Here is a 44741-nt window from a genome sequence, read left to right on the forward strand (position 1 = left end):
CGCTGGCCGTACCCCGAGATCAGCGCGGCCCCGCTGCCGCCCGGCAAGCCGGGGCCGCTCGCCCCCACCAACATGACCGGCAGCCACTACGCGGACCTGCGCAAGCTGGTGCTGCCCGCGCCCGGGGGAGCGAAGGCCGACAAGGCGCTGCGCGGTACGGACGGCTGGCTGGCGACGAGGGACTTCCTGGCGCTCTACGGGACGCACGGGGACCGGGCCAAGGTCGGGCAACTGCTCACCGACTACGGGCTGCGGCACATCGCGGCCCGCGGCTGGACCACCGAGGACGGCACCCGCACCGGCATCTACCTGCTCCAGTTCGACACGGCGACGGCGGCCGAGGAGGTGCTCGGGGACATCACCGAGTTCGACTCTCCGGTGTACGCCGCCCGGGGCGCCGCCGAGACCCTGTACGACGAGGGGTTCCCGTCCGACGCCGACGTCAGCGGGGTCACGCGCCTCGCCTACGACGAGGTGAAGCCGTACGGCGCGGCGCAGGTCAGGCAGGCGTACCTGGGCGCGGGCGACGTCGTCGGCGTGGTGGTGCAGTCCCGTCCGGGCCGCGCCGCGGCCGTTCCCTTCCAGCAGACGGTGGCGCTCCAGAGCCAGCTCCTGGGCTGAGGCGTCCCGCCCCGGCGGCCCCTTTCGGTGAACTCCTGCGCTGTGTGCGACCGTTGGACTACTCTCCGTATCCGGACGACATCCGGGGGACGCGATGCCAACGAGACGAGTGATCACGGGGCGCAGCCAGGAACCGAGGAAGCGGTTCGCGGAGGAGTTGCGGTCGCTCCGCACGGCCAGCGGGGAGAGCCTGCGGGACCTGGGCAAGGTGGTCGGCTGGGATCCGTCCCTGTTCGGAAAACTGGAGAGCGGAGCGACCCTGGGCAGCCCCGAGGTGGCGGAGGCGCTGGATCAGCACTACGGCACACCGGGGCTGCTGCTGGCACTGTGGGAACTGGCGGTGGGGGATCCCACGCAGTTCAAGGAGCAGTATCGGCGGTACATGCTGCTGGAGGGCGAAGCGGTCTGCCTGTGGCACTACGGCGTGAGCATTCTGCCGGGGCTGCTCCAGACGGACGGCTACGCGCGCGAGGTTCTGTCGCTCGGCGGCTATCGCGGCGAGGAACTTCAGCAGCAGGTCGAGGCACGCACGGGACGTCGGAAGCTGCTGGAAGGGGACAACGCCCCGCCCTTCCGCGCTCTGCTTGCAGAAGCCGTTCTGCGCACACCCCTGCGTGACCCGGGCGAGTGGCGGGCCCAACTGGAGCACCTGCTGGAGGTGTCTGAGCGCCCGGACATCGCTGTCCAGGTGCTGCCCCAGGGCTCCGGCCTCTACGGGCTGGTGAGTACAGCCGTGATGTTCCTCAGGCTGCTTGACGGCACGACTGTGGCGTACACGGAGAATGCCCACCGCGGCGAACTGATCGAGGAAAACAGCTCAGTTGAACTGCTCCAGCGAAAGTACGATGCGATGCGTGACGTGGCCCTGACTCTGGGGGAGTCGCGCAAGTTCATCCTGCGGACGTTGGAGGAAGCGCCGTGCGAGTCATAGATCTGAGCGCCGTGAGCTGGCGCAAAAGCAGTCACAGCAATCCGGACGGCGGTGAGTGCCTTGAAGTCTCCGACGACCTCCTGGCCGGAGCCGACTGGCGTCGGAGCAGTCACAGCAACCCGGACGGCGGCAACTGCGTAGAGGTCGCCGACCACCTCCCCCTGGTCCCCGTCCGGGACAGCAAGGACCCCTCCCGGGGAACCCTCGTCTTCGCGACAGCCGTATGGGCGGCCTTCGTGGAAGGTGTCAAGAAGGGCTGACGTAAGCTGGGGCCCCGGCTCTGTACGTCCACTTCCGCTCAAGGAGCACCCGTGGAGATCTTCTTCGAAACCTTGCTGGTCCTGGTCTGTGTCGGCGTTCTCGCCTTCGCCGGGCTGGCCGTGAAGAAGCTGTACCAGGGCCAGCGCTGAGCTCGTACCAGAACCGATCCAGGAACCACTGCTCATGATCGAGATTCCGTCGGACCTGCACAAGGACCTCGTCCCCCTGGCCTTCCTGCTCGGCAGCTGGGCCGGGGCGGGCGTTCACGACTTCCCCGGCTCGGAGAAGTGCAACTTCGGCCAGGAGGTCACCTTCGGCCACGACGGCCGGGACTTCCTGGAGTACCACTCCCACACCTGGGTGCTGGACAAGGACGGCAACAAGGTCCGCCCGCTGGAGTCGGAGTCCGGCTTCTGGCGGATCGACCCCGACCGCAGGGTCAAGGTCACGCTGGTCCGCGACGACGGCGTCGTCGAGGTCTGGTACGGCGAGCTGGCCGACCGCAAGCCGCAGATCGACCTGGCCACCGACGCGGTCCTCCAGTCCGCCGGCGCCCGCCCGTACACCGGCGGCAAGCGTCTGTACGGCTATGTGAACAGCGACCTCATGTGGGTCGGCGAGAAGCAGACCCCGGAGGTCGAGCTGCGCCCCTACATGTCCGCCCACCTGAAGAAGGTCGTCACCCCGGAGGAGGTCGAACGCTGGGCGAAGGCCCTGCCCGACGACATGCCGGACGACGGCATCGCCTTCTTCAAGTAGGCCGGGTACTCCTCACTCGGGTCGTAGTCCCACTTCCAGTCGCTCACAGACCTGCCTCAGCCTCCGCCGCGGCCTGGATGGACCGGATCTCCGCGATGGCTTCCGTCGGGTCCTCCGCACCTGCGCTGATCACCTCCTCCAGGTGACGCAATCGCGCTGCGCGGGAAGGGTGGCGCTGGACGGCGACGAAGACACCCCAGGTATGGACGAAGGTACGCAGGGGGGCGAGGGACTGGGCCTGCTGGGCGTTGGTCGTCGCCTCGACGAGGTCCTGCACGAACGCGGGCACGCGGCTCGGTGTCAGCCTCTCCACCGCGGTGCGCAGCGCCTCGGGGGTGAGGGCGGGCATCGGGATCAGCGGCTCAAGGCGCGATTCCGGATACTGAGCGGTCATGGGGGACTTCCTCCGCATCGAAGGCCGGTGCCGGGATCGACAGTACCGATCGGGACGTCCGCGTGTCCGGGTACCGCGGCGGTCTCACCGGCGGCCCCGGGGACGTTGTCCTGTCGTCCGGGGCATGACCGGTCCGGGCCGCCCTAGACTGGACCTGTGGTGAGCACCGACTGGAAGAGCGACCTCAGGCAGCGTGGCTACCGGCTGACGCCGCAGCGGCAACTCGTGCTCGAAGCCGTGGACACCCTGGAACACGCGACGCCCGACGACATCCTGGTGGAAGTGCGCAAGACGGCGTCCGGAGTCAACATCTCCACCGTCTACCGCACCCTGGAACTGCTTGAGGAACTGGGCCTCGTCTCGCACGCCCACCTCGGCCACGGCGCCCCCACCTACCACCTCGCCGACCGGCACCACCACATACACCTCGTGTGCCGGGACTGCCAGAACGTCATCGAGGCGGACGTGTCGGTCGCCGCCGAGTTCACCGCCAAGCTGCGCGCGAACTTCGGCTTCGACACGGACATGAAGCACTTCGCGATCTACGGCCGTTGCCGCGACTGCTCCCTCAAGTGCTCGACCACCGAGTCGTAGGCTTGTCCGTATGAAGAGTCCCTTGCTGTCCCTGCCCGGCGCCGTCCCCGCCGAGGGTGCGGACGAAGGTGTCGCCGCCCACTACGGCGACCTGTTCCGCGAACAGCGCGCCCTCGCCGACGGCACCGGATTCGTCGACCTCTCGCACCGCGGTGTGGTGACCGTCTCCGGTCCGGACCGGCTGAGCTGGCTGCACCTCCTGCTCACCCAGCACGTCAGCGAGCTGCCGGTGGGCGAGGCCACCGAGGCGCTGGTCCTGTCCGCGCACGGCCACATCGAACACGCCCTGTACCTGGTGGACGACGGCAGCACGGTCTGGGCCCACGTGGAACCGGGCACCCAGGAGGCGCTGATCGCGTACCTGGAGTCGATGAAGTTCTTCTACCAGGTCGAGGTCGCCGACCGGACCGCCGACTTCGCCGTGGTCCACCTGCCCGCGGGCTCGATCACCGAGGTCCCCGACGGCGTCGTCGTGCGCGAGACGGCGTACGGCCGTGATCTCTTCCTGCCCCGCGCCGACCTGGAGGCGTACGCGGAGAAGGCCGGGCCGCCCGCCGGGATCCTCGCCCACGAGGCGCTGCGGGTCGAGCGGCACCGTCCCCGCCTCGGCTTCGAGACCGACCACCGCACCATCCCGCACGAGCTGGGCTGGATCGGTTCCGCGGTCCACCTCCAGAAGGGCTGCTACCGCGGCCAGGAAACCGTCGCCCGCGTGCAGAACCTGGGCAAGCCCCCGCGCCGCCTGGTCTTCCTGCACCTCGACGGCAGCGAGGTGCACCTGCCGCCGCCCGGGACCGAGATCCGCGTCGCGGACGAGGACCCCGACGGCCGCAAGATCGGCTTCATCACGACGTCGGCCCGCCACCACGAGCTGGGCCCGGTCGCCCTCGCCCTGGTCAAGCGGAACGTGCCGACGGACGCGCGGCTGATGGCCGGGGACACGGCGGCGGCCCAGGAGACCGTGGTCGAGCCGTAGCCCCACCCCGGTCCCGGGCCCATGTGAAATCCGCAGCGGTCAGGCCGCGCCCCTTTTTTAAGGGGCGCGGGGAACTGGGGGTCCCCCCTGTTCGAGCGAAGCCGAGAACTTGGGGGAGCGACCAGCCACGACGGCGCCGCAGACGAACGCGGCGCTCCCGGCGGCACTTCGGCTGAGCGCCGGCGACTCGTTCACATCTCCAGCAGGACGGTGAACGGGCCGTCGTTCGTCAGCGAGACCCGCATCTGCGCGCCGAACCGGCCCGTCGCCACCGTCGCGCCCAGGGCACGCAGCCGGGCGACCACCTCGTCGACCAGCGGCTCGGCGACCTCGCCGGGCGCGGCGGCGTTCCACGTGGGCCGGCGCCCCTTGCGCGCGTCGCCGTACAGCGTGAACTGGCTGATGACCAGCAGCGGGGCGTCGACGTCGCTGCACGACCGTTCGTCCTGGAGCATGCGCAGGGTCCAGAGCTTGCGGGCGAGCTGGGCCGCCTTCTCCTTGGTGTCCTCGTGGGTGACCCCGACCAGGACGCACAGCCCCTCGCCGTCGATCGACCCGACCGTCTCCCCGTCCACGACGACGCTCGCGCCGTCCACCCTCTGCACCACTGCACGCATGCCGACCATGATGCCGGGTGCCCGGAACCGGTTCGCAGCAGGTCCGAAAGGGCCTGCGGGAGGGCCGATTTTTGCTCCTTACCCCCCCATCTGGGGCTGTTCGGGGGCACTCGGCCGCATAGCTGCCACTTGGGGTGGCACGATGCTCCCGTACGCCGGTCGAGGGGACGGGTAGAGACACATGAGCACATCGAGTATCGGGCAGCCGTCCGGTGCGGTCACGGCCGCCCTCGCGGGCGGGCAGGAGACGCACCGGCCACCCGTGCAGCGCTGCGACAGCCCGACGCTGCCCGCCGGCCCACCGGGAGAGGACCTGATCCGTATGAGCCTGCCGGAGCTGCGGATCCTGCGCCGGGACGCGCAACGCGACGAGGCGGACCTCAGTTACGTACGGCGGCTGCTCCAGGGACGGATCGACATCCTCCGCGCCGAGCTGGCGCGGCGCGGCACGGCGTCCGTGGTGGACGCCGAGGACGCCTCCGTGGTCGACCGGCTGCCGGAGATCCTCACCGACGCCCCGGCGCGGCACCGCTCCTCGGCCCGCCACGTCACGGTGGGGACGCCGCACGGCGAGGAGTACCGGCGGGCCGCCGCCGACATGCTCGCCGAGGTCGAGCTGTCCGACCTCCAGGCGCGCACGGACCAGGAACTCAAGTCGGCGCTGTGCCGCCTCGTCCGCTACGAGCGGCAGGCCAGCCGCCGCCGCCACCACCTCCAGCGCACGGCGGACGACTGCAGCGCGGAGATCGCCCGCCGCTACCGCGAGGGCGAGGCCCAGGTGGACGACCTCCTGCTGTGACGGACGGTCCGGTGGCCAGGCCGTCCGCCGGTCGGGTCGGCCGGGCCGGCCGGGCCGGGCAGCCAGGCGGGGGACGGGCGGGCCGGGCAGTCAGGTGGGGGACGGGCGGGGCGGGCGCGCAAATTCCCGCGACATGACAACGCCCCGCACCTACCGTGACCCCATGACCGACGTCCGCCCTGTCACCGAGTCCGAGCTGCCCGACTGGCACCGCGCCCTGAACACCGGCTTCCTCCGCCCGCCCACCCCGACACCGGAACAGCTGGAGAGCCGCCGCCCCCAGTTCGTCCCCGGCCGCCTGCTCGGCGCCTTCGACGGCGACCGCTGCGTGGCGACGTACCGTTCCTTCGCCCAGGAGATCACCGCGGTGGGCGGGGCCGTCCTGCCCGCGGACGGCGTCTCCAACGTGACGGTCTCCCCCACGCACCGCCGCCGCGGCCTGCTGACCCGCATGATGAGCCAGGACCTCGCCGCGGCGAAGGACCGCGGGGACGTCGTCGCCACGCTCATCGCCGCCGAGTACCCGATCTACGGCCGCTACGGCTTCGGCCCCGCCACCTGGGCCACCGAGTGGACCGTCGACGTACCCCGGGCCGGACTCGACCCCCGCTGGTCGGGCCCGGCGGACGGCGGCCGGATCGACCTGGTGGACGGGGCGGAGGTCCGCAAGACGGGCCCGGAACTGCACGACCGGGTGCGCCGCGGCCAGCCCGGCGCGGTCAGCCGCGCCGACCTGTGGTGGCAGTTGAACACGGGCGCCGTGCGCTTCGGGGACGCGTGGACCGAGCCGTTCTACGCCGCCTACCGCTCCGCCTCCGGGGAACTGGAGGGCCTGGTCTCCTACCGGGCGGACGACACCTGGGAGGCCAAGCAGCCGCAGAACACCGCCGACGTGAGCTGGCTGCTCGCCTCGACCCCGGCGGCCGAGCGCGCCCTGTGGCACTACCTGTGCTCGATCGACTGGATCGTCAAGGTCAAGAGCGACTGGCGCGGGCCGGACGACCTGCTCCCGCTCCTGCTGCCGGACCCCCGCGCCGCCCGGATCACCACCCAGGCGGACTGGCTGTGGGTGCGGATCCTGGACGTCGTACGGGCGCTGGAGGCGCGGACGTACGACACCAGCGGCACGCTGGTGCTGGAGGTCGTCGACCGGCAGGGCCTGGCCGGCGGCCGGTTCCGGCTGGACGCCTCGCCGACGGGCGCGAGCTGCACACCGACCGACGAGAGCGCGGAACTCGTCCTGGACATCTCCGAACTGGCCACGCTGTGGCTCGGGGACGAGTCGGCCGTGCGGCTCGCGGCGCTGGGCCGGATCGAGGACGTACGAGAGGGCGCCGCCCATGTGGCCGACGCCCTGCTGCACACGCCCAGGCGACCGTGGTGCCCGGACGTCTTCTGACGCTCCTTCCTCCCGGCCGGCCGTGCGGAACCGCCGGATCGCCGGATCGTGAACTGCTGAACTGCTGAACTGCTGAACTGCTGAACTGCTGAACTGGTGGATCATCCGTAGCGAGCTTGTTCAGTTGTGGCTGTGCGGTACGGCTGCCGAGCCGCGCTTGCCGCATCGTCGGCGTCGCAACGGCGACGCCGAGGTGCGGCTGTTGAGTTGTGGCTGTGCGGCCGTGCTGTTCAGTTGTGGCTGTTCGGTTGTGGCTGTGCTCCGGCGGCGGGCGGTTCGACACACGGTCGAGCCGGACCGGCCAGGCTCCCGGCTCCCCTCCGGAAGGGAACCCGATCGGCCAACCACCGGGAAGTTTGACCATGTCGATTAAGTTGGCTACCAACTTCACTGTACTTATCTCCGCTTGGAAGCGGCTAATAACCACCTTCCCATGAACTGCCGAAAGATGGCGGGAAGTTGTAGTGTTTCTGTGTGGACCCGGAACACGCCCCCGCCACTGGGCGGAAGAGGTCACAGCGGCCACAGAAGTCACATCACGAAGTGGCCGACGAACTGCGCGCCCGGATCAGGTCCGGCGTGCTCCGCCCCGGCGAGCGCATGCCCACGCAGGCCAGGCTCGCCGACGAGTTCGGCGTGGAGCGCGGTGCCGTGCGCCAGGCGCTGCGCATCCTGCAATCGGAACATCTGCTCACCAACGTTTCCAAGGGCTCGCCCGCCACTGTCGCCCCCGGCCCGGTCCCCTTTCCGGCCCTGGCCGGTCCGGCGGCCCCTCCGCAGCCCACCATGGTGGCCCTCGCGTCCCGGGTGGCCGCCGCCTTCGCGGCTCCACATGTCGAGATAGACGCTCTGTGCCTCACCTCGGTTTCGCTCACGCTGGCGATCGGCGAACCGTTGCGGCAGATCCATGCCGGCCGACTGAAACCGGCCAAGGTCGATGTCCGGGTCCTGCTGCCCAGCCGCGACATCGAGCTGGCCTTCCCGGCCCCGGTGGAGGCGTCGGCCGCGGGGCTGCTGCATCGCCGCTGGCTGGCCCAGCGCAATGCGCAGGGCCAGGTGCTCCAGCACAACCTGCTGGCGCTGCGCGCCACACACGGCATCGACGTCCGTGTCTCGTTCCGGGCGGTGCCGTTCACCCCGCCGGTGAAGCTGTACCTGCTCAACGGCGCCGAGGCGCTGTTCGCCTACTACACGCTGTCCCGGCGGGAACGGGAGATCGAGCAGGAGCACCTGGAGATGTACGACTCCGACGGCACCCGCTCGGTGCTGTTCGGCTTCGAGCAGGGGGCCGGGGCGCGCGACACGACCTTCGTCGAGCAGTCGCATCTGTGGTTCAACGCGCTGTGGGAGACGATCAGTTCGGAGTTGCAGCTGATGTCATAGGGGACGTCATGGGAGACGCCATGGGGGACGTCATGGGAGACGCCATGGGGGACGTCATAGGGCCGGACCGGCCACCAGCACGGCGAGCAGCACCGCTCCGGCCGAGCTGACCGCCGGGTTGTCGGCCTTGACCCCTATGGTGAGCAGCAGCAGGCCGACCAGCCCGACGGCTCCGTACTTCCACTGCACGAACTGTTCGAAGCCGACGACGAAGACGGCCGATATGAGGGCGAGGGCAGGCATGGTGATTCCCCCTTCAGGCTGCCGGGAAGCAAAACATCCGCCAACTTGGAGAAGTTGGCAACCAACTTTGCCTATGTTGTCCCCACTTGGCTACTATCCATAAACAACTTCTCGGTAACTCCCTCTAGATGGATAGAAGTTGTAGCGTTTGGTCGTGACCCAGGAGAGCGTGGCAGTGAACGGCAGCAAGAGGCTCACAGCGCAGGAGATCGCCGACGCCCTGCGGGAGCGCATCCGTGCCGGAGACCTCAGAGCGGGGGACCGCCTGCCCACGCAGGCCGAACTGGCCGAGGAGTTCGGCGTGGAACGCGGCACCGTGCGCCAGGCGCTGCGCGTGCTCCAGGAGGACGGCCTGCTCACCGGCGTAAGCAAGGGCAGCCCGCCGCGCATCGCCGAACCGGCGCCCGCGGTCGACGAACCGCAGCCGACCATGGTCGGCCTGAGCCCCCGGCTGGCGGAGGCGTTCTCGGCACCCCGGGTCCGCGTCGACGCGGTCTGCCTCACCGCCGAGACCCTGATGCTGGCGATGAGCAACCCGCTGCGCCAGATCCACGAGGGCCGCATCCGCCCGGAGACCCTCGACGTGCGCATCCTGCTGCCGTCCCGGGACATCAACCTCGCCTTCCCGGTCCCGGTCGAGGGCCGCGGCGCGGACGACCCGGTCCACGAGCGCTGGCTGGCGATGCGCAACGCCCAGGGCCAGGTGCTGAAGTACAACCTCCAGGCGCTGCGCTCCACGCACGACGTCGACGTGCGCGTCACGTTCCGTGCGCTGCCGTTCACCCCGCCGGTGAAGCTGTACCTGCTCAACGGGGCGGAGGCGCTGATCGGTTACTACATGGTCACCCGCCGCGAGGAGTCCACGGACGGCGGCACCCTGGAGATGTACGACACCCTGGGCTCCCAGTCCCTCCTCTTCTCCTTCGAGAAGCGGGCCGGTCAGCGGGACGCCGCGTTCGTGGAGCAATCGCAGAAGTGGTTCGACGCACTCTGGGAAACCATCACATCGGACCTGACACTCTCTTAGTGACTTCTGATACGGCGCAGACTGAACCGGTGACAGCCGAGACCGAGAACGACCACCCGGGCGACACCCGGGACGAGACCGAGACGCTCCGGGCGCTGATCGCGCGCGCACGCGTCGTGCTCTGGGACTTCGACGGACCGATCTGCCGTCTGTTCGCGGGGCACACGGCGGAGCACGTGGCGGTGGACGTCGTCGAGTGGCTGGCCGGGCGGGGACTGCGCGGCCTGCTCACGGAGCCCGAACGGCAGTCCCCGGACCCGCAGGTCGTGCTGCGCGCCGTGGACCGCAGGCACCCCGGCAGCGACCTGGTCGCCGAACTGGAGGAGCGGCTGACCCAGGAGGAACTGCGGGCCACGGCCACGGCGATGCCCACCGCGTACGCCGACCCGCTGATCCGCACCTGGACGGCCGTCGGCTCCCGGCTCGCCGTCGCCACCAACAACTCCCCCCGGGTGGTGCGCGCCTACCTGCACGGCCGCGGCCTCACCTCCTGCTTCACCCCGCACATCTACGGCCGTACCCAGGACCTCCAGCGCCTGAAGCCGGACCCGCACTGCCTCAACCGCGCCCTGAACGCGATGGGCGCGGCGCCGTCGTCGTCCCTGATGATCGGCGACACCCCCACGGATCTGATCGCCGCGAACCGCGCCGGAGTCCCGTTCCTGGGCTACGCGCGTAACTACCGCAAGGAGAAGCTGCTGCGCGCCGCCGGCGCCACGGCCGTCGTGGACTCGCTGTCGACGGTCCTGGACCTGGTCCGCGCGCAGACCTGAGCCGCGGGCGGTACGACGGCCACGGCGGTGACCGGGCCAGGTGGACCGCACCGCGGGGCCGAGGGACCGGAACGGGCAGGTCGCGCCGCGGGCCGAGACGCTGGGAACGGGCTGGTCGCGCCGCGGGCCGTGGGGCCGGACGGGGCGCGGGTGGAGACGCCGTGGCACAAGCGTGCGTTCCGTAGCCGTCCAGTGGGATCCGAGTCGACGACGGAACGGCGTCTGCCACGATGCATGCCGGAGGAGGAGTAGCGTGCTCCCACTTCTGTACCCTGCGGAAGGGTCCTGGGCGAGAGAAACAGGCAATGTCACCCGATTCAGCTTCCCCTGCCCGGCTGCACGCGGCCGAGGCGAGCGGTGACGAGAGCGTGGTCGAGGGCCCGCTCCACGGATATCACCACGAAACCTATGTTTTTCCGCTGCCCGGTGCAAAGGGGAGCGAGCGGTCGGGGCGGTGGAAGTGCCGGGAGCCGCGTGCCGGTCTCCTCTGGTTCGACCGGCGCTGCTTCGTCTCGGAGGAACAACTGCTGACGGCCCTGGACGGCCGGATCACCGGTGTTCCGGACATCATCGAGGTCAGCGGTGTGGGCCTCCAGCGGTTCATCGAAGGACGGACCCTCGGGGCCGTCTGCACCTCCGGCACCCGCGTTCCCGATGTCTTCTTCCGGCAGATCGTCACCCTGTTCCGGCAGTTGGTCGGCACGGCGCCGGAGAACGTCAGCGCCGAGCGCCGGTGCAGACCGGCCGACCGGCCGGAGGACGGAGATACCGACGGCTTTCTGGAGCGGCTCGTCCACTTCACCGAACAGTCCGTGTACCGGCGCAATCTGGAGCGGTTCGAGGGTCTTTTCGGGGATCTCGGGGTGACAGCGGAATCGTTCCAGTACCTCAGGAAGCATGTGTCCGGGCTGCGCCCGCGCCCCTTCTGTCTGCTCCATGCCGATCTGCATCGGGAGAATTTCATCGTCGACGCCGAACACCGGCTGTGGACGATCGACTGGGAACTGGCGATGGTCGGGGATCCGCTCTACGACCTGGCCACCCATCTGCACCTGATGCGCTACCCGGCCCGGCAGCTCGAACGGCTGGCGGCGCGACCTGGGCCTCCTCGTCGACTACAAGAGGGCCCAGTCCGTGTTCACCGACGTGATCCGTACGGCGCTGTCCCTGGACACCGGCCCGGACGCCGACTGGCGGCGCCTCGTGCCCGCGGCACTGCGCCTGCGCAGGATCCTGGCGGCCGCCGCCGTGCCGTTGGGCCTGGACTCGGTGCCGGGACCGCTGCGGATCGCGGCGGCGCTCATGCGCTGGTGCCAGGGGTACGGGACCGCGGTCCCGGAGGCGGCGTCGCTCTGAGCCGGAGCGGTGTCGTGGGACGAGCCGTGTTGTGGGACGAGCCGTGTTGTGGGACGAGCGGTGTCGTGGGCGGCAGTGGCGTCGTGGGCCTGAGTGGCGTTATGAGTCCGAGCGGAGTGGTGAGTCCGAGCGGAGTGGTGAGTCCGAATGACGTGGTGAGGTGCCGTCGGCCGGGGCGTCGAGGAGGGGGAGCAACTGCTCCTCCTCGTAGGACAGGTGGGCTTCCAGTTCCTCCGTCAGCCGTATCACCTCGGTCCGCGCGGCGGCGGGTTCCCGGGTCGAGAGGGCCCGGCGCAACGCCTCCACCGTCTCGGCGATCCGCTCGTGCTCGCGGCCCAGCCGCTCCCGCACCGCCGCGAATCCCGGATACCGGGCGGCGAGGTGCGGGAACAGGGCGCTGTCCTCGCCCTGGTGGTGGTTGTGCAGGCCCTGGCAGAGGGTCAGACAGTTGATCCGCAGCTGCGCGCCCAGCGCGGACCCGCTCCCGTCGTCGAGTTCCGCCCGGATCAGGGCGAGTTCACGCCGGAAGACGTCGTGGATCAGCCGGATCGCCTCGCCGGGCGAGGCGGCGTTCACCTCGGGCGGGCCCGCCTTGGCGATCTCGTGCAGCGCGACCACCGGAATCACCCGGTCCGTCTTCGCCTGGTACGCCGCCCAGCCCGGGTCGGCCTCGACCGCCCGCGTGAACGCCTCGTCGCGCTCCGCGTCCCGGAGGACGACCGCCTCCGCCTCGTACGTGAACACACCGCTCTCGACGGTCACCCGGGGGTGCGCGAGGAGGTTGCGGTACCAGTCCGGATGGCGTGGCGAGCCGCCCGCCGAGGCGATGACCAGGACCCGGCCGTCGCCGTCCGGGAGGTAGCCGACGGGGGTGGTGTGGCGGGCGCCGGTATGGGCGCCCGTGGTGGTCAGCAGGAGCAGCCGGGCGCCTTCGAAAGGGCCGCTCAGGCGGCCGTGGCGGGCGCGGAACTCATCGATGATCTGTTGGTTGAAGTCCAGGGGCACGTCGTTTTCTCTCTCTTCCTTCTCCGCGATCGAACACTGTGGTTGCAGAGAAAGAAGCGGGCGGGCCCCTCGCCCTCCCCCGGGCCTCGTCGGCCGGGGGGACCTGCGGCCTCACTCAGAGGCCGGGCACCCAACTCGCTCACGGCCCATGGCCGACCCGGCAGTCATGCCCGGGACGCTACCGTGCCCGTACCGTTCGATGCCACCGCCTTTCCCGCCCGCCCGGACGCGCCGCCGACTCCGCGGCGGATCGTCGGCTCCGCAGCGCGCATCGTCGGCTCCGCAGCGCGCATCGTCGGCTCCGAGGCACGCATCGTCGGCTCCGCAGCGCGCACCGTCGGCTCCGAGGCAGGACCCGGCTCCATGGCCGATCCTGAAAGGGATGCTTCTCTTCCTCGACATCGACGGGACACTGCTCCCCTTCGGTTCGACCGACCCCTATCCCGAGTACGCGCCGCCGCCCGCCGCACCGGGGCCGCCCGTCGCGGTCGCTGCCCCGCCGGGGCCCGCCACCGGCCACCCGCTGCTGGCCCGTATCGATCCCGGTCTTGGCCCCCGGCTGGCCTCCCTCGGCTGTGCGCTGGTGTGGGCCACCACCTGGATGGACGACGCGAACACCGTCGTCTCGCCGTGGCTCGGCCTGCCCCCGCTGCCGGTCGTCGAGTGGCCGGACGAGGACGAGCCGTCCGCCCTGCTGCACTGGAAGACCCGGCCCCTGGTCGACTGGGCGGCCGGCCGTCCCTTCGTCTGGGTCGACGACGAGATCACCGAGGCCGACCGGGCCTGGGTCGCCACCCGGCACCCCGTACCGGCCCTCCTGCACCGCGTGGAGCACCGGTACGGGATCACGGACGCGGACTTCGCCGTCCTGCGGGAGTGGCTGAGCACGACGGTGGCCTGAGGCCACCCCGCCGTCGGCCACCGCCGCGCCCGGCGCACCGTACTCAGCCGTAGTCACCCGGTTCCCGTCCGTGACCGGCTCCCCCCAGATGCGTCCGGCCGCTGGGAAAAGTCCCCACCGCGGCGCTCGTGGTCGGGTGCGGTGGGCGTGACCTGGCGGGTCGTGTGAACCTGGAGGGGACTCCGACTCGTTGGAAAGATGAGAGGTTCTGCCTCATCACAACCTGACCCCAGCAAGGTCGGCTGCTGCGCGGTGTCCCACGCGGAAGGCTCGATGCCGAAGCCCGCGGAAAGGGCAGGAGCGCGATTTCGGACATCCGACTTTCGTATTCCGGGCGCGTCACTCTGCGGACGATCGACTACGGACGTGGACTGCGGACGTGGACTGCGGATCGCCGACTGCGGGCCGCTGACTACGCACCGCCGACTACCGACCGTGGACTACGGACTGTGGACTGCGGACTGTGGACTACGGACCGTGGAATACGGACTGAGGGGCTGGTCCGTCAGTCATTTCGTCTCCTGGCAATCCGTGGCAGGAGAATTCACAGGTGAAAGATTGAGCACATGTCGGATGAGAATCGCGTGATGGAATTCCTTGAGCGAGTGGTCGCTGACAACGCGGCCGCCTTCGCGGGAGTTTCGACGTCTCTGGGCGTCCGTCTCGGACTGTACGAGGCGATGTCCGGGGCCGGGGCGCTCACCTCGGACGAACTGGCCGAGAAGACGGGACTCGTCGAGCGGTACGTCCGGGAGTGGCTGGCCGCGCAGGTCGCGGGTGCCTACGTACTCCACGACCCCGAGACGGACACGTACGTCCTGCCGGACGAGCACGCGGCCGTACTGGCCGATTCCTCTCTGCCGACGTACGTCGGTGGCGGCTTCACCATGCTGGGGGCGCTCTACGGCGCCGAAGAGGCGCTGGCCGGCGCTTACCGGAGCGGTGCCGGAGTGAGCTGGCAGGATTACGGGCCGGAACTGGCGGAGGGTGTTGCCGCATTCTTCAAGCCCGGATACGAGGCGGTTCTCGTCCAGGAGTGGCTGCCCGCCATGGAGGGCGTCGAGGCCAAGCTGCGGCGAGGCGCTTCGGTCGCCGACGTGGGGTGCGGCTTCGGCCACTCGACGGTGCTCATGGCCAAGGCGTTTCCGCGGTCCCGCTTCCATGGCTTCGATTTCCACGGGCCCTCCGTCGAAGCGGCCCGGAAGCTGGCCGAGGAGGCGGGTGTCGATGATCGCGTGACGTTCGAGGTCGCCGGCGCGCACGACTTCCCCGGTGGCGGCTACGACCTCGTCACGTTCTTCGACTGCCTCCATGATCTCGGGGATCCCGGCGCGGCACTCCGGCGCGCGGAGAAGGCGCTCGCGGACGACGGAAACTGCCTTGTCGTCGAGCCGAACGCGTCGGCCGAGCCCGGGGAGAACATCAACCCGATCGGCCGCTCCTTCGCCTCCACCTCGGCCGTGCTCTGCCTGCCGGCGGCCATGGCGCAGAACGGCCCGCACGCGCTCGGTAACCATCCTGGTCAGGCCGCTCTCGCAGCGATCGCCGCCGAGGCCGGCCTGCACAGCTGGAGGCTCGCCGTCGAGACCCTCACCAACCGCGTCTACGACGTCAGGCGTTAGGGCCACACGCCCCGGCGCCCGGCGGATCGCGGGCGGCACCCGGGTCACGGAGCCGCCCGCGAACGCGCTCGGCCGATCTCCGCCGCGCTCCGCGTCCGCTTCGCGTGAGCGGCTGGACCCCGGTCGCGCCTTGACCTCGGTCAGCCCTTGACGGCCTCCGCGATCTGCTGGGCGGCCTGGGCGGGCGTGAGGTGCGTGGTGTCGACGACCTCGGCCTCGTCGTGCAGCCATGTGCGGGCCGCCTCGGCGTAGGGCTCAAGGTATTGGTGACGGAACGCGGAGGGGCCGACAACGGTGTCCCCGTCGATGCGCCCGCGCAGGGTGTCCTGGTCGGCGTGGAGGACGAAGTGCCGTACCGGGATGGCGTGGTCGGCCAGGCCCGCGCTGATCTCGCGCCAGTACCGCTCGACCAGGACGGTCATGGGCACCACCAGAGTGCCGCCGGTGTAGTCGAGGATGTGCCGGGCGGTCTCGACCACGAGCGGCCGCCACGGCGGCCAGTCCTGGAAGTTGCCCGTCCAGGGCAGCCCCGGCTTGATGTCCATGAGCGTCTCGCCGACCTTCTCGGCGTCGAACACCCGGGAGTCCGGGATCAGCTGCTGCACGAGCGGACTGGTCGTGGTCTTGCCCGCTCCGTGCGTGCCGTTGAGCCATACGATCATGGGATCCGACGCTACCGCTGTGCGGGCCGCCGGGACGGGCGCCGCGGAAATCCGGTACGAGCGACGCGCGGGCCGAACCGCTGAGGCGGGGCGAGGGGCGTTCGGCAGGGCTCGTAAGGTGGAGGCATGTGGACCCAGCACATCCAGGCTCTTTGATCACGAGGCGTTGAGGGCGATGCCGTAGGGCGTCGCCCTCCTCGGTGTGCCTGCTACGTGATCCGTCTTCCTTGCGCCGCCCGCACCGAGGCGGCGGGACGCCGGGCCTCTTCTTCTGGGGACGGCGGCATCTGCGAACGCGTACGGGCACGGTCCCTTCCCTCACCGTTGCCAGGAGTGCCTCGTGCCCGTGTTGCTTCCCCCTGCCCTCGAACCCTTCCTCGACCTGCTGTGCTGCCCGGTGTGCCGCGCCCGTCTCCGACCCGGCCGTGGCGCACTGCGCTGCCCGGCCGGCCACACCTTCGACATCGCACGTCAGGGCTACGTCAGCCTCCTGACGGGCATCCGTGCCACCAGCGGTGACGACGCGGCCATGGTGCAGGCCCGCAACCGTTTCCTGTCCACCGGCAGGTACGCCCCCGTCCGCCAGGCCCTGACCCGTCTGACAGCCGATGCCATACCTGGTCGAGACCGAGACCGAGACCGAGACCGCGACCGAGATCGAGGTCCCGGTCGCGGCCGCGGTCGGGGTCGGGGTCGGGGTCGCGGTCGGGGGACGACGGTCGTGGACATCGGGTGCGGCACCGGCCACTACCTGGCCGGCGTGCTCGATCAACTGCCCGGCGCCCGCGGCCTGGGGCTGGACACGTCGGCGCGCGCCCTGCGCCTGGCGGCCCGAGCCCATCCGCGAGCCGCCGCGGCGAGCTGGGACGTCTTCCGCTCCTTCCCCTTGGTCGACCAGGCGGTCGACGTCCTGCTGGACGTGTTCGCCCCGCGCAACCCGGCCGAGTTCCACCGAGTGCTCCGTCCGACCGGCCGGTTGATCGTGGTGCGCCCCGTCGAGCGGCACCTGGCCGAGCTGCGGGGCCGGGTTCCCGCGATGGTCACGATCGACCCGGACAAGGAACGGCGCCTGCACCAGGCGCTGGACCCCTACTTCGAGGCCGCCGGTACCCGGCACGTCGCCTACACCGCGCCCCTGACCAGGCAAGAAGCCATCGACCTGGTGGGGATGACACCGAGCGCGCGCCACCTGACCCAAGCGGACCTGAGCGGTCACGGTCCCCTGCCCGACCAGGTCACCGTCTCCGTGCTGGCCACCTCCTACCGGCCTCGGTGACCACGAGCGGGTGGACACGCCGACTGACACACTTTTGCAAGCGGGTGCTTGCAATTGTTAGCGGGGGTGGGGCAAGGTGGAGGCATGGCATCGCTCAACGTCGGCAATCTCGGTGAGTACCTGCGCGAGCAGCGTCGTAACGCGCGGCTCTCGCTCAGGCAGCTCGCCGATGCCGCCGGCGTGTCCAATCCGTACCTGAGCCAGATCGAGCGCGGGCTGCGCAAGCCGAGCGCGGAGGTGTTGCAGCAGGTCGCCAAGGCCCTGCGGATCTCCGCGGAGACGCTGTACGTCCGCGCCGGAATCCTCGACGCCGAACGGGACCGGGACGAGGTCGAGACGCGGGCCGTCATCCTCGCCGATCCCACCCTCGACGAACGGCAGAAGCAGGTGCTGCTGCAGATCTACGAGTCCTTCCGCAAGGAGAACGGCTTCCGGGGCGACGGCGGCGGAGCCGGTGGCGGCGAGGACGCCGGTCAGGGTGCGGTGGACGCGCAGGCGGACGCCGCCGGGCGCGACGGACGGCACGAGCAGGACGACAAGGCCGTGCGTGACCCCCGTACGGACGACGGCAGTGACGCCGACCCGCGGCGGACGGCCGGCTGAGCCGGACCAGGGCACCGGCCGCCCCACCGCGGGACAACACAACACTCAGCCGAATGTGAATCCGGGAGAACCCTCACCATGGCCATCACCGACGATCTGCGCAAGACCCTCAGTGACCCGACCCCGCTCTACTTCGCCGCCGGCACCGCCGACCTGGCCCTTCAGCAGGCCAAGAAGGTGCCCGGTCTGGTGGATCAGCTGCGCGCGGAGGCTCCGGCCCGTTTCGACGCCGTGCGCAACACCGACCCGAAGGCCGTGCAGGAGAGGGCCGCCGCGCGGGCCAAGGAGGCGCAGGAGACCTTGCAGAGCAAGGCCAAGGAGGCGCAGGAGAGCTTCCAGACCAAGGTCAACGACTTCTTCGACGCCCTCGACGGCGACCTGAAGAAGCTCGGCACCACGATCGACTCCGACCTGAAGAAGCTCGGTGAGTCCGCCCAGGACCTGGCCCTGCGCAGCGTCGGTGTCGCCGCCGAGTACGCCGTCAAGGCCCGGGAGACCTACGAGAAGGTCGCCGAGCACGGTGAGCAGGCCGTGCGGACCTGGCGCGGCGAGGCCGCCGAGGAGATCGAGGACCTGGCCGTCGCCGTCGAGCCGAAGGCGCAGCCGGTCGTGGTCAAGGCACAGCCGAAGCCGGTCAGGACGGAGCCGAAGCCGGTACGCGCCGAGCCGAAGCCGTTGCGGACCGAGCCGAAGTCGGTCAGGACGGAGCCGAAGTCGGTCGGGACGGAGCCGAAGCCGGTCGGGACGGAGCCGAAGCCGGTCGGGACCGAGCCGAAGCTGGTCAGGACGGAGCCGAAGCCGAACGAGGCCCGGACCGTGCCCGCGCCGGCCAAGAAGCCCGCGGCGCCGAAGAAGGCACCGGCCGCCCGTAAGACTGCCGTCAAGAAGTCGACGCCCCCGGCCAAGTAAGGGGCGTTCCCCGCTCGGGCCGGGCACCCTTGGGGTGTCCGGCCCGTTGTACGGGTACGGTTGCCGCGTAGCAGACGGGAGAGGACGGGCGGTGGCGACATGCTGATGCTGGGCTTCGCGGGGTTTCTGGGACTGCTGAAGATCGTCCTGATGGCCCTCGCCGCGTTCGGGCTGTTCGATGCGGCGTTCCGCCGCGAGGACGCCTTCCGCGCGGCCGACAAGCAGAACAAGGTCTTCTGGCTGATCATCCTGGCCATCGCGCTGGTGGTGAGTTATCTGTTCTCGATTCTCTCGATCCTGCCGATCGTGGGCGTGGTCGCGAGCATCGTCTACATCGTGGACGTGCGTCCCGCGCTCAAGCAGGTCTCGGGCGGAGGCAGCGGCTGGGGCCGCCGCCGCGGCGGAAGCAGCAGCGACGGGCCGTACGGGCCGTACAACGGCGGCCGCTGAGCCGGACGAGGCGGCTGCGCCGGACACGGCGGCTGAGCCGGTCAGTCAAGGTCGGTGAGTCGGCCAAGGTCGGTGGTTCGGCCAAGGTCGGTGGGTCGGACAGGGCCGGTGGGCCGGACGGCCGGTGGGCCGGGCGGTGTTGTTGGGCTGTGCCTGTGCCGGTGGGCTCTGCCGCGCCGCTGGGGCGCGGGTTGCGGCCGGGCTTCGTACGGGTACGGCGGCGCGGGATGCGGGCTGCTCGCGGCCGACGGAGAGTCGTAGCCAGCCGGGAGCAGCCGGGAGCCGCCGGGGCGCGGGTGCGGAGCGCTGAGGGCCGGGGCGGCGAGGGGTTGCCGTAGCTGGTGGCGCGCCGAGGGCAGGCGGCCGGAGGGCCGAGGGGGTTTCGCGGGTGACGGGAAGCTGATCCCTTGGGCGTCCGGCGACGTCCGGGCCGGTCGTGCTAGGGAACCCGGTCCAGCAGGACCACCGCGACGTCGTCCGTCAGTTCCCCTCCGTTGAGTTTGCGGACCTCGTGCACCGCGGCCCGCAGCAGTTCCTCGCCGCGCAGCCCCTCGGCGAACTGGCGGCGGACCATCTTCACCATCCCGTCCTCGCCCAGACGCTCCCCGCCCTTGCCGACGCGGCCCTCGATCAGGCCGTCGGTGTAGAGCATCAGGCTCCACTCGGCGCCCAGCTCGACCTGCATCCGCGGCCAGCGGGCGCTGGGGAGCAGGCCGAGCGCCGGGCCGTTCTCGTCGTACGGGAGCAGCTGGGCCGGGCAGTCCGGGCGGGCGAGCAGCGGGGCCGGGTGGCCGGCCAGGCACAGGCCCGCCCAGCGGCCGTCGGGGGAGATGTCCACCGTGCAGAGGGTCGCGAAGATCTCCTCGTCCGCGCGTTCGTGCTCCAGCACCTCCTGGAGCGTGCCGAGCAGCTCGTCGCCGCACAGGCCCGCCAGCGTCAGCGCCCGCCAGGCGATCCGCAGCTCCACGCCGAGCGCGGCCTCGTCGGGGCCGTGCCCGCAGACGTCGCCGATCATGGCGTGCACGGTGCCGTCGGGCGTGCGCACGGTGTCGTAGAAGTCACCGCCGAGCAGCGCGCGCGAGCGGCCGGGCCGGTAACGGGCGGCGAAACGCAGCGACGAACCCTCCAGCAGCGGCGTCGGCAGCAGCCCGCGCTCCAGACGGCGGTTCTCCTGGGCGCGTACGCGGCCCTCGGCCAGCCGCCGCTCGGCCGACTCGGAGCGCTTGCGCTCCACCGCGTACCGGATGGCCCGGCTCAGCAGACGCCCGTCCAGTTCGTCCCGGAAGAGGTAGTCCTGTGCGCCCACGCGCACCGCTTCGGCGCCGCGCTCGGCGTCGCCGGACGCGGTCAGCGCGAGGACGGCGTGCCGGGGGGCCAGTTCGAGGACGTGCTTGAGCACGGCCAGCTCGTCGTCGCCGTCGCTGGACCGGCCGGGGGCCGGAAGCGCGAGGTCCAGCAGGATGCACTGGACGTCGTCGGTGAGCAGCCGTCCGGCCTCGGTGAGGTTGCGGGCGGTGCGGACGCGGATCGGCTTGCCCGCCGGGTCCAGCAGTTCGGGCACGATCGGTGAGCCGGCCGGATCGTCCTCGATCAGCAGCAGGGTGAGAGAGGGGCCGGCCGTGGCCTGGGTGCCGGTTTCCTTCGGAGTGGCCGCTTCCGTTTGTTTGGCCTCTTCCGTGGGGTGGCCGCCGACTGCCGGCGCGGCCTGCGCCTGACCACTCTCCACGGCCGGTATGGCTCGCTGCCGCGGTACGGGTACGGGCATCGTGTTGGGTTCCTTCCCTCCCCCCGAGGGCATTGCGGGGCGAGGGACCTCGACCCACCCGACGGGGACCATAGCGGTACCGGCCGCCACAACGGAATGGTGTGAGCCACGTCGCTTCGCCTCAGGCCACTGTCATATGCCGCTTGCCGTACCGCAGTTGGGATCAACGGCGGTACGGCCGGAATGACGAAACTCACGTCCCGCCGGAGTTTGGCCGAGCCGGGCGTGCCCTGAATCACATGACCTGTGCCATGACCTGCGGCATGACCTGTTTCACGCCGTGTGTCACTTCCTACGATTCTTCGGAGTGACTTGTGAAACGAGTTGCGTAATATCCCGATTGGTGCAGCCAGGTATTCGGGATGTCCCCGTGCTCACACACGCGTTCCCCGTCGCACCCGCACCCGCACCCGCACCCGCACTCACGCTCGTGGTTACGCTCACGCTCGTGGTTACGCACACGCTCGTGCTTGCGTTCGCACTCGTCCTCACGCTCGCGGTCATGCCCACGCTCATGCGTCCGGCCGCACCACGCCGAGGATCGGCATCGAGCCCGCCCCCGCGATCGTCACCGTCCGGCCGGGGCGGGGGGCGTGGATGATCGCGCCGTCGCCCGCGTAAATCCCGACGTGGCTGGCGTCGTCGAAGTAGATGATCAGGTCGCCGGGGCGCATGTCCTGGGCGTCCACGTGCTTGAGCTGTTTCCACTGCTCCTGCGAGGTGCGCGGGATGGGCCGGCCGGCCGTCGCCCACGCCTGGGAGGTCAGGCCCGAGCAGTCGAACGTGCCCGGACCCTCCGCGCCCCACACGTACGGCTTGCCGATCTGGGCCGTGGCGAACGCGACGGCCTCCTTGCCCTTGGTGGACGCCTTGCCGCCGATCTCCTTGAGGATCCCGGTGTCGAGCCAGGCGGTCTGCGCCTTGTACGCCGCCTCCTGCTCCAGTTTGGCCAGCCGCTCCTTCTCCTTCTTCGCCAGCTGTGACTCCAGCTTCTCGGCGGCCGCGATCCGCTGCTTGATCTTCTTCTGTGCGGCGGCCCTCGCCTTGCGGCCGTCCTCCAACTTCTGCCACTGGGCGGAGGCGTCGCGCGCGTACTGCTCCAAGTCCTGCTGGGTGCGGGTCATTTCACCCATCAGGTTCTTGGTCGCGCGCTGGCCCTGGAGCACCCGTCCCGCGCCGGTCAGGAACTGCCCCGGGTCGTCGCTCAGCATCAGTTGGGCCTCGGGCGGCAGCCCTCCGGTGCGGTACTGCTCGCGGGCCGCGGCGCCCGCGCGGTTCTTCAAGTCGTCCAGCTCGCGCTGCCCCTTGACGATCCGCCGGGCCAACTCGACGATCTCGGCGGACTGCTGCTTCGCCTTCTCCTCCGCCGCGTTGTAGGCGTCGGTGGCGACGGCCGCGTCGTGGTAGAGCCTGTCGAGTTCGTTGCGGACGGCTTCCAGGTCCTTGCCGGGCGGCGGGGCGGGGGATCTCGCAGGGGGTGTCGCAGGGGGTGTCGTGGTGGGTGGCGTCGGAGCGGGGCGCGCGAACGCCGTCCCGGGCGCTGCCAGCACGGTCACCGCGCAGACGACGGTCACTGCCGCTGTGACCAGGCCGCGCTTGCCTGTCCTCATACCCCGTCCCCCCAACTGATTCACCGTCAGTAACGTGTGCGCTCGGGGGATCGTGCCATGTTGTGGCGTAAAGCGACAGAGGTGGTACTTGGCGGGCCCTCCCCCTCTTTCCCGCCCGGTCGCAACGATCTCCCCGCCTTTGTGACGAACAACTCGCGTAGATCGTTCCTCGCGGCCGACGGACGAGCCGGACGAGCCGGACGAGCCGGACGAGCCGGACGAGCCGGACGGGGCGGACGAGCCGGACGGGGCGGACGGGGCGGACGGGCCGGACCGACGCTCAGCGCCGCGGCGCCAACGCCCGCCACGCCACCGTCACTTCCCCCTGTCGCCAGCGCGCCGCCGAGTCCGTCACCGGCCAGTCGGCCGTCAGGTCCCGTACCGCTCGGATCCAGCGCTGCCGGGCGCCGTAGGAGGCGAACGGCGCGGCGGCGGCCCAGGCGCGGTCGAAGTCGCGCAGGAAGGCGTGCACCGGTTCGCCGGGCACATTGCGGTGGATGAGCGCCTTCGGGAGGCGTTCGGCGAGGTCGGACGGGCGGTGCAGGGAGCCGAGCCGGGTCGCGAAGGTGACCGTCCGCGGGCCCTCGGGGCCGAGCGCCACCCACACGTGGCGGCGCCCGATCTCGTCGCAGGTGCCCTCGACGAGCAGCCCGCCGCGGGAGCCGCCGTCCGCCGGGGCGAGTCGTGCGCACAGCCGCGTCCAGACCTCGGCGACCTCGGCCTCGTCGTACTGGCGCAGCACGTTGGCGGCGCGGATGAGGTGCGGGCGCCGGGGCACGGGGACCTCGAAGCCGCCGTGCCGGAACCGCAGCCCGTCCCGCTCGTACGGCTTGGCCGCGGCGACCCGGGCCGGTTCGATCTCGACGCCGACCACGTGCGCGCGGGGCGCGGCGGCGCGCAGCCGGCCGAGCAGTTCGACGGCGGTCCAGGGCGCGGCCCCGTAGCCGAGGTCGACGGCCACCGGGTCGGCCGCGCGCCGCAGTTCGGCGCCGTGCGTGGCGGCGATCCAGCGGTCCATGCGCCGCAGCCGGTTGGGATTGGTGGTCCCGCGCGTCACCGTTCCCACGATGGGGGTGCCCCCGCCCGAGCGGAGCCGAGCGTGGGGGAGGGCGGCTGCGCGGGTCGTCATGCGTACGAGGGTATGCGGGCCGGCGCGGGCCCCCGGAACGCCGGCACGGGCCCGGCCGCGCCGGCACGAGCCGCCGGCATGCCGGCGCGGCCCCCGGCACGCTGGTGGAGCCCCGCGTGCGTGCGGGCCCGGTGGACCTCGGTGTCGCCTCGCGCGGGCGGGCCCGGTGCGCCTCCGTGCCGCCCCGCGCCCCACGCACTCCGCTATCGAACGGTTGAGCGATCTTCGGCAATGATTCGGTAAAGCGGCATGATCGGGAAATGGAGGCGTCCCCTCGGCTGTTGGACTCGCTTGGAGGGCGGACCGCGCCCTGCGATGCGCATGCCCGCCACGAGGAGGATCGCCACGTGAGCCAGTACGTCGGCAGGCTCGGGCGGCGCTCACCGGCCGCGTCCCCGCTCCTGAGACTGCACCGCAGGCCCCGTCGGGTCGCCATGCTCTCCGTGCACACCTCCCCGCTCCACCAGCCCGGCACCGGCGACGCGGGCGGCATGAACGTCTACATCGTGGAGCTGGCCCAGCGTCTCGCCGCGATCAACATCGAGGTCGAGATATTCACCCGCGCCACCGCGGGCGGCCTGCCGCCGACGGTCCAGCTCGCCCCGGGCGTGCTCGTCCGGCACATCGACGCGGGCCCCTACGAGGGGCTCGCCAAGGAGGACCTGCCGGCCCAGCTGTGTGCCTTCACGCACGGGGTGATGCAGGCGTGGGCGGGGCAGCGGCCCGGGTTCTACGACCTGGTCCACTCGCACTACTGGCTCTCCGGCCAGGTCGGCTGGCTGGCCGCCCAGCGCTGGGGCGTGCCCCTCGTGCACGCCATGCACACCATGGCCAAGGTCAAGAACGCCAGCCTGGCCACGGGCGACACCCCCGAACCCGCCGCCCGCGTCATCGGCGAGACCCAGATCGTGGCCGCCGCCGACCGGCTGATCGCCAACACCGCCGAGGAGGCGGGCGAACTGGTGCGGCACTACACCGCCGATCCGGCGAAGGTCGCCGTGGTCCATCCGGGCGTGAACCTGGAGCGTTTCCTGCCGGCCGACGGCCGGGCCGCCGCCCGCGCCCGGCTGGGCCTGCCGCAGGACGCCCTGGTCCCGCTGTTCGCGGGCCGCATACAGCCCCTGAAGGCACCCGACGTGCTGCTGCGCGCGGTGGCCGTCCTGCTCGACGAGTGTCCCCGGCTGCGCTCGCGGATCGTCGTACCGGTGGTCGGCGGCCCCAGCGGCAGCGGCCTCTCCAAGCCCGAGGGGTTGCAGAAGCTGGCCGCGCGGCTCGGCGTCGCCGATGTCGTACGGTTCTGCCCGCCGGTGCGCCAGGACCGGCTGGCGGACTGGTTCCGGGCCGCCTCCGTGCTGGTCATGCCGTCCTACAGCGAGTCCTTCGGCCTGGTGGCGATAGAGGCGCAGGCGGCCGGTACGCCCGTGCTCGCGGCCGCGGTCGGCGGGCTCCCGGTGGCGGTGCGCGACGGCGAGACCGGCTTCCTGGTCTCCGGCCACGACCCGGCCGACTACGCGCGCGTGCTGCGCCGCTTCGCCGAGAACCCGGAGCTGTCGGCCCGGATGGGCGCGGCGGCGGCCCGGCACGCGCAGTCCTTCGGCTGGGACACGGCCGCCGCCGCCACCGCCGACGTGTACACGGCCGCGACCCAGGCCCACCGCCGTCGCGTACGCTCCCCCCATGGGTGAGGCTCCACAGCGGCAGCAGCGCGCGGCGCAGGCCATCGAGGGTGCGCTCAAGGACGCGGGCCTGGAGTGGGAGAGCCCGGAGCCCGGCGGTTACGTGGTCCGGTTGCCCGGCACCCGCAAGCTCTCGACGACGGTCTCCCTGATCGTGGGCCGCCACTCCCTCTCGCTCAACGCGTTCGTGATCCGCCACCCCGACGAGAACGAGGCGGCCGTCCACCGCTGGCTCCTGGAGCGCAACCTCAAGCTGTACGGCGTGAGTTACGCCGTCGACCCGCTCGGCGACATCTACGTCACCGCCCGGCTGCCGCTGCCCTCCGTCACCGCCGAGGAGACGGACCGTCTGCTCGGCCAGGTACTGGAGGCCGCGGACGGCGGTTTCAACACCCTCCTGGAGCTCGGTTTCGCCTCGGCGATCCGCAAGGAGTACGCCTGGCGGGTGTCACGCGGCGAATCGACCCGGAACCTGGACGCGTTCAGCCATCTCACCCAGCGCCCGACGGACTGACCTCGCTGCCCCCGCCCCGTCCGGGGGCTCCAGCACCCCGCCAGCGCATCCATGAACGTCATTCACCTCCATGACGCCCTTCAGTACGACGCTCAGCGCGCGCTCAGCCGGTAGCGCCCCGGGGTCACGCCCACCAGTCGCTTGAAGTGCCGGGTGAGATGCGCCTGGTCGTAGAAGCCGGTCGTCGCCGCCACCTCGCCCGCCGCCCGTCCGTCCAGCAGCAGGCGGCGGGCGCGCTCGACGCGGCGGGACATCAGGTACTGGTGCGGCGCGATGCCGTAGGCGGCGCTGAACGCCCGCACCAGATGGGTGGGATGGGCGTACAGCAGCCGTGCCGCCTCGTCGAGGCCGATGCCGTGCGCGATCCGTTCGTCGAGCAGTTCCCGCAGGGACCGGGCCAGCGCGGGATCGCGCCGGTCCGGCGCGGCCCCGGTCCGGGGCCTGAGATGCGTCCGCAGCCGTTCCTCGACGAACGTCAGCCTGCTCTCCGCCTCCAACTCGTCGCCCGGGTGCGTGAGCGCGCCGTGCACCTGTCCGACGCGCCGCCGCAGCAGCGGATCGCGCAGATCGGGGCCGTCGACCGCGGGACCGATCAGATCGTCGCCGAGCCGGGAGGCGTCGAGGTAGAGGACGCGCTTGCGGAAGCCGTGCGGGGTGGCGGGGGAGCCGTTGTGCGGGACGTGCGGCGGCAGCAGCGAGACCGTGTCGTGCGGGGTGCCGTGCTCGTGCCGGTCCAGGTCGTAGCGGACCGCCCCGTCGTCGACGATCAGCAGCGTCCACGCCTGGTGGACGTGCATCGGATACGCGTACTCGGTGAAACGGGCGTGGAAGACCTCCACGACGCCCGGGACCCGCGGGCGCCAGGCGGAGATGTCCGGGACCTCCTCGCGCGCGGCCATGCAAAGAACGTACAAGACGGGGTCAGGGGGCGCCCGGCAGTCTCAGTGCATGAGCACGCCGAGCACCCCGAGCACGCCGAGCACCCCGAGCACGCAGAACACACAGAGTTCACGGATCGCACCGATGGCACCGATGGCACCGATCGCACCGGGCCGGGAACCCGTCCGCTTCGACACGAAGATCGCCGTACTGCTCCGCGCGGACCTGGCGCCCTGGCAGCGGCTGAACGTCACCGCGTTCCTGGTCAGCGGCCTGGGCACGCAGTTGCCCGAGGTGATCGGGGAGCCCTACGAGGACGCGGACGGCGTCCCCTATCTGCCGATGTTCCGCCAGCCGGTCCTGGTCTTCGAGGCCACCAAGGAGACCCTGACCACCGCCCACACCCGGGCCCTGACCCGGGCGCTGCCCCGGTCCGTGTTCACCTCCGACCTGTTCACCACGGGCAACGACCGCGACAACCGGGCGGCCGTCCGGGCGGTGCCCACGGCGGAACTGGACCTCGTGGGCCTCGCCGTGTACGGGCCGCGGGCCGCGGTCGACAAGACCCTCAAGGGCGCGCACATGCACCCGTGAGCCGTGCCGGGCCCGTAGCCGCCTCGGTCAGGCCGCGCGGACCCCGGGCTCCTGGCCGGCGGGCGCGGGCGCGGACGGCGCGGGCCGCTCGGCGGGCAGCCGCCGCATCAGCAGCCAGTACCCGAGCGCCGCCACCGTGCCCACGACGGCGCACATCGCCCACAGCCACCGGGCGCCGAAGCGGTCGATGACCAGACCGGACATCAAGGGGGCGACCAGCGCGGCGACGGACCAGGACAGGGTGTACATGCCCTGGTAGCGCCCGCGCCCGTGCACCGGCGAGAGCCGCACCACCAGCCCCGTCTGGGTGGGCGCGTTCACGATCTCGGCGAGCGTCCACACGCACACGGTGAGCGCGAACACGCCGACCGAACCGGCGAACGCGGTGAGCCCGAAGCCGTACCCGGCGACCAGCGAGGAGACCAGCAGGAGCCGGCGCGGGTCCCGGTGCTCGATGAACCGGGTCACGGGGATCTGCAGCACGACGATCAGCACGCCGTTGACGGCGATCGCCAGGCCGTAGTCGGCGGGCGAGAACCCGGCGGAGCCCATCGCCACCGGCAGCCCGACCGAGCCCTGCTGGAAGACGACCGCGACGAGGAAGGACAGCCCGACCACGGCCATGAACCGCCCGTCGCGCAGCACGCTCCGCAGGCTCGCGCCGTCCCCGGCGGCCGGCGCGGCGTCCTTGCCGCCCGCGGCCCGGTCCGGCCGCGACTCGGGCAGCTTGACGAAGATGACGACCGCGCAGACGGCCGTCATCCCGGCCTCGATCAGGAAGCCGGCCAGATAGCTGACCTCGGCGATGAAGCCCGCCGCCACGGAGGAGACGGCGAAGCCGAGGTTGATCGCCCAGTAGTTCAGCGAGAACGCGCGCACCCGGTCCTCGGGCCGGACGATGTCGGCCATCATCGCCTGCACCGCGGGCCGCGAGGCGGTGGCGGCCATGCCGACGAGGAACGCTACGGCGGCGATGGCGACGGGATGGTGCATGAACCCGAGCAGCGCCACCGAGGCGGCGGTGGCCGACTGGGCGATCAGCAGCGTCGGCCGCCGCCCCAGCCGGTCGGCCAGCACGCCCCCGCCGAGCGCGGAGACGACTCCGCCCAGCCCGTGCAGCGAGGCGACGAGTCCCGCGTAGGCCGCGCTGTGCCCCTGGTTCACGGTCAGGTAGAGCGCCATGTACGTGGCGACGAAGCTGCCGAGCCGGTTGACGAGGGTGCTGGTCCACAGCCACCAGAAGGCGGGGGGCAGCCCGGAGACGGACTCCCGGGCGGCACGTCTGAAGGACGCCACGGACGCCACGGACGCTTTGGACATGGACGGACCCCCCCGGATGCCGGTACCTCATGTAAGTACCCCAAGTGCTGCGCACAACTTACGCGGTGGCATCCGGCGACGGCCACTCGATTAACAGACGCCGCCAACCGTCCGGCCTCCGGGCGCTTCAGCGGCCGTTCGAATGCGTCGATTACGCTCTGGGGCATGGCCGACGCACCGTACAAGCTGATCCTGCTCCGTCACGGCGAGAGCGAGTGGAACGCGAAGAACCTGTTCACCGGCTGGGTGGACGTCAACCTGAACGAGAAGGGCGAGAAGGAGGCGGTCCGCGGCGGCGAACTGCTGAAGGACGCCGACCTCCTCCCCGACGTGGTCCACACCTCCCTCCAGAAGCGCGCGATCCGCACCGCGCAGCTCGCGCTGGAGGCCGCCGACCGCCACTGGATCCCGGTCCACCGCTCCTGGCGCCTGAACGAGCGCCACTACGGCGCCCTCCAGGGCAAGGACAAGGCCGCCACCCTCGCCGAGTTCGGCGAGGAGCAGTTCATGCTGTGGCGCCGCTCGTACGACACCCCGCCGCCCCCGCTGGCGGACGGCACCGAGTTCTCCCAGTCGGACGACCCCCGCTACGCCTCCATCCCGCCGGAGCTGCGCCCGCGCACGGAGTGCCTGAAGGACGTCGTCGTCCGCATGCTCCCCTACTGGTACGACGGCATCGTCCCCGACCTGCTGGCCGGCCGCACGGTCCTGGTCGCCGCCCACGGCAACAGCCTGCGCGCCCTGGTCAAGCACCTCGACGGCATCTCGGACGCCGACATCGCGGGCCTGAACATCCCCACGGGCATCCCCCTGGCCTACGAACTCGACGCCGACTTCAAGCCCCTCACCCCGGGCGGCACCTACCTCGACCCGGACGCGGCGGCAGCGGCCATCGAGGCGGTCAAGAATCAGGGCAAGAAGAAGTAGCTTTCCTGATCATGCCTCCCACCTGCGCATACGGCGCGGATGGGAGGCATTTTCATGCACCTGGAGGCTCTCGCAGCCCACTGTCAGAGGCCGGCGCGGGCCGCGGGAGCGGACCGACACCCTGGAAGTGGCCCCCAGCACGACCAAGCCCCCCGCCTGCGGATGCGGATGCTCCGCCGGAGGGGGGCTTCAGGTCGTGCTGGGCGCGGTGTTCGTACCGGGCCGGGAGCGAACCGGGAACGGTCCGTTCAGCCCTTCTGGACCGGCGGGCAGGTGCCGGTGTCGTAGCCGATGGAGTTGATCTCGGCGTTCGACCGGGGGTCTCCGGAGTAGTCGATCTGGTTGGTGCACTTCTGGGGCTGGGGGCTGCCGGTCGGCGTGCCGTCCGCCGATTCCGGCGCCGGGCAATTGCCGGTGTCGTAGCCGATGGAGTTGATCTCGGCGTTCGACCGGGGGTCATCGGCGTAGTCGAGCTGGTTGGTGCACTTCGCGGGCTCGCCCTCCGGAGTGCTGTCCGTTCCCGGCGTGCTGTTCGTGTCCGGTGCGCTGTCCGTCTGGGGTGCCGGGCAGGTGCCGGTGTCCGCGCCGATGGAGTTGATTTCGGCGTTGGACCGGGAGTCGCCCGCGTAGTTGATCTGGTCCGTGCACTTCTTCCCGGACTCGTCCGAAGCGCCCGACGACTTGGTGGTGGAGCCCTGGCCGGTCTTGTCGGCGGACGTACCGGGCTGCGCGGTACTCGTGGAGACGGACGAACTGGTGGTGGACGACGAGGCGGCGACACCGCTGCCGTTGCATGCCGTGAGCGACAGGCTGGCGGCGACGGCGGCAAGGGCGAGCACCGAGATCTTCCGACCACGCATGGTTATCTCCTCTGAAAGCTTCCTGCTCCCGGCTACCGGGCTTGCTGACCGTTCTGATGCCGCGATGGTCGGGTGAGTTTGGAGGCGAGGAGCGTTAAGACACTCTCGTTACACCTGTTACCGCACCGACGGATCATGTCGCGCGGTGCGGACATCTCGTACGCGCGGTGCGGACATCTCGTACGCGGCCGGGTCAGCGAAGTTCGCAAGCGAAGTTCGCGGAGGATCGGCACCAGTGCGGAGCGGAGGATCGGCACCAGTGCGAACAGGAAGCTCGCCGGGCGGGACCTCGCTGTACGGGACCTCGCCGTGCGGAAGGCGGGGCGCGGCGGTGGGAAGCGGGAAGCGGGAAGCGGGCGGTGGGTGGCGGTGGGCGGGTCCCGCCGTGCTGAAGGGCCCGGTGAGGTGTCGCGAAAGGGCCCCGGTGAGGTGTCTCACCGGGGCCCTTCGTGCCGACGACGACCGGTGCGCGGCCAGTACGGCCGGCCGGGCGTGGCGGCGGGAGTAGTCAGCCGCACTGGCAGGGGCTGCCCGACTGGCAGCCGCAGCCGCAGCCCGAGCCGCACCCGCACGCGCCGAAAAGCGGGAGGTTCCGGATCTCGGCGGGCTGGTCGGTCTCGCGCTCCTGAGTGGGGTCGGGCGTGGTGCTGGGCGATTCGGCCATGGGTACCTCCTGGGGGCCTGGCGGCTGGAGCGTGGTGCCTTTGCCCATTCCATGCCCGTTTCCTCGGGCGCATCAACGGCGCACGGAGGCGCCCACGTGCCCTGGGCAGAAACGTTCGAGCGCCCCGCCGGGCACGGGCCCGGCCCGGGAGGTCAGGGGCCCTCGACCCCCGTCACCGGCTGGATCTCCGCCTGAAGTTCGTCCGCGTGCTCGCCCGTCACGAGGAACACCACGCGCTTGGCGACGGCCACCGCGTGGTCGGCGTACCGCTCGTAGTAGCGGCCCAGCAGGGTGACGTCCACGGCGGTCTCTATGCCGTGCTTCCAGCGGTCGTCCATCAGGTGCTGGAAGAGGGTGCGGTGCAGGAGGTCCATCTCGTCGTCGTCCTGCTCCAGCTGGAGCGCCAGGTCGATGTCCTTGGTGACGATGACCTCGGCCGCCTTCGCCATCAGCCGCTGCGCGAGCTGGCCCATCTCCAGGATCGTGGCGTGCAGGTCCACCGGGATCGCACGCTCCGGGAAGCGCAACCGGGTGAGCTTGGCCACGTGCTGGGCCAGGTCGCCGGAGCGCTCCAGGTCGGCCGACATGCGCAGCGAGGTGACGACGACCCGGAGGTCGGTGGCCACCGGCTGCTGCCGGGCCAGCAGCGCTATCGCCTTGGCTTCGAGGTCGTGCTGCAACTCGTCGACCTTCTGGTCGCCCTCGATCACGTTCTCGGCCAGCTTCAGGTCGGAGTCGAGGATCGCCGTCGTGGCGCGCCCGATCGCCGACCCGACGAGCCGGGCCATCTCGACCAGTCCGTCTACGATCGAGTCAAGTTCCTCGTGGTACGCGTCCCGCATCAGGGGCTCCCTCTCCTACGTGTCCTTCGGGGTCCGGGCCGGGGCCCGTCGTGAAACCGGTCACGGCACCGGTCAGGAAACCGGTCACGAAACCAGCGGTGCCGAACCCCACGCTCCCACGTTCCGGCTCGTACCCGTCGCTTTCTTCCACCCCAAATGAACCAATACTGGCTCCAAGGTGAACTCTGAGCGACGAGTGTCGGAGGTCGCACTCCGACGGCTGTGGGCATGTCGTACCCCATGCCTAACCTGGGTGCATGGACGTGAACGCGGCGGTCGCCGCAGCGGCAGCGATCGCCGGGGTGCTCACCGGCGTGATCGCCATGCTGGCGTTCCGCTGGAGCGAGCGGGAGCAGAAGCGCCCGACACGGACCTCGCTGCACACGGACCCGGTGCTGCCGCCGGGCGTGGACACCGTCCTGTCCGTGCTCCGATCCTCCGCCGTCGTCCTCGACGAGGCGGACGCAGTCGTCAAGGCCAGCTCGGCCGCGTACGCCCTGGGCCTGGTGCGCGGCGGCAAGCTGGCCATCGAACCCATGCTCCAGATGGCCCGGGACACCCGGCGCGACGGGGAGATACGCCAGGTCGAACTGGATCTTCCGCGGCGCGGCAGCGGGCGGGGCGAGGCCCTGGCCGTCTCCGCGCGGGTGGCGCCGCTCGGGTCCCGGCTGGTGCTGCTGCTCGTCGAGGACCTCACCGAGGCCCGCCGCATCGAAGCGGTACGACGCGACTTCGTCGCCAACGTCAGCCACGAGCTGAAGACCCCGGTCGGCGCGCTCTCCCTGCTGTCGGAGGCCGTCATGGACGCCTCGGACGACCCGGAGGCCGTGCAGCGCTTCGCCGGCCGCATGCAGATCGAGGCGACACGGCTGACCAACCTGGTCCAGGAGCTGATCGACCTGTCCCGGGTGCAGAACGACGACCCGCTGGAGGACGCCGAACCGGTCCGGGTCGACGAACTGGTCGCCGAGGCCATCGACCGCTGCCGCCACCAGGCCGGTACCAAGCAGATCACCATGGCCGCGGGAGGCACCGCGGATCTGCACGTCTGGGGAAACCGCGGGCAGCTCGCCGCCGCCCTCGGCAACCTGGTCGAGAACGCCGTGAACTACTCCCCGGCCCGCACCCGCGTCGGCATAGCCGCCCGCCGGATCAGCGGATCGGGTGGCGACATGATCGAACTCGCCGTGACCGACCAGGGCATCGGCATCTCCGACAAGGACAAGGAGCGCATCTTCGAGCGCTTCTACCGCGTCGACCCGGCCCGCTCCCGGGCCACCGGTGGCACCGGCCTGGGTCTCGCGATCGTCAAGCACGTGGTCGCCTCGCACGGCGGGGAGGTCACGGTGTGGAGCGCCGAAGGCCAGGGCTCCACGTTCACCCTGCGGCTGCCGGAGGCGGGCGTGGCCCGCGACCGTGCTCAGCTCCACCCCGACCTCGACGAAGAGGACGGGCAGTCACCAACCCCCGACCCGACCGCGTACGAAACGCTTTCCGCCCCGGAGGTCCTTCCGTGACCCGAGTGCTCGTCGTCGAGGACGAGGAGTCCTTCTCCGACGCCCTGTCGTACATGCTCCGCAAAGAGGGCTTCGAGGTCGCCGTCGCGGCCACCGGCCCCGACGGACTCGACGAGTTCGAGCGCAACGGCGCCGACCTCGTCCTCCTCGACCTGATGCTGCCGGGCCTGCCCGGCACGGAGGTCTGCCGCCAGCTGCGCGGCCGCTCCAACGTCCCGGTGATCATGGTCACCGCCAAGGACAGCGAGATCGACAAGGTGGTCGGCCTGGAAATAGGAGCCGATGACTACGTCACCAAGCCGTTCTCCTCGCGCGAGCTGGTCGCCCGGATCCGGGCCGTGCTGCGCCGCCGCGGTGAGCCGGAGGAGGTCACTCCGGCGGCCCTGGAGGCCGGCCCGGTCCGGATGGACGTCGACCGTCACGTGGTCACCGTCTCGGGCTCCAAGGTCGACCTGCCGCTCAAGGAGTTCGACCTGCTGGAGATGCTGCTGCGCAACGCCGGGCGGGTGCTGACCCGGATGCAGCTCATCGACCGGGTCTGGGGCGCCGACTACGTGGGCGACACCAAGACCCTGGACGTCCACGTCAAGCGGCTGCGCGCCAAGATCGAGCCCGACCCGGGCGCGCCGCGCTACCTGGTGACGGTCCGCGGCCTGGGCTACAAGTTCGAGCCGTAGACCGCGAGGCGCTGGGGCGCGAGGCGTGCGGACCGCGAGGCGTGTGGACCGCGAGGCGCTGGAGTGCGAGGTGTGGACCGTGGACCGCGAGGCGGGGAGTGCGAGCCGTGAGCCGCGTCGGACCGTGGTGAACCACGCCGAGGCGTGAGCCGTACCTGTTGCTCCTCTTGCTCCTGTTGCACCTGACGCACACGCGGCGAAGGGCGGCGCCCACAGTGGTGCCGCCCTTCGCCGTGCGGCGTTTCGCCGCGCCGCGTCCGCTTCGTCGCGCGTCCGCTCAGTCGCGCGTCCGCTCAGTTGCCGGGCGGCGTGACCGACTCGGAGGCCGAGTTCGTCGGGGTGGTGTGGCCGGACGCGGTCTCCCCGGTCGTCGCCGACGGGTCGGTGGCGGGCTTGTCGTTCGACGGCTTGCCGCTGTCGCTCGCGGTGGCACCCGCGGCGGGCGACAGCGTGGCCGAGGGCGACGGGATCGTGCTCGGGCCCCACGAGGCGAAGTAGCGCTCGGCGGGCACCACGAAGGCGCGCAGGCTCACGTCACCGGTCTCGCTGAGGGTGAAGGTGACCTTCTGGGCGTTGCCGTCCTGGATCGCCTCGCGGCTGCTGGGCAGCACGGCGGAGGCGTTGTTCTTCCCGCCGAGGATCAGCGAGCCGTGGGCCGGAATGGTCAGCGACCGGCCCTTGGCCGGGGTGAGCTGGGCGCTCTTGTTGAGGCCGGCGACGGTGATCGACTGGAGGGTCTGGTCGGTGCTGCCGTTGTTGAAGATGGTCGCGGCGACCACGGCCGGGCCCGTGGACTGGAGGTCGGGCTGGGTCACGACGATCGCGTTCTGCACCTTGATGTCGCCGACCTTCACCCCCGCGTTGTCCGGCTTGATCTCCAGGGTCTGCGAGTTGTTGCCGGCGCCGCAGGCGGCGAGCAGGGCGATCGGGAACACGATGGCGGAGGCGGCGAGGGCGCCGCGTCGAAGGCTGCTGCTCACGGCGGCGGCAACTCCTTGAACGCAGGGAGGGCGACTCCCTGATAAAGCCGCCCTAAGTATCTGTCAGCGCGCTCAGGTTACCGAGCCGTTCCGTCACGCCCGCACCCGACCCTCCCCAAGCGGCCCCGCGTCCCTCCCACAGGGGGTGTCTCAGCGCCGCACAAGTGACCCGTCAGTCACTTTCGCTCGGTACTCGTCCGGCATTCACATAACAGGGTGCGCAAATTTTCCGTGAAGGAATGCAGGGGCCCTCCGGATATAGATCACGTACCGCTCCTCGGGGCGCCTGTGATCAATTCTGGATTCGTCTCGTACCGGGCTGGAGCGGCCGAACGGAGTAGCGGAAGTAGCACGCCTGGAACCGGACAAATGGGGATGTTCATCCACTCGGAGGGGCCTCCTGGGGTGTGTGGCGTACGCGTTTCGCATTGCTCGCAGAGGTGCTCCGACCTGCGAATACCTGCTTCCGGTGGCCTTGTGAAGCACGTCCCTGTCGCAGTTGTCAAGCCCCGAGATATGCCCTGACCTGCGAAAACGCCATTCAGAAGACGCCGTATCCGTGTTACCCTGGATAGCCACGGAAGGGGTACCTGTCACATGACGTTCAAGGTTGGCGACACCGTGGTCTATCCCCATCACGGGGCCGCGCTGATCGAGGCTATCGAAACTCGTCAGATCAAAGGCGTGGACAAGACCTACTTGGTGCTGAAGGTCGCCCAGGGTGACCTGACGGTGCGTGTGCCAGCGGACAATGCTGAGTTCGTGGGCGTGCGTGATGTGGTCGGTCAGGACGGGCTGGACCGGGTCTTCGAGGTGCTGCGCGCGCCGTATGCCGAGGAGCCCACGAACTGGTCGCGTCGATACAAGGCAAATCTGGAGAAGCTCGCCTCCGGCGATGTCATCAAGGTCGCGGAAGTCGTGCGCGACCTGTGGCGTCGCGAGCGTGAGCGCGGACTGTCCGCCGGTGAGAAGCGCATGCTCGCCAAGGCCCGCCAGATCCTGGTGAGCGAACTCGCCCTCGCGGAGAACACCAACGAGGACAAGGCCGAAACCCTGCTCGACGAGGTCCTCGCGTCCTGACCCCAGGCAGGCGACGCCCGCTCAGCTCAGCACAGTGAATGCCGCGGTGCCCGATGACGGTCTTCCGTCGCCGGGCGCTGCGGCATGTCCATCCCCGGGCGCGGCCGGCCCCCGACACGAACCCCGTACGTCCCGGGAGTGGCGTGGACGTCCCGGAATGTCCCTGACCGTCATGGACCCGGACTGACCGTCATGGACCCGGACTGTCGCCACGTCCTCGGCCGCCGTACGACTACGACTCGGAACCCACGATGAACCCCCCGATCGGAAATCCCCCCGACCGCCTCGGGGAAAGCCCCGACACACACCACCCACGACCCCGGATACTTGACGTGCCGGGCCCGGGCAGCTGGCTCGACCGGTGTCACGGAAGGGTCCGGTCAAGGCGTCGCGCCCGGCACTCGTCCAGGCCATACCCACGTAGGCCGAGCACACAAACCTGACAGGAACCGATGTCTGACGTTTCGCGTCCTTCCCCCGCGCCGCCCCTGGTCGCCGCCGTGATTCCGGCCGCCGGCAAAGGCGTACGCCTCGGTCCGGGCGCGCCCAAGGCGCTTCGCGCGCTGAACGGCACCCCCATGCTCATCCACGCGGCCCGCGCGCTCGCCGCGTCCCGGGCCGTCTCCCTCGTGGTCGTGGTGGCCCCGCCGGACGGCGCCGCCGAGGTCAAGTCGCTGCTCGACGCGCACGGCCTGCCCGGGGGCGGCATCCCCGGCGGCAGCGGCGGGCGGACGGACTTCCTGGTCGTCCCTGGCGGGGACTCCCGCCAGGAGTCCGTACGGCTCGGGCTCGACGCACTGCCGCCCGAGTACGGCGTGGTCCTCGTGCACGACGCGGCCCGCCCGCTGGTGCCGGTGGACACCGTGGACGCGGTGATCGAGGCGGTACGGGACGGAGCCCACGCCGTCGTGCCCGCGCTGCCCCTCGCCGACACCGTCAAGGAGGTCGAGCCCGCCACCGAGCCGGGCGCTCCGGAACCGGTGGTGGCCACGCCCGCGCGGGCCCGGCTGCGGGCGGTGCAGACGCCGCAGGGCTTCGACCGCCGGACGCTGGTGCGGGCCCACGAGACCGTCACCGGCGACGTGACCGACGACGCGAGCATGGTGGAGCAGCTCGGCGAGCGGGTCGTGGTGGTCCCCGGCCACGAGGAGGCGTTCAAGGTCACCCGCCCGTTGGACCTGGTGCTCGCCGAGGCGGTCCTGGCCCGCAGGAGGCTCAACGATGGCTTCTGACCGGCACCCGACGGTCTCCGGGCCGGCGGTGCCGCTGCCCCAGGTCGGCATCGGCACCGACATCCACGCCTTCGAGGAGGGCCGCGAGCTGTGGTGCGCGGGCCTGAAGTGGGAGGGCGAGGGCCCGGGGCTGGCCGGCCACTCCGACGCGGACGTCGTCGCCCACGCCGCGTGCAACGCGCTGTTCTCCGCCGCCGGCCTCGGTGACCTGGGGCAGCACTTCGGCACCGGGCGCCCCGAGTGGTCCGGCGCCTCCGGGGTCACCCTGCTGACGGAGGCGGCCCGTATCGTGCGCGCCGCCGGTTTCCGCATCGGCAATGTCGCGGTACAGGTCGTCGGGTCCCGCCCCAAGATCGGCAAGCGCCGCGACGAGGCCCAGAAGATCCTCTCGGACGCCGCCGGGGCCCCGGTCACGGTCTCCGGTGCGACCACCGACGGCCTGGGCTTCCCGGGCCGGGACGAGGGGTTGATGGCCATCGCCACGGCCCTGGTCGTGCGGGTGGACTGAGGGCGTGCGAGGGTACGGGCAGAGTCGTCGCCGACCAGGAGGTACCCCCGTCATGTCCGTCGCCCTGCCCGACCGGCTCAAGGCCCTGCTGGACAGCCCCGTCTTCGTCGTGCTCGGCACCGTCCAGCCCGACGGCAGCCCGCAGCTGTCCCCGGTGTGGGTGAAGCGGGAGGGCGACCAGATCCTCATCTCCACGACGGTCGACCGCCGCAAGAAGCTGAACCTCGACCGGGACCCCCGGGTGAGCGTCGTCGTGCAGGACCCCGACTCGCCCTACGAGTACGCCGAGATCCGCGGCAGCGCGGAGCTGACCACCGAGGGCGGCCAGGAACTCATCGATGAACTCAGCCTGAAGTACACGGGCAAGAAGTACGCCGAGTTCGCCCCGGACTCGGTGCGGGACGCCGAGCGGGTGGTGGTGCGGGTCACCCCGCGCCGGGTCGTCGGCATGTGACCGCGCACCGGCAGGCGTCCGCCCGCCGGCACGTGACCGCACCCCGGCAGGCGTTCCCGCACCGGCGGGCTCCGGCCCGCGCGGGCGGCTCCGCCCGGCCGGCGTCCACTCCCGCGCGGGCCGGGCGACGGTGCTCGTCCGCTCCCCGCCGCCCGGCCCGGGACGACATCACGAATGCATGCCCTTTGGGCGGAACGGGCGCGAGGCACTGGCCCGCGCCCACTACCCTGGAGTGGTGACCATTCGCCTGTACGACACCAGCGCTCGGCAGATCCGTGACTTCACCCCGCTCAAGCCGGGTTGTGTCTCGATCTACCTGTGCGGCGCCACCGTGCAGGCCGCACCGCACATCGGGCATATCCGCTCGTACCTCAACTTCGACATCATGCGCCGCTGGTTCCGGTACCGCGGCTACCAGGTGACGTTCATCAGGAACGTCACCGACATCGACGACAAGATCATCGCCAAGGCGCACGAGCAGGGCCGGCCCTGGTGGGCGATCGGGTACGAGAACGAACGCGCCTTCAACGACGGCTACGACGCCCTCGGGTGCCTCCCACCGACCTACGAACCGCGCGCCACCGGCCACGTGCCCGAGATGGTCGAGATGATGCAGCGCCTCATCGAGCGCGGGCACGCCTACGCGGCGGACGGCAACGTCTACTTCGACGTACGGTCCTTCCCGCAGTACCTGGAGCTGTCCCGGCAGGAGCTGGACAACCTCCAGCAGCCGGCCGGCGCGGGCGAGACCGGCAAGCGGGACGCGCGGGACTTCGCCATGTGGAAGGCCGCCAAGCCCGGCGAGCCGACCTGGCCGACGCCGTGGGGACGCGGGCGTCCGGGCTGGCACCTGGAGTGCTCCGCCATGGCGCACAAGTACCTGGGCAGCGCCTTCGACATCCACGGCGGCGGGCTCGACCTGATCTTCCCGCACCACGAGAACGAGATCGCGCAGGCCAAGGCGTACGGCGACGACTTCGCGCAGTACTGGGTGCACAACGCCTGGGTGACCATGGCCGGCGAGAAGATGGCCAAGTCGCTCGGCAACTCGGTGCTCGTCTCCGAGATGGTCAGGCAGTGGCGGCCGATCGTGCTGCGCTACTACCTCGGCACCCCGCACTACCGCTCGATGATCGAGTACAGCGAGGAGTCGCTGCGCGAGGCCGAGTCGGCGTTCGCGCGGATCGAGGGCTTCGTGCAGCGGGTGGTGGAGAAGGCCGGGGGAGTCGTCGAGCCCGCGGCCGAGGTGCCGCCCGCCTTCGCCGAGGCGATGGACGACGACTTCGGCGTCCCGCAGGCACTCGCGGTCGTGCACACCACCGTCCGGCAGGGCAACTCCGCCCTCGCCGCCGACGACAAGGAGGCCGCCGTGGCCCGGCTCGCCGAGGTGCGGGCCATGCTCGGCGTCCTCGGCCTCGACCCGCTGGACGCGCACTGGGTCGGCGAGGGCGGCGACCGCGGCGAGGATCTGCACGGCGTGGTCGACAGCCTCGTACGACTCGTCCTCGACCAGCGCGAGTCCGCCCGCGCCCGCAAGGACTGGGGCACCGCGGACGCCATCCGCGACCAGCTGAACCAGACCGGCCTGGTCATCGAGGACAGCCCGCAGGGCCCGCGCTGGAGCCTCGCTCCGCGCTGAGTCCGCCCGGCGCCCGGGACCGGTGGAGCCGTCCCGGGGGCCGACCGGTACCCGCCCGTCCGCGGGCGGGCACACTGCACCAGACAGACATACACACATTCGTGCGACGCTTCACACGTACGACGCTTCAACAGACGGGTAGTGGGTCATGGCCGCGAACAACCGCCGCATGTCCGGCAAGAAGGGCGCGCAGGTCGGCAGTGGCGGCCAGCGGCGCCGGGGCCTGGAGGGCAAGGGGCCGACCCCGCCCGCCGAGATGCGCAAGGGGCACGCCAAGCAGCGCGCCGCCGCGGCGAAGTCCCGCCGCGCGCAGGGCCGTCCGCAGCAGCGCCGCGGCGGCGGCAGGTCCACGTCGGAACTGGTCGTCGGCCGCAACCCGGTCGTCGAGGCGCTGCGCGAGGGCGTGCCCGCCTCCACCCTCTACGTCCAGCAGTTCATCGACAACGACGAGCGGGTCCGCGAGGCACTGCAACTCGTCGCCGAGCGCGGTGGCATCAACCTCATGGAGGCCCCGCGGCCCGAGCTGGACCGGATGACGAACGGCCTCAACCACCAGGGTCTGGTGCTCCAGGTCCCGCCGTACGAGTACGCCCACCCGGAGGACCTGGCCGCGGCCGCGTATGACGCGGGCGAGGACCCGCTGATCGTCGCCCTCGACGGGGTGACCGACCCGCGCAACCTCGGTGCCGTCGTCCGGTCGGTCTCTGCCTTCGGCGGGCACGGCGTCGTCGTCCCCGAGCGCCGCGCGGCCGGCATGACCGCGGGCGCCTGGAAGACGTCCGCCGGTACGGCCGCCCGTACGCCCGTCGCCCGCGCCACCAACCTGACCCGTGCCCTGGAGGCGTACAAGAAGGCCGGGATGGTGGTCGTCGGTCTCGCCGCCGACGGGGACGTGGAGCTGGGTGACCTGGCGGCCCTGGAGAGCCCGGTCGTGATCGTCGTCGGCAGCGAGGGCAAGGGCCTGTCCCGGCTGGTCGGCGAGACCTGTGACTTCCGGGTCCGGATCCCGATGCCGGGCGGCGCCGAGTCGCTGAACGCGGGTGTGGCGGCCGGCATCGTGCTGTACGAGACGGCACGCCGCCGGGCCTGAACGCACGTGCGTCAGTCCACTCACACGGGTTAATTCCGGTGCCATTCCGTCGTCCTGGACAAGCTTGACGCGGTCCGGACAGATCCGACGGGGCATGACAGTGTCCAAACCCCATGTCACTCGGTTAGATGAGTGTGGACACCAGAACACCCCGCACACCCACGGGGGACCGTTCGTCGGGATACGACGACGCTCCCGCGCTGAGCATGGTGAAGGTGCCGAGCGATCCGGCGCAGGTCATCGTCAATCACGCGAGCTTCCGCGTGCAGCTGGGCGCATCGACACGGCGTAGCCAATCCCCGCGTGTGGCGGGGCAGTTGGGCGCCGCCCAGGATCCCGCCCGCGGCCCGGCCGCGCCGCGGCGCCGCCCGGTCGTCTGGAGCGGCCGGCTGGCCCCCGACGACACCGGCGGCCACCGGCTGCTCCAGGCGGTGCGGGGCGGCGTCCGGCACGCCGACGAGCCGTCCTTCGACGCCGGAGCGGCCACCCAGGTCATCCCGCGCATCGACACCGGCTACCCCGACCACACCGGATACGACGGCTACGACGGCTACGACGGCTACGCGGGCTTCGACCAGACACGGACCGCCGAGACCCCCGTGGTCGGCCCCCAGCGCACGCCGCCCGGCACCGGCGAGACCAGACTCCTGCCGCACATGCGGACCGTCGGCAGCGCGTACGACGAACCCGGCTACGCCGACGCGGAGTTCGACGAGTTCGAGGACTTCGACGAGCCGGCCGGCGCCGACGGCGAGGCCGCGGGCAAGCGCCACGGCGACGACCCGGCGCGGCACGCCTACTACCCGGGCCGCCGGATGAACCTCGGCGTCGTGCTGCTCCCGCTGCGCATCTTCCTCGGCTTCATCTCCGTCTACGCCGGCATGGGCAAGCTCTGCGACCCCGTCTACTTCGACGGCGGCAAGCGCGGCTCGATGGTGAAGTGGCTCAACACCCTGCATCCCTGGGACGTGGCCGAGCCGCTGCGCCAGTTCGCCCTCCAGCACCCGGTCGGCTCCGGTCTGGTCATCGCCTTCCTCCAGGTCGTCGTGGGCGTCCTCACGGTCCTGGGCTGCTGGCAGCGGGTCGCCGCGGTGGTCGGCGCCGGGCTCTCGGCCGCGCTCATCGTCACCGTCAGCTGGAAGACCGTACCCGCCTACGACGCGCCCGACATCATCTACCTGGCCGCCTGGTCGCCGCTGGTCATCGCCGGTGCGCCCGTCTACTCGGTGGACGGAAGGCTGGCCGGCCGGGCCTGGCGCACCCTAGGGCCCCGCTCCGACATCTGGGCGCTGCGCCGCTACGTGCTGCGCCGCGGTGCCCTCGTCACCGTCGTCACCGTGGGGCTCACCCTGCTCGTCGGCTCCCTGCTCGGCGGTGCCGTGCGCGACTCCAGCCGGGTGGTCGTGCCCGGTCCGGGCGAGGCGCCGCGCAACAACGTGCCCGGTGCGCCGCTGCCCGACGACGACCCCGGTCTGCGGCAGTCGACCAGCCCGTCGGCGTCCAGTGCGCCGAGCGGCGGCGCCACGGCCGGTGCCGGACCGTCCGGTGCGGCGACGACCCCGGGCGCGGCCCGCTCGTCCGGTGCCGCCGTGGGCGGTGCGCCGAGCCAGACCCAGGGCACCGTGGGCCAGCCACCGGCACAGCGGAACTCCCCGGTCGGCCAGGCCCCCGCCACCACCGCGGGCCCCACCGCCGGCGGTACGCAAGCCGGTGGCTCGGGCGGCGGTTCGACCGGCGGCTCCGGCGGCGGTGCGGGCAGCACGGCCGGTTCGGGCAGCTCGGACGGCGGCGGCTCCGGCTCGTCCGGCTCGGGCCAGTCCGGTGGCGGCGGACATCTGGTCGGCGGCCTGCTCGGCTGACACCGCCCACCGCGCCCGCCGCGGGCGCGGGACAGGAACGTACGGCAGGAACGTACGACAGGGGTCCGGCACCTTCAGTGGTGCCGGACCCCTTCGACGTACCGTGCGCGCTCCGGCGGTGGGACGGCACGCCGGACGGCCGGACGGACGGCGACCGGTGGACGTTGACCGGTGGACGTTGACCGACGGACGGCGACCGGCGGACGGCGACCCGGCCGGGGGCGCTCGGCGGACCGCCGCGGGGACCGTCCGGTGGAGATCCCGTCTCGGTTGTGGGCGGCCGTGGGCGGCCGTCAGTGGGGCCGTCGCCGGCCGTCGGGTCTCGCCCGGTGTGGGCGGGCGGGGCGCCCGGTGGACCGGCCGCGCGCGCCGTCAGCGGCGGCCCAGCGCCGCCAGTTCCTTCGCCGCCTCCGTCAGGTCCTTCGCGGTGTCGATGGCGCGCCAGTACGCGCCGTGCGGGATCGGGAAGCCGGCCAGGCGGCGCTCGCGGGCCAGATGCGGGAACGTGGTGCGCTCGTGGTCGCCGCGCTCGGGCAGCAGTCCGGCGAACTGGGCCGAGAAGACGTAGACACCCGCGTTGATCTCGAAGGTCGACGGCGGGGCCTCGATGAAGTCCGTGACATGGCCGAAGCCGTCCGTCTGGACGGCGCCCCAGGGGATGCGCGGCCGGGCCAGGGCCAGGGTGGCGACGGCGTCGCGCTCGGTGTGGAAGTCCGCCATCTCGCGCAGCGAGAAACGGGTCCAGATGTCGCCGTTGGTGGCGTACCAGGGCCGGTCCGGGTGGGGGAGACGGGCCGCCGCGTACTTCAGGCCGCCGCCGCGGCCGAGCGGTTCGGGCTCCACGACGGTGTTGACCCGCAGCGGCAGGTCGGCCGTGTCCAGCCACTTCTCCAGGACGTCGGCGAGGTGGCCGCAGGAGACCACCACGTCGGTGACGCCCTCCTCGGCGAGCCAGGAGAGCTGGTGGCCGATGATCGGGGTGCCCGTGCCGGGGATCTCGACCATGGGTTTGGGCCGGTCGTCGGTGTACGGGCGCAGCCGGGAGCCCTGGCCACCGGCGAGGATGACGGCTTGAGTGGGGCGCGACGCGGCGTTCGGATCGGTCATGCCCGAACTGTACGTGGCACGCCCCACCGGGTCGGCCGGTCGCAACGGGCTTCTTGAACGGCCGTTACCGACTTCCCAACGATTGCTTGCCCGGTGGCGGCCGGACGGTCCTGGGCGATCGGCCACAGCCGTCCGGCCCAGGGCCGGGGGGGGGCGCCCCGGCCCCCCCCCCCCCCCCGGCCCCGGGGGCCCCCGGGGCGGGGGGGGGCCGCCCCCGCCCCGGCGGGGGGCGCGGGCCGGGGGCGCGCGCCCGCGCG

General features: G+C 71.4%; 46 protein-coding genes and 1 pseudogene (1 of these 47 cut by a window edge). 32 read left to right on the top strand and 15 right to left on the bottom strand.

From position 1 onward, the window contains the following. The 4 genes from ACFC09_RS30310 to ACFC09_RS30325 form a co-directional block, all read left to right on the top strand. A protein-coding gene (locus ACFC09_RS30310; RefSeq protein WP_376533530.1) for a hypothetical protein crosses the window boundary here: on the top strand, positions 1-621 show its 3' portion. The gene continues 369 nt to the left of window position 1, outside the view; 621 of the gene's 990 nt are visible here — the last part of the coding sequence; the start codon falls outside the window, past its left edge; it ends in the stop codon at positions 619-621. Between the two features lie 94 nt (positions 622-715). After that, positions 716-1552 (top strand): helix-turn-helix domain-containing protein, encoded by an 837-nt coding sequence (locus ACFC09_RS30315; protein ID WP_376533531.1) that lies wholly within the window; start codon positions 716-718, stop codon positions 1550-1552. Then, positions 1540-1812, top strand: a complete 273-nt coding sequence (locus tag ACFC09_RS30320) for a DUF397 domain-containing protein (protein ID WP_376533532.1) — start codon at positions 1540-1542, stop codon at positions 1810-1812. The genes ACFC09_RS30315 and ACFC09_RS30320 overlap by 13 nt, the downstream gene beginning before the upstream one ends. A 184-nt stretch (positions 1813-1996) precedes the next feature. Next, a complete protein-coding gene (locus ACFC09_RS30325; protein WP_376533533.1) occupies positions 1997-2572 on the top strand; it encodes an FABP family protein in 576 nt (191 codons plus the stop codon). 43 nt (positions 2573-2615) lie between these two features. On the opposite strand, the gene ACFC09_RS30330 is transcribed toward ACFC09_RS30325, so the two are convergent. After that, positions 2616-2966 (bottom strand): DUF6247 family protein, encoded by a 351-nt coding sequence (locus tag ACFC09_RS30330; RefSeq protein WP_376533534.1) that lies wholly within the window; start codon positions 2964-2966, stop codon positions 2616-2618. A 156-nt stretch (positions 2967-3122) separates the two neighbouring features. Here ACFC09_RS30330 and ACFC09_RS30335 point away from each other — a divergent pair, with 156 nt between their 5' ends. Both ACFC09_RS30335 and ACFC09_RS30340 read left to right on the top strand, forming a co-directional pair. Beyond that, positions 3123-3560, top strand: a complete 438-nt coding sequence (locus ACFC09_RS30335) for a Fur family transcriptional regulator (protein WP_376533535.1) — start codon at positions 3123-3125, stop codon at positions 3558-3560. Between the two features lie 10 nt (positions 3561-3570). Next, positions 3571-4536: a YgfZ/GcvT domain-containing protein gene (locus tag ACFC09_RS30340; RefSeq protein ID WP_376533536.1), complete on the top strand. Its 966-nt coding sequence runs from the start codon at positions 3571-3573 to the stop codon at positions 4534-4536. A 191-nt stretch (positions 4537-4727) separates the two neighbouring features. On the opposite strand, the gene dtd is transcribed toward ACFC09_RS30340, so the two are convergent. Beyond that, on the bottom strand, positions 4728-5153 hold the full coding sequence (gene dtd, locus ACFC09_RS30345) for a D-aminoacyl-tRNA deacylase (RefSeq protein WP_376533537.1): 426 nt from the start codon (positions 5151-5153) through the stop codon (positions 4728-4730). A 181-nt stretch (positions 5154-5334) separates the two neighbouring features. On the opposite strand from dtd, the gene ACFC09_RS30350 reads away from it, so the two are divergent. The 3 genes from ACFC09_RS30350 (at position 5335) to ACFC09_RS30360 (ending at position 8734) form a co-directional block, all read left to right on the top strand. Continuing rightward, complete coding sequence (locus tag ACFC09_RS30350; RefSeq protein WP_376533538.1) at positions 5335-5952, top strand: aerial mycelium formation protein; 618 nt, start codon at positions 5335-5337, stop codon at positions 5950-5952. A gap of 163 nt (positions 5953-6115) precedes the next feature. Beyond that, positions 6116-7351, top strand: a complete 1236-nt coding sequence (locus ACFC09_RS30355) for a GNAT family N-acetyltransferase (protein WP_376533539.1) — start codon at positions 6116-6118, stop codon at positions 7349-7351. A 474-nt stretch (positions 7352-7825) separates the two neighbouring features. After that, a complete protein-coding gene (locus ACFC09_RS30360; protein WP_376533540.1) occupies positions 7826-8734 on the top strand; it encodes a winged helix-turn-helix domain-containing protein in 909 nt (302 codons plus the stop codon). Positions 8735-8788: 54 nt separating this feature from the next. Here ACFC09_RS30360 and ACFC09_RS30365 read toward each other — a convergent pair whose 3' ends face one another. Continuing rightward, positions 8789-8977 carry a hypothetical protein gene (locus ACFC09_RS30365; protein ID WP_376533541.1) on the bottom strand — a complete coding sequence of 63 codons (189 nt, stop codon included), beginning with the start codon at positions 8975-8977 and terminating at the stop codon, positions 8789-8791. A gap of 148 nt (positions 8978-9125) precedes the next feature. Here ACFC09_RS30365 and ACFC09_RS30370 point away from each other — a divergent pair, with 148 nt between their 5' ends. The 4 genes and pseudogenes from ACFC09_RS30370 to ACFC09_RS30385 all read left to right on the top strand — a co-directional run bounded on the left by ACFC09_RS30370 (position 9126) and on the right by ACFC09_RS30385 (position 12133). Further along, positions 9126-10004 carry a GntR family transcriptional regulator gene (locus ACFC09_RS30370; RefSeq protein ID WP_376533542.1) on the top strand — a complete coding sequence of 293 codons (879 nt, stop codon included), beginning with the start codon at positions 9126-9128 and terminating at the stop codon, positions 10002-10004. Next, positions 9953-10777 (top strand): HAD family hydrolase, encoded by an 825-nt coding sequence (locus tag ACFC09_RS30375; RefSeq protein ID WP_376533543.1) that lies wholly within the window; start codon positions 9953-9955, stop codon positions 10775-10777. The genes ACFC09_RS30370 and ACFC09_RS30375 overlap by 52 nt, the downstream gene beginning before the upstream one ends. 305 nt (positions 10778-11082) lie before the next feature. Beyond that, positions 11083-11820 (top strand): annotated as a pseudogene (locus tag ACFC09_RS30380) (phosphotransferase); the annotation flags it as partial. Positions 11821-11911: 91 nt separating this feature from the next. After that, positions 11912-12133 (top strand): hypothetical protein, encoded by a 222-nt coding sequence (locus ACFC09_RS30385; RefSeq protein WP_376533544.1) that lies wholly within the window; start codon positions 11912-11914, stop codon positions 12131-12133. A 99-nt stretch (positions 12134-12232) separates the two neighbouring features. Here ACFC09_RS30385 and ACFC09_RS30390 read toward each other — a convergent pair whose 3' ends face one another. Continuing rightward, positions 12233-13138, bottom strand: coding sequence for a nitroreductase/quinone reductase family protein (locus ACFC09_RS30390; protein ID WP_376533545.1), 906 nt, complete (start codon positions 13136-13138; stop codon positions 12233-12235). A 382-nt stretch (positions 13139-13520) separates the two neighbouring features. Between ACFC09_RS30390 and ACFC09_RS30395 the strand changes: the two genes are divergently transcribed. Continuing rightward, positions 13521-14039, top strand: coding sequence for a hypothetical protein (locus tag ACFC09_RS30395; RefSeq protein WP_376533546.1), 519 nt, complete (start codon positions 13521-13523; stop codon positions 14037-14039). A gap of 587 nt (positions 14040-14626) precedes the next feature. Further along, on the top strand, positions 14627-15661 hold the full coding sequence (locus tag ACFC09_RS30400) for a class I SAM-dependent methyltransferase (protein WP_376533547.1): 1035 nt from the start codon (positions 14627-14629) through the stop codon (positions 15659-15661). Positions 15662-15801: 140 nt separating this feature from the next. Here ACFC09_RS30400 and ACFC09_RS30405 read toward each other — a convergent pair whose 3' ends face one another. Beyond that, positions 15802-16323: an ATP-binding protein gene (locus tag ACFC09_RS30405; RefSeq protein WP_376533548.1), complete on the bottom strand. Its 522-nt coding sequence runs from the start codon at positions 16321-16323 to the stop codon at positions 15802-15804. A gap of 340 nt (positions 16324-16663) precedes the next feature. On the opposite strand from ACFC09_RS30405, the gene ACFC09_RS30410 reads away from it, so the two are divergent. The 4 genes from ACFC09_RS30410 (at position 16664) to ACFC09_RS30425 (ending at position 19561) form a co-directional block, all read left to right on the top strand. Next, complete coding sequence (locus ACFC09_RS30410) at positions 16664-17599, top strand: putative RNA methyltransferase (protein ID WP_376533549.1); 936 nt, start codon at positions 16664-16666, stop codon at positions 17597-17599. Between the two features lie 84 nt (positions 17600-17683). Then, positions 17684-18202, top strand: a complete 519-nt coding sequence (locus ACFC09_RS30415) for a helix-turn-helix domain-containing protein (protein ID WP_376533550.1) — start codon at positions 17684-17686, stop codon at positions 18200-18202. 78 nt (positions 18203-18280) lie between these two features. Further along, the gene (locus tag ACFC09_RS30420) at positions 18281-19111 is read left to right on the top strand and encodes a hypothetical protein (RefSeq protein WP_376533551.1); all 831 of its coding nucleotides are present in this window, start codon (positions 18281-18283) and stop codon (positions 19109-19111) included. Positions 19112-19210: 99 nt separating this feature from the next. After that, positions 19211-19561 carry a DUF2516 family protein gene (locus ACFC09_RS30425; RefSeq protein ID WP_376533552.1) on the top strand — a complete coding sequence of 117 codons (351 nt, stop codon included), beginning with the start codon at positions 19211-19213 and terminating at the stop codon, positions 19559-19561. Between the two features lie 439 nt (positions 19562-20000). Here the strand turns inward: ACFC09_RS30425 and ACFC09_RS30430 are convergent, their stop codons facing one another. From ACFC09_RS30430 to ACFC09_RS30440, 3 genes are all read right to left on the bottom strand, one after another. Continuing rightward, positions 20001-21326 carry a PP2C family protein-serine/threonine phosphatase gene (locus ACFC09_RS30430; RefSeq protein ID WP_376533553.1) on the bottom strand — a complete coding sequence of 442 codons (1326 nt, stop codon included), beginning with the start codon at positions 21324-21326 and terminating at the stop codon, positions 20001-20003. A gap of 512 nt (positions 21327-21838) precedes the next feature. Next, positions 21839-22936, bottom strand: a complete 1098-nt coding sequence (locus tag ACFC09_RS30435; RefSeq protein ID WP_376533554.1) for an NlpC/P60 family protein — start codon at positions 22934-22936, stop codon at positions 21839-21841. 280 nt (positions 22937-23216) lie between these two features. Continuing rightward, on the bottom strand, positions 23217-24065 hold the full coding sequence (locus tag ACFC09_RS30440; RefSeq protein ID WP_376533555.1) for a class I SAM-dependent methyltransferase: 849 nt from the start codon (positions 24063-24065) through the stop codon (positions 23217-23219). A 347-nt stretch (positions 24066-24412) separates the two neighbouring features. Between ACFC09_RS30440 and mshA the strand changes: the two genes are divergently transcribed. After that, positions 24413-25750, top strand: a complete 1338-nt coding sequence (gene mshA / locus ACFC09_RS30445; RefSeq protein WP_376533556.1) for a D-inositol-3-phosphate glycosyltransferase — start codon at positions 24413-24415, stop codon at positions 25748-25750. After that, the gene (locus ACFC09_RS30450) at positions 25743-26255 is read left to right on the top strand and encodes a YbjN domain-containing protein (protein WP_376533557.1); all 513 of its coding nucleotides are present in this window, start codon (positions 25743-25745) and stop codon (positions 26253-26255) included. Before mshA ends, ACFC09_RS30450 begins: the two co-directional genes overlap by 8 nt. 92 nt (positions 26256-26347) lie before the next feature. On the opposite strand, the gene ACFC09_RS30455 is transcribed toward ACFC09_RS30450, so the two are convergent. Continuing rightward, positions 26348-27154, bottom strand: a complete 807-nt coding sequence (locus tag ACFC09_RS30455; RefSeq protein ID WP_376533558.1) for an AraC family transcriptional regulator — start codon at positions 27152-27154, stop codon at positions 26348-26350. Between the two features lie 124 nt (positions 27155-27278). Here ACFC09_RS30455 and ACFC09_RS30460 point away from each other — a divergent pair, with 124 nt between their 5' ends. Beyond that, entirely contained in the window at positions 27279-27728 is a 450-nt protein-coding gene (locus ACFC09_RS30460) for a DUF2000 family protein (protein WP_376533576.1), read from the top strand. A 27-nt stretch (positions 27729-27755) separates the two neighbouring features. Here ACFC09_RS30460 and ACFC09_RS30465 read toward each other — a convergent pair whose 3' ends face one another. Beyond that, complete coding sequence (locus ACFC09_RS30465) at positions 27756-29048, bottom strand: MDR family MFS transporter (protein WP_376533559.1); 1293 nt, start codon at positions 29046-29048, stop codon at positions 27756-27758. Between the two features lie 165 nt (positions 29049-29213). On the opposite strand from ACFC09_RS30465, the gene ACFC09_RS30470 reads away from it, so the two are divergent. Further along, positions 29214-29975: a phosphoglyceromutase gene (locus ACFC09_RS30470; protein WP_376533560.1), complete on the top strand. Its 762-nt coding sequence runs from the start codon at positions 29214-29216 to the stop codon at positions 29973-29975. 248 nt (positions 29976-30223) lie between these two features. Here ACFC09_RS30470 and ACFC09_RS30475 read toward each other — a convergent pair whose 3' ends face one another. From ACFC09_RS30475 to phoU, 3 genes are all read right to left on the bottom strand, one after another. Then, positions 30224-30835, bottom strand: a complete 612-nt coding sequence (locus ACFC09_RS30475; RefSeq protein ID WP_376533561.1) for a hypothetical protein — start codon at positions 30833-30835, stop codon at positions 30224-30226. 508 nt (positions 30836-31343) lie between these two features. Further along, positions 31344-31499 carry a hypothetical protein gene (locus tag ACFC09_RS30480; RefSeq protein ID WP_376533562.1) on the bottom strand — a complete coding sequence of 52 codons (156 nt, stop codon included), beginning with the start codon at positions 31497-31499 and terminating at the stop codon, positions 31344-31346. Positions 31500-31651: 152 nt separating this feature from the next. Beyond that, entirely contained in the window at positions 31652-32341 is a 690-nt protein-coding gene (gene phoU / locus ACFC09_RS30485; protein WP_376533563.1) for a phosphate signaling complex protein PhoU, read from the bottom strand. Between the two features lie 257 nt (positions 32342-32598). On the opposite strand from phoU, the gene ACFC09_RS30490 reads away from it, so the two are divergent. Together ACFC09_RS30490 and ACFC09_RS30495 are read left to right on the top strand one after the other, a co-directional pair. Then, positions 32599-33858, top strand: coding sequence for a sensor histidine kinase (locus ACFC09_RS30490; RefSeq protein WP_376533564.1), 1260 nt, complete (start codon positions 32599-32601; stop codon positions 33856-33858). Continuing rightward, positions 33855-34535: a response regulator transcription factor gene (locus ACFC09_RS30495; RefSeq protein ID WP_010358452.1), complete on the top strand. Its 681-nt coding sequence runs from the start codon at positions 33855-33857 to the stop codon at positions 34533-34535. The genes ACFC09_RS30490 and ACFC09_RS30495 overlap by 4 nt, the downstream gene beginning before the upstream one ends. 293 nt (positions 34536-34828) lie before the next feature. Here ACFC09_RS30495 and ACFC09_RS30500 read toward each other — a convergent pair whose 3' ends face one another. Beyond that, positions 34829-35515, bottom strand: a complete 687-nt coding sequence (locus ACFC09_RS30500; RefSeq protein WP_376533565.1) for a DUF461 domain-containing protein — start codon at positions 35513-35515, stop codon at positions 34829-34831. 597 nt (positions 35516-36112) lie between these two features. Between ACFC09_RS30500 and ACFC09_RS30505 the strand changes: the two genes are divergently transcribed. The 7 genes from ACFC09_RS30505 (at position 36113) to ACFC09_RS30535 (ending at position 43377) form a co-directional block, all read left to right on the top strand. Beyond that, a complete protein-coding gene (locus ACFC09_RS30505; protein WP_010472787.1) occupies positions 36113-36595 on the top strand; it encodes a CarD family transcriptional regulator in 483 nt (160 codons plus the stop codon). Positions 36596-37047: 452 nt separating this feature from the next. Next, the gene (ispD, locus tag ACFC09_RS30510; RefSeq protein ID WP_376533566.1) at positions 37048-37827 is read left to right on the top strand and encodes a 2-C-methyl-D-erythritol 4-phosphate cytidylyltransferase; all 780 of its coding nucleotides are present in this window, start codon (positions 37048-37050) and stop codon (positions 37825-37827) included. Then, complete coding sequence (ispF, locus tag ACFC09_RS30515; RefSeq protein ID WP_376533567.1) at positions 37817-38335, top strand: 2-C-methyl-D-erythritol 2,4-cyclodiphosphate synthase; 519 nt, start codon at positions 37817-37819, stop codon at positions 38333-38335. Before ispD ends, ispF begins: the two co-directional genes overlap by 11 nt. A 52-nt stretch (positions 38336-38387) precedes the next feature. Beyond that, positions 38388-38789, top strand: coding sequence for a PPOX class F420-dependent oxidoreductase (locus ACFC09_RS30520; RefSeq protein ID WP_376533568.1), 402 nt, complete (start codon positions 38388-38390; stop codon positions 38787-38789). A gap of 235 nt (positions 38790-39024) precedes the next feature. Beyond that, positions 39025-40428: a cysteine--tRNA ligase gene (gene cysS / locus ACFC09_RS30525; protein ID WP_376533569.1), complete on the top strand. Its 1404-nt coding sequence runs from the start codon at positions 39025-39027 to the stop codon at positions 40426-40428. 148 nt (positions 40429-40576) lie between these two features. Further along, positions 40577-41518, top strand: coding sequence for a 23S rRNA (guanosine(2251)-2'-O)-methyltransferase RlmB (rlmB, locus tag ACFC09_RS30530; RefSeq protein WP_376533570.1), 942 nt, complete (start codon positions 40577-40579; stop codon positions 41516-41518). A 128-nt stretch (positions 41519-41646) separates the two neighbouring features. Continuing rightward, positions 41647-43377, top strand: a complete 1731-nt coding sequence (locus ACFC09_RS30535; protein ID WP_376533571.1) for a DoxX family membrane protein — start codon at positions 41647-41649, stop codon at positions 43375-43377. 372 nt (positions 43378-43749) lie between these two features. On the opposite strand, the gene ACFC09_RS30540 is transcribed toward ACFC09_RS30535, so the two are convergent. Further along, complete coding sequence (locus ACFC09_RS30540; protein WP_376533572.1) at positions 43750-44484, bottom strand: NDP-sugar synthase; 735 nt, start codon at positions 44482-44484, stop codon at positions 43750-43752. Positions 44485-44741 lie beyond the last annotated feature (257 nt).

This window comes from Streptomyces sp. NPDC056161 (assembly GCF_042268025.1).
Lineage (GTDB): Bacteria > Actinomycetota > Actinomycetes > Streptomycetales > Streptomycetaceae > Streptomyces.

What these genes read in the sequence shown, in the direction of transcription:
- ACFC09_RS30315 (WP_376533531.1), top strand. Translation starts at nt 716, where the DNA reads ATGCCAACGAGACGAGTGATCACGGGGCGCAGCCAGGAACCGAGGAAG.
- ACFC09_RS30325 (WP_376533533.1), top strand. Translation starts at nt 1,997, where the DNA reads ATGATCGAGATTCCGTCGGACCTGCACAAGGACCTCGTCCCCCTGGCC.
- ACFC09_RS30330 (WP_376533534.1), bottom strand. Translation starts at nt 2,966, where the DNA reads ATGACCGCTCAGTATCCGGAATCGCGCCTTGAGCCGCTGATCCCGATG.
- ACFC09_RS30340 (WP_376533536.1), top strand. Translation starts at nt 3,571, where the DNA reads ATGAAGAGTCCCTTGCTGTCCCTGCCCGGCGCCGTCCCCGCCGAGGGT.
- dtd (WP_376533537.1), bottom strand. Translation starts at nt 5,153, where the DNA reads ATGCGTGCAGTGGTGCAGAGGGTGGACGGCGCGAGCGTCGTCGTGGAC.
- ACFC09_RS30350 (WP_376533538.1), top strand. Translation starts at nt 5,335, where the DNA reads ATGAGCACATCGAGTATCGGGCAGCCGTCCGGTGCGGTCACGGCCGCC.
- ACFC09_RS30355 (WP_376533539.1), top strand. Translation starts at nt 6,116, where the DNA reads ATGACCGACGTCCGCCCTGTCACCGAGTCCGAGCTGCCCGACTGGCAC.
- ACFC09_RS30365 (WP_376533541.1), bottom strand. Translation starts at nt 8,977, where the DNA reads ATGCCTGCCCTCGCCCTCATATCGGCCGTCTTCGTCGTCGGCTTCGAA.
- ACFC09_RS30395 (WP_376533546.1), top strand. Translation starts at nt 13,521, where the DNA reads ATGCTTCTCTTCCTCGACATCGACGGGACACTGCTCCCCTTCGGTTCG.
- ACFC09_RS30400 (WP_376533547.1), top strand. Translation starts at nt 14,627, where the DNA reads ATGGAATTCCTTGAGCGAGTGGTCGCTGACAACGCGGCCGCCTTCGCG.
- ACFC09_RS30405 (WP_376533548.1), bottom strand. Translation starts at nt 16,323, where the DNA reads ATGATCGTATGGCTCAACGGCACGCACGGAGCGGGCAAGACCACGACC.
- ACFC09_RS30415 (WP_376533550.1), top strand. Translation starts at nt 17,684, where the DNA reads ATGGCATCGCTCAACGTCGGCAATCTCGGTGAGTACCTGCGCGAGCAG.
- ACFC09_RS30420 (WP_376533551.1), top strand. Translation starts at nt 18,281, where the DNA reads ATGGCCATCACCGACGATCTGCGCAAGACCCTCAGTGACCCGACCCCG.
- ACFC09_RS30425 (WP_376533552.1), top strand. Translation starts at nt 19,211, where the DNA reads ATGCTGATGCTGGGCTTCGCGGGGTTTCTGGGACTGCTGAAGATCGTC.
- ACFC09_RS30430 (WP_376533553.1), bottom strand. Translation starts at nt 21,326, where the DNA reads ATGCCCGTACCCGTACCGCGGCAGCGAGCCATACCGGCCGTGGAGAGT.
- ACFC09_RS30435 (WP_376533554.1), bottom strand. Translation starts at nt 22,936, where the DNA reads ATGAGGACAGGCAAGCGCGGCCTGGTCACAGCGGCAGTGACCGTCGTC.
- ACFC09_RS30440 (WP_376533555.1), bottom strand. Translation starts at nt 24,065, where the DNA reads ATGACGACCCGCGCAGCCGCCCTCCCCCACGCTCGGCTCCGCTCGGGC.
- ACFC09_RS30450 (WP_376533557.1), top strand. Translation starts at nt 25,743, where the DNA reads ATGGGTGAGGCTCCACAGCGGCAGCAGCGCGCGGCGCAGGCCATCGAG.
- ACFC09_RS30455 (WP_376533558.1), bottom strand. Translation starts at nt 27,154, where the DNA reads ATGGCCGCGCGCGAGGAGGTCCCGGACATCTCCGCCTGGCGCCCGCGG.
- ACFC09_RS30460 (WP_376533576.1), top strand. Translation starts at nt 27,279, where the DNA reads ATGGCACCGATGGCACCGATCGCACCGGGCCGGGAACCCGTCCGCTTC.
- ACFC09_RS30465 (WP_376533559.1), bottom strand. Translation starts at nt 29,048, where the DNA reads ATGTCCAAAGCGTCCGTGGCGTCCGTGGCGTCCTTCAGACGTGCCGCC.
- ACFC09_RS30470 (WP_376533560.1), top strand. Translation starts at nt 29,214, where the DNA reads ATGGCCGACGCACCGTACAAGCTGATCCTGCTCCGTCACGGCGAGAGC.
- ACFC09_RS30475 (WP_376533561.1), bottom strand. Translation starts at nt 30,835, where the DNA reads ATGCGTGGTCGGAAGATCTCGGTGCTCGCCCTTGCCGCCGTCGCCGCC.
- ACFC09_RS30480 (WP_376533562.1), bottom strand. Translation starts at nt 31,499, where the DNA reads ATGGCCGAATCGCCCAGCACCACGCCCGACCCCACTCAGGAGCGCGAG.
- phoU (WP_376533563.1), bottom strand. Translation starts at nt 32,341, where the DNA reads ATGCGGGACGCGTACCACGAGGAACTTGACTCGATCGTAGACGGACTG.
- ACFC09_RS30490 (WP_376533564.1), top strand. Translation starts at nt 32,599, where the DNA reads ATGGACGTGAACGCGGCGGTCGCCGCAGCGGCAGCGATCGCCGGGGTG.
- ACFC09_RS30505 (WP_010472787.1), top strand. Translation starts at nt 36,113, where the DNA reads ATGACGTTCAAGGTTGGCGACACCGTGGTCTATCCCCATCACGGGGCC.
- ispD (WP_376533566.1), top strand. Translation starts at nt 37,048, where the DNA reads ATGTCTGACGTTTCGCGTCCTTCCCCCGCGCCGCCCCTGGTCGCCGCC.
- ispF (WP_376533567.1), top strand. Translation starts at nt 37,817, where the DNA reads ATGGCTTCTGACCGGCACCCGACGGTCTCCGGGCCGGCGGTGCCGCTG.
- ACFC09_RS30520 (WP_376533568.1), top strand. Translation starts at nt 38,388, where the DNA reads ATGTCCGTCGCCCTGCCCGACCGGCTCAAGGCCCTGCTGGACAGCCCC.
- rlmB (WP_376533570.1), top strand. Translation starts at nt 40,577, where the DNA reads ATGGCCGCGAACAACCGCCGCATGTCCGGCAAGAAGGGCGCGCAGGTC.
- ACFC09_RS30535 (WP_376533571.1), top strand. Translation starts at nt 41,647, where the DNA reads ATGAGTGTGGACACCAGAACACCCCGCACACCCACGGGGGACCGTTCG.
- ACFC09_RS30540 (WP_376533572.1), bottom strand. Translation starts at nt 44,484, where the DNA reads ATGACCGATCCGAACGCCGCGTCGCGCCCCACTCAAGCCGTCATCCTC.